This is a genomic window from Halomonas sp. TH-94 (assembly GCF_057473365.1).
On the sequence record NZ_JBYCKL010000085.1, the window covers coordinates 1 to 57,437 of the forward strand.

Here is a 57,437-nt window from a genome sequence, read left to right on the forward strand (position 1 = left end):
AGCAGCGGTATCGGCCAGATCAACCAGGCGATCACCGAGATGGATCAGGTCACGCAGCAGAACGCCGAGCGCGTGCAGCAGAGCGCTCGTGCGGCGAACGACCTGCAGCGCCAGGCCGAGCTGCTCGACCGCGCCATACGTGTCTTCCGTCTACGTGGCGCCGGAGCCGAGCAAGTGCCGAACCATGAACAGAAGCGCGCCGTGGATAGCAGAACCGGGCGTTCCGGTGTGGTGTTCTCGGCATTGGCACATGACCCTTTGCCCAGCAAGAAGGCTGCCGCCAAATCTGGCAAAGCAGCAGTCGATGAAGAGTGGGAGACGTTTTGACACAGATACGCCCACCCGGCTCCGAACCGGGGCAATGGTCGGGCCTGGGGCACCTCGAGCGTGACCTGGTCCTGACCGACGAAGATTTTTCCAAGATTCGGCAGCTGATCTATCAGCGCGCCGGGATCGTGCTGGCGGAGCACAAGCGCGAGATGGTCTATAGCCGTCTCGCCAAGCGCCTGCGCCACCATGGCCTGACTCGCTTCAGCGATTACCTGGAGAAGCTTGCCCGTCAGCCAGATGCCAAGGAGTGGGAAGCGTTCACCAACGCGCTGACCACCAATCTCACTGCTTTCTTTCGTGAGATGCACCACTTCCCGCTATTGGCCGATCATGTCAGCAAGGCCTCAGGTCCGGTGCGTGTCTGGAGTGCTGCCGCCTCGACCGGTGAGGAGCCCTACTCGATCGCCATGACCCTTCAGGAAACCCTTGGGGCGCGCGCCAGCGAGGCGAGGGTGGTGGCGACCGACATCGATACGGAAGCCTTGGCCCGCGCTCGTGCAGGAGTCTATCCCGTCGAGCAGGTGCGCAAGCTGGACGAAGACCGAGTGCGTCGTTTCTTCCAGAAGGGGCGGGGCCAGCATGAAGGCTTGGCCAGAATACGGCCGGAAATCTCCAATATGGTGGAGTTCACGCAAATGAACTTGCTGGCGCCACAGTGGCCACTCAAGGGGCCATTCGATGCCATCTTCTGTCGCAACGTCATGATCTACTTCGACAAGCAGACCCAGACACGCATACTCGAGCGCTTTGCCCCCTTGCTCAAGCCCGATGGTTTGTTGTTTGCCGGCCATTCCGAGAATTTCTCTTACATCACCAAGGTATTTCGCCTGCGGGGACAGACCGTCTACACCTTGGCCTAGCCTCCGTCCGAAAGTGGCGAAACCTCGCCACTTTTCTGAAAGAGCCTAAAGTTTTTGCCATCCACGCCGATGAAATGGGCATGTGCTTTTTGCCTTGGGTCGCAAAGACTCCCTTACGTGACAGGAGACCTTGCCTTGGGATCGAACAGGATCAAGGTGTTGTGCGTTGATGACTCGGCGCTGATTCGTGATCTGCTCACCGAGATCATCAACTCGCAGCCGGACATGGAAGTGGTGGCGGTCGCGCCAGATCCGCTCGTTGCACGAGACCTTATAAAGCAGCACAACCCCGATGTCTTGACGCTCGATGTCGAGATGCCGCGTATGGACGGTCTCGATTTTCTCGAGCGCCTCATGCGGTTACGCCCGATGCCGGTGCTGATGGTCTCCTCGCTGACGCAAGCCGGCTCGGAGATCACCCTGCGCGCCCTCGAGCTGGGGGCGGTCGATTTCGTCGCCAAGCCTTCGCTGGGTATTCGCAGCGGCATGATGGAATACGCCAACGACATCGCCGAGAAGATACGCGCTGCCGCCAAGTCGCGGCCTCGCCAGGCACGCCAGGTTCAGGCGGCGCCCCGTGCGGCCCTGAAGGCCCCCTTGGTGTCTAGCGAAAAGCTGATCATCATCGGTGCCTCCACGGGGGGCACAGAGGCTATCCGTGCCGTACTCGAACCCCTGCCGGCCAACAGCCCCGCGATTTTGATTACGCAGCACATGCCGGGTGGCTTTACCCGCTCCTTTGCCGAACGCTTGAACCGTCTTTGCAACATCACCGTGAAAGAGGCGAGTGACGGTGAGCGGGTACTGCCAGGTCATGCCTATATCGCGCCCGGCGATGCGCATCTCAAGCTGGCGCGCAGCGGTGCCAACTATATTGCCAAGCTCGATGACGGCCCACCGGTCAATCGGCATCGCCCTTCGGTAGACGTGCTGTTTCACTCGGCGGCGACTCAGGCCGGACGTAACGCAATCGGTGTGATTCTCACGGGCATGGGCAAGGATGGCGCCGCCGGCCTGCTGGAGATGCGTCAGGCCGGATCGGCGACCCTGGCCCAGGATGAGGCGAGCTGCGTGGTCTTCGGTATGCCTAGAGAGGCCATTGCCGTCGGTGGGGCTGTCGAGGTGATCGGTCTCGATGACATTCCGCAACGTCTGATGGAGCTGGTGGCTGCTTCCGGTCGCGCCCAGCGAGTCTGAATGTTTATTTTCAGAACAATAAAAACATAAACAGGAACTTTGCCTGTCACTTATCGCGAGGAACGCCTAAATGAGCCGCTTGTTACGTAACATCAGTATTCACGCTTCCATGATTGCTGTCCTGATCTGCTTTGCCGTGCTGATCGGGGTGGTGTCGTTGCTCTCGATCATGTCGGACCGGCAGGCAACAAGAATCATGGCCGATCTCGACCGTATCAATGTGCAACAGCTCAACGAGATCAATCGCGCCGATGCGCTGCTCAACGTGGCACGGGTGAGTCTCGAAATCGCCTCCAACCAGATCATGCTTGGGCGCATGGCGGATGCCAACCAGCAGCTCGATATCGCCGCTAACCGCATGGAGCGTGCACAGACGCGATTGAACAACTTCGCTGCCGCGCCGAAGTCGGCCCAGGCCCAGGAGCTGGCAGAGCAGCTCGAACAAAACTTCACCATGGTACTTGGCCTCGTCCGCGAGCAGCATGTGGCGTTGGACGAACTCAATACGCCGGGATTTGGCAATCTCCGTGACCAGTTGATCGAGCCGAGTGCTGCGCTGGCCGATAACATGACGGAGTTCGTTGCCTATGGTTTCAGTAATGCCCAGGCCATGGCCGCAGATTTCCGCACCCAGTCGGATCGCTTTGTATTCATCACTTTGAGCGCGCTGCTGCTGGCCCTGGTGGTGTTGGCATTTGTCTACGTCGGGCTGCGTACCACGGTGATTCGCCCGCTCAACTCGGCGGTGAAGCACCTTCAAGCCATAGCCAAGGCCGACCTGACCGGTCAGATTCCCGACGGCAGTCGCAACGAAATCGGCAAGCTCTTCAATGCCATGCGTAACATGCAGCAGAGCCTGTCGCGCATTGTCGTGCAGGTGCGTGATGGTAGTGGTTCCATCCATGTCGGTACGCGCGAGATCGCCAGTGGCAATACAGACCTCTCCTCGCGTACCGAGCAGCAGGCGGCCTCGTTGCAAGAGACGGCCTCGAGCATGGAAGAAATCACCGCCACCGTGCGACAGAATGCCGACAACGCGCGTCAGGCCAGCGGTCTGGCGCTGGATGCCTCATCCACCGCCGAGCGGGGTGGGGAAGTGGTCGACCGCGTGGTCAAGACCATGGGCGGAATCTCCGCCAGCTCCAAGAAGATCAGCGACATCACCAGCGTCATCGATTCAATCGCCTTTCAAACCAATATTCTGGCGCTGAATGCCTCGGTAGAGGCGGCGCGGGCCGGGGAGCAGGGGCGCGGCTTTGCCGTGGTTGCCGGCGAGGTGCGTAACCTGGCCAGCCGTAGTGCTACTGCCGCCAAGGAGATCAAGGAGCTGATCGACGGTTCGGTCGCGCAGGTCAAGGAGGGTTCGGTACTGGCCGAGCAAGCCGGCGAAACCATGGACGAGGTGGTCAGAGCGGTGCGCCGGGTCACTGACATCATGGACGAGATATCCGCAGCTTCTCAGGAGCAGAGCGATGGTATCGAGCAGGTGAGTCAGGCAGTCGGGCAGATGGACCAGGTGACGCAACAAAATGCCTCGCTGGTGCAGCAGGCTACCGTTGCCGCCGCATCTCTCGAAGAGCAGGCGAATCGTCTCGAGCAGGCGGTAGCCGTGTTCCGGCTGGTGGGGGACATGCAGCGTGAGCCCAGGCATGAAGAGCGTCATGGCGGCCCCGGTACTACCAGTGGGACGGCAAAAGGGACGGTACGCAGCAGTGTTCCGGCGCTGTCTCCATCACGAGCCCCGGCACGCGACCTGGCAGAGGTAGATCCGAAGCCGCGCCGCAAGCAAGCGAAAGAGCCGGTAGCCGAAGGCGAGTGGGAAGAATTCTGAGTTATTCAAAGAGCACCGACGGTCCGGGCGATCGTCCGTCAAGATCATTACCTGTTAGAAGAGGGGAACCCTGATGGCTGACAAGAACATGAGCTTTCTGGTGGTGGACGATTTTCCCACCATGCGTCGAATCGTGCGCAGCCTGCTCAAGGAGCTGGGCTACACCAACGTGGAAGAGGCCGAAGATGGCCAGGAAGCGCTGAGCAAACTGCGCTCCGGTTCCTTCGAATTCGTCGTCTCCGACTGGAACATGCCGAATCTCGACGGTCTGGAGATGCTCAAGCAGATCCGTGCCGATGCCGCGCTGAAAGAGCTGCCGGTACTGATGGTCACGGCGGAGGCCAAGAAAGAGAACATCATCGCCGCCGCTCAGGCTGGTGCCAGCGGTTACGTGGTGAAGCCCTTCACCGCCGCCACGCTGGAAGAGAAACTCAACAAGATTTTCGAGAAACTGGGTAAGTGACGCCGGTTGGCCAGGCCCGCCTGCGGAGGAGAGAACAAGATGAGCGCAAACGAGCAGTCTGACCAGGCACATCCGTCAGGTGCCGCCGGTGAGGATCTGGTCCAGCGCATCGGTCAGCTGACACGCATGCTGCGTGAAAACATGCGTGAACTGGGCCTGGACAAGGAAATCGAGAAGGCGGCGGAGGCCATCCCCGACGCACGGGACCGGCTGAGCTACGTGGCCACCATGACCGAGCAGGCAGCAGAGCGTGCACTCAATGCCATCGATCGTGCGCAGCCGCTGCAGGATTCGATCAGCAGCGGTGCCGAGTCGCTGGACAAGCGCTGGGCGGAGTGGTTCGCCGAGCCAAAGCAGCTCGACGAGGCGCGTAACCTCGTCAAGGAAACCCGCTCCTATCTGGCTGAGGTGCCCGACAAGGCCCAGGCTACCCAGAAGGAGCTGCTCGAGATCATGATGGCCCAGGATTTCCAGGATCTGACGGGCCAGGTGATCAAGAAGATGATGGATGTCATTCGCGAGATCGAGCATCAGCTGGTCCAGGTGCTGATCGATAACGTTCCCGAGGGGATGAGCCGCGAAGACATGCAGCGCAAGGCCAATGATCAGTGGGAGAATGAGGCGCGCCGCAGGGAAGAGGGGCTTTTGAACGGTCCCCAGATCAAACCGGGTGCCGACGTCATGTCCAATCAGGATCAGGTCGACGACCTGCTCGATCAGCTGGGCTTCTGAACGAAGGGGCGGCTGCCATGCCGCCCCGAGCCATGCAGCGATTTCCCCTTGCTACCCACCTGAGCGCCGACGGTCGTGGCCGATAAAGCCACGATCATCGGCGCTTTTTGGCGTATCGCCCTCCTTTCAATAACGCCACAATGGCCACCGTGCGGAAAAGTGTGCGGAGTCCATGGCCGACCAAAGCAGCGATCAGGAAAAAACCGAAGAGGCCACGCCTCGACGCCTCGAAAAGTCGCGTGAGGAAGGACAGGTCGCTCGTTCCCGTGAGTTGACCACCTTCATGTTGCTGTTGGGAGGCGTGGTCGGCATGTGGTCGATGGGCGCCATGCTCTACGATCAGTTGGGACTGGTTATGGAGCAGGCCTTTCTGTTCGAGCGCCAGCAGGCCTTCGAAACCGGCCCCATGCTCAGCAACGTGCTCGATCTTGCGACACGAACGCTGTATACCATGCTGCCGCTGTTCCTGCTGCTGACCGTGGTGGCATTGGTGGCGCCGGCCCTGTTGGGGGGGTGGCTGATATCAGCCAAGTCGCTCAAGCCGCAGATGTCGAAGCTCAACCCCTTCAAGGGGCTCAAGCGCATGTTCGGCACTCAGGCGCTGGTCGAGCTGTTCAAGGCCATTGCGAAGTCGACACTGATTGGCGGGGTGGGCATGGCTTACCTCTACTTCAACCGCGGGGAATACCTGGCGTTGATGGATCAGCCGACTACCCAGGCGCTGGCACGGGCGCTGATGATGGCAGCCCAGGCCTGTGGCCTGATGGTGCTGACCCTGCTGGTGGTGATACTGATTGACGTTCCCTACCAGCTCTGGAGCCATGCGAAGAAGCTGCGAATGTCCAAGGAAGAGGTCAAGCGCGAGCACAAGGAGTCGGAGGGTGACCCGCACGTCAAGGCGCGCATACGTGCTCAGCAGCAGGCCATGGCCCGGGGGCGCATGATGAGCAAGGTACCGGAGGCTGATGTGATCATCACCAACCCCACCCACTATGCCGTGGCACTGCAATACGACGAGAAGCGTATGGGCGCTCCTCGTGTCGTGGCCAAGGGGGCCGATCTGGTGGCAGCGCGCATCCGTGAGCTTGGCGCCGAGGCCGGCGTACCGCTTTTGCAAGCCCCGCCGTTGGCCCGCGCGCTGTATCATCACGTCGATCTCGATCATGAGATCCCGCTGGACCTTTATACTGCGGTAGCGGAAGTGCTGGCCTGGGCCTTCCGTCTCAAGCACGTTTCACGAGAAGGGGGAGAGGTGCCGCCTACACCCGAGAATTTGACCATACCCGAGAGTCTGGAAGTGCCCGCTGCCGACATGCCCAATGACGCCACTGATCAAGGGCCATCCGTGCCCGGCGGAGCGGGTCGATGAATCCATTGAGTCAACTCATCGGTCGCCGCGATTGGTTGGGTGATGGGCGCATGAAGCTGCTGGCCGGCCCGGTCCTGATCATCATGATCCTCGGCATGATGATCGTGCCGCTGCCGCCGTTTGCGCTCGATCTGCTGTTCACTTTCAACATTGCGCTCGCCGTGATGGTGCTGCTGGTCAGCATGTTCACACAGAAGCCGCTGGATTTTGCCGCCTTCCCGGCCGTACTGCTTTTCACCACGCTGCTGCGTCTGTCGCTCAACGTTGCCTCGACCCGGGTCATCCTGATGGAAGGCCACCAGGGCGGCGATGCTGCCGGTAAAGTGATCGAGGCTTTCGGCCAGTTCCTCATCGGTGGCAACTTTGCCGTTGGTCTGGTGGTATTCCTGATTCTCGTCATCATCAATTTCATGGTTATCACCAAGGGCGCGGGACGCATTGCCGAAGTCGGCGCGCGCTTCATGCTCGACGCCATGCCCGGCAAGCAGATGGCCATCGATGCCGATCTCAATGCCGGTCTGATCGGCGAGGAGGACGCCCGCAAGCGGCGTGCCGAGGTGGCCCAGGAAGCCGATTTCTACGGCTCCATGGATGGCGCGAGTAAATTCGTTCGCGGCGATGCCATGGCCGGTCTGGTGATCATGGTCGTGAACATCATCGGCGGACTGATGATCGGCATGCTTCAGCACAACATGGGTTTCGGCGACGCCGCAGTTACTTACACCCTGATGACCATCGGCGACGGCCTCGTCGCCCAGATACCCGCCTTGATCATCTCCACCGCTGCCGGCGTGACCGTTTCCCGCGTCAATACCGACCAGGATGTCGGTCAGCAGATGATCAGTCAGCTGTTCGTCAACCCTCAGGTACTGGTGCTGGCGGCTATCGTCATGGGTCTGCTGGGTCTGGTGCCGGGCATGCCCAACCTGGTATTCCTGATTTTCACCTGTCTGCTGGCCGGCCTGGCATGGATGCTGACGCGGCAGAAGGAGCAGCGCCTGGTGGAAGCGGAGCTCAAGACCGAGGCGCCACCGCCACCCGAAGCGCCCGAGGCCAGTTGGGACGATGTTCAGCTGGTAGATACGCTCGGCCTGGAAGTCGGTCACCGCCTGATCCCCCTGGTCGATCAGCGGCAGGACGGCGAGCTGCTGGGGCGTATCAAGAGCGTACGCAAGAAGTTCGCCCAGGAGGTGGGGTTCCTGCCTGCAGTGGTGCATATCCGCGACAATCTGGAGCTCGGGGCCAACGCGTATTTGATTACCCTCAAGGGCGCCGAGATTGGCCGCGCCGAGGCGTTCCCGGGTCAGTGGCTTGCCATCGATCCCGGCCAGGTGACCGGCCAGTTGCAGGGCACGCCGACCGCCGACCCCGCCTTTGGCCTGCCGGCCATCTGGATCGATGCCGGCCAGCGTGAGCACGCACAGGTCTACGGCTATACCGTGGTCGATGCCGGCACGGTAATTGCCACCCACCTCAACCACCTGTTGCATCGTCACGCCCCCGAAATGCTGGGCCGGCAGGAAGTCCAGAAACTGTTGGACAAGCTGGGTGACGATCAGAAATCTCTGGTGGACGACGTGGTGCCCAAGGCGGTTACTCTGACGGCACTGCAGCGAATCCTGCAGAATCTGCTGGAGGAGGATGTTTCGATACGCGACATGCGCACTATCCTGGATACGCTGGCTGAGCATGCGCCGCATCAGCAGGATACCAGCGAGCTGACCGCACTGGTTCGTATCGCCCTGGGGCGCGCTATCACGCAGCAGTGGTTCCCGGGACGCGATACGCTGAACGTGATCGGTCTGGATGCCCAGCTCGAGCAAGTGCTGCTGCAGGCAATGAATGGTAACGGTGCGCTCGAGCCTGGTTTGGCGCAAACGCTGATGAGCCAGGCCGAACAGGCCCTGGAGCGACATGAAGCCAGCGGAGAGCCGCCGGTGCTGGTGGTACAGCACAGCTTGCGCCCGCTGATAGCCCGCTTCCTGCGCCGGCGCATGCGCCATCTGGTGGTCATGTCGCAGGCGGAGATACCCGATGATCGTACACTGCGCGTCACGACGCTGGTGGGAGGTCGATAAACGATGAGTGTCATGCGGTTCGTTGGAGCCAACAGTCGTGAAGCCATGCGCCAGGTGCGTACGGCACTGGGAGACGAAGCCCTGATTCTGGCCAATCGGCGAACCGAGCAGGGAGTCGAGATCCTGGCCATGGCCGAATCGGCAGCAACCTCGGAACCTGCCGATGTGCCGCGACAGGAACCGCCGCCCGCCAGGCAGGCGACACCTGTCAGCTCGGATCCGGCCCAGGCCTTCGAAGCCATGAGCGCGAGGCTGCTGGAAGAGATGCGTGACATGCGTGCGCTGCTCTCCCGTGAGAAAGACACCACGGCAGCCACCGGGACTTCTGGTGAGCCCATCCTGCGCATCATGCTGGAAGCCGGCTTCAGCCAGTCGCTGGCGGAAGATGTGGTCGCGACACTGCCGGAAGAGCTCGCGCTCGCCCATGAAGGGGACGACCGCGCGATGGCCTGGCTCTCGCGGCAGCTGGCCAAGCGCCTCGTCGGGCTGGAAGATGAGGCGGCTTTCATGGATCGTACCGGCATCGTGGCCCTGATCGGGCCCACCGGTGTGGGAAAGACGACCACCACCGCAAAACTGGCGGCGCGCTATGTCATGCGTCACGGCACTCGCCCGGTGGCGCTGGTCACCACGGACAGCTTTCGTATCGGCGCGCATGAGCAGCTGCGTATCTATTCGCGACTGCTCGATGTCCCCATGTATGCCCTGAATGCCGATCAGCCGGTTTCCGATCTGTTGGCGCGAGTGAAGGGCAAGTCATGGATCATCATCGATACCGTGGGCATGAGTCAGCGTGACCAGCGTGTGATCGAGCAAGTGGGTCACCTGCGCGGCGGTGACACCTCGGTACGGCTGGTGCTGCTGCTCAATGCGGCCAGCCAACCGGAAACGTTGGAAGAGGTGGTGGTGCGCTACCGTCAGGCGGCTCAAGCAGCCGGCGGCGAGCTGCACGACTGCATCATCACCAAGCAGGACGAGGCAGGCAGGCTGGCGCCGGCACTCGATATCATCATGCGCCATGGGTTGAGGCTGCTGTTCGTCTCTCATGGGCAGCGTGTGCCGGAGGATATGGCGCTGGCCGAACCTGCCGACCTCATCGAACACTGTCTTGCCAGTCGCGTCCCGTTGCCCCGTGCGGTGTCACGGTCGACGCCCAGCGAAGGGGCGGCCAGGGGCGCCGGCAATCTGCTGGGCCAGGGACGTCGTCTGGCGACGGTGCTGGAGGCGTTGCGCCAGCGATTGCCGGCGTTCGGCGGGCTCGAGGCGGTGTGGAATATGCTGGGCCTGCCTATTTCGGTGCAGCAGCAGCGCCTGGATACGCTTCTGGGGGAATATCCCTGGCCGGGGCAGGCGCTGGGCATGCTCTGGAACGAAAGGCGGCGTGTTGCGGGAGAGAGCTGGGCGATGCCGGATGTGGCACTCAGCGCGGAAGGCGCCTGGTTGGCGTTGCCTTTGCTTCAGCACCGTCAGGTGGCAGGGCAGCAGGCACGTCTTGAAGCGGCGCTGGAGCAGCACGAGATAGCCCTTCATCTCCTCAATGGGCTTCCCGATGGCGATGCCGGCGAGTGGCTCGAGCGTCAGCGATTTACATGGTGCAGCCAGGTCAGGGGCAGCCTGCGTGTCGAATTTGCGGGAGAGCGCCAGACATTGAGCGGGCTCGAAGCGGTAGCCGAGTCCGTAGGTCAGGTGCGCTGTCGTTTCCGCGGCGAGGCGGCGCGGCTGGTATTGACCTCCTTGCCTGTCGGCGTCCACTTCAAAGGGAGCCGTCGCGACTCGGCTGCTCTCGAAGTGAGGGCCTGGTTTGGCCAGGTACGCGACGAAGAAAGCGGCAAGATCCTAGTCAGGCGCTGCTGGGTCACGCCTGAAAGGCTGGGAGAAGAAGTTCAACCGCTGCTGCTTTCGCTTTTGCAGGGTGACGTACTGCCTCAGCTGACTCGGCGCGCCTGGCAGCGTCTCGATTCCAGTGAGATCGGTGAGATGCGCGCTGACGTGCGCCTGCTGATGGCCAGTGGTCTGGCCACGGTGGCTGCTCATCTCGATCTTGCCGAAGACGAGAAGGCCATGGATCTCAGAGCCGAGCTGCTCGGACTCAGTGGCGGCAAGCGTCGTCGCCGCGACGTGGCATTGCTCGAAGCATTGATACAGCTATTTCTGGTGCGCGATGCCATTCGCCACCTTGGCCTTGGTGAAAGGGAGTCAAGTTGATGGGATGGGACCAGGCCGCGGGCCTGCGCCAATGGGCGAACGGTACATCGCAGGACGACTGCCCGTTACACGTGGCTGAAATGCTGGTCGAACTCGCCGCGGAGATAGCTCCCGGGGATCCATCGAAGCGCTCGGCTGCCCAGCCGGTCCCCACGAGTGGGGCGATCAAGCCGCCCAAGCCTCGCAGCGACCAGGAGCTGACGCTGATGGTGCTGGGGCTGGCGGGCACGGCGGAGCGGCATACAGCCCGGGTAACCGAGCTATTTGAGAGCTGGGCACGGGAGGGTAGGCGCTGGGTCGGCAATCCGCGTGCCTGGCGTATCGTGGCGTTACCGATCAATAGCTCACATCTGCCCCTGTTGGCAGCACAGCAATCCCATTGGGCGCTTTGGGTAGACGATGACCTGGAGGCCTTTCGCCGCGGCTATCGCATGCTCCAGCAGATCGCCGAGCAGGGCGGGCCGCAGCGTCTGATCGCCGTGCATCCGCCGGGGGTGGGGCGTGAAGGCCTGCTGAGTAATCTTCAATATGTGGCGGAAGCATACTTTGGCATCGAACTGTTGGTATTGGCGCGATGAAGCCACGGGTCTTGCAAGGTATCGTTATCCTGGCCATATGTGGAGCCTGGGCGGGCTTGGCCCAGGCTGCGGGTAGCTGGGTAGCGACGGCCCCTGCCGTCCAGGTGGTGATGAGCGAACGTCCGGCAATGTCCGCCGCTCTTCTACCTCCAACGCCGGAGCTGGCCCAAGGCCAGGTAATGGGCCGGGTGAACTGGCAGTATCAGCCACTGGCAGGGAGAGAGGTGAATGCCTGGCTTTGCCACATGGGGGGATGTGTGCCACTGCCTGGCTCACGAGGACAGACCGAGGCGCTGGCCGGTATGCCGGCCGATACCCCACTTTACTTTCAGTTCTCCCTGCAGGAGCGTGGCCAGCGCGCTGCGACCCTGCAGGGGCTGCAGGTGATAGTGAATCATCACAACCTGTAGTGAATCTGACTCGTCGAGCATGGTGAAGCGATGCTCGAGGGAACCGTCAGCCGCGAGAGCAAGAGCATGTACACAGCACGAGGCAAGATAGAACAGTCGGACCTGCTGGAAGAGTACCTGCCGCTGGTGAGGCGCCAGGCGCTGTCGATGCAGGTTCGTCTACCCGCAAGTATCGAGCTCGATGATTTGATTCAGGCCGGTACGGTAGGGTTGCTGGAAGCGATGGGTCGTTTCGACGCCAGTCAAGGCGCCAGCTTCGCTACCTTCGCCAGCCAGCGTATTCGAGGCGCCATGCTGGATGAGCTGCGCAGCCGCGATTGGTTGCCACGCAGCGTGAGGCGCAATGCACGGGCGGTCGATGAAGCCGTGCGTCGTCTGGAGCAGCAGCTGGGCAGGCCGGCGGAGGAGAATGAGATTGCCGCTGAGCTCGAGATGGGACTCGCAGAGTACCGACAACTGTTGAACGATACCAACAGCGGTCACCTGCTGCCTTTCGAGGTGCTGGTGTCGGAAGGCGTAGAGCCCGGCATCGAGGATGCCACCATCGATACGCCTTACCGCATGCTGATCGATGCGGAGAAGCGTCAGCAGTTGGTCGAGGGCATCGAGGCGTTACCCGAGCGGGAAAAGCTGCTGATGGCGCTGTACTACCAGGAAGAGCTCAACCTCAAGGAGATCGGCGTCGTGCTCGGGGTCACCGAATCGCGGGTATGCCAGTTGCATAGCCAGGCCGTGAGCCGGTTGCGCGTACGCCTGGCCGAGAGCGACGACTAAAGGTTGTCCATCAGCGCTTTGGTACTCGCCAAGGCTTCCATGTAGCAGGCGTGGAGTCGGTCGGCTGGCACATCGTCGATGGCAGCTTCTACCTGCCGCTCATGATTTTCGCAAAGGGTAAGCACGGCGCCTAGCGGCCCGACACGGTACTTCAAGGCTTCGATGATGGGCAAGCCAAGCGGCAGGTGCTCGAGCAGGGTGCTGCGATCCTCCTCGAGCAGGGCGTCCATCAGCGAGAACAGACCCGTGGTGAAGGCATCCTCGGGATCCAGGGTGGGGAAGGGGGCAGCAAGATTCCGGCACATGAAGGCACGAACAAGCGCCATGCGCAGTACGATGCGAGATGAGGGCTGCAAGCTGGCCAGGGTCAGCGTCAGGATCAGGCGCCGCAATTCGATCAGCCCGAGTACCTGTACCGCTCGATGCAGATCCACTGCCTTGCCACCGCGATTGAAATAGGAAGAATTTGCACGGCGCAGAATGGCCACGTGGAGATGCGGCACTTGCACCACCAGTTCGTGCATCCGGTTCAGGTCGCTGTTGTCCTCGTAAAGGGCGCGGATGAGACGGATTTGTGCGGCCCGGTTACCGTGGCGCCCGCGCGGCTGAGAGGCAATGAAGCTGGGATGCGCCAAGTATTGGCCATGGTAGTAGTCACAGCCCATCGCCTGATAGCGCTCCAGCGCCTGGCGACTGTCGAGATTTTCGACCAGCAGTTTTATGTTACGTGCCGGGAGCTTTTCCAGCGTCTGTTCATCGAGGTCGCTGGGTGACGTGAGCAGAATGATATCGCAGCGGCCAAGCATGGTGCCGACATCCTGCTTGATCAGGCGGGAAGGCATGATGACCCGGTAGCCGCGCTCACGAATGTCGTCCAGACGCTCGAGCAACTCGGCATCGATGGAGCCGACCTCGGCGATCCCGAGGGCCAGGCGTGGTGCCGGCGTGGGAAGCAGCTCCGGGCGGTCCAGCCACTCCAGGGGTAGGTCGATGAACAGCGTTCTATCGCCCAGCAGACCGGCATCGCCCAGCTCGTACACAGCACTCGCCAGTGCCCGGGCCGTGGCAGACATCAGATCTTCGACTTCGTCATCGGCTTCGACGTGCCGGCCGTAGACGAGGCGATCGGCCACATGGTGATGGCTGGCATCGTGAACCGGGTGAAGGGCGATGGTGAAAGGCTCTGGTTCCCTAGGTCCGGACATGCTGCTTGGCTCCCTGCTGAGTGTTGCTGCACCCAGGTATATTTAATGTTTGCTGATGTTACGGCGGCGAAGGCCCCGGTTCTACAGCGCTTGGCGCAAAGCCGCGAGAGTTGGCTCGAGATCGGGAGACAGACTCTCGAGGCTGGGGCGGGCATGAAAGAAGCCTTGCTGCTGAGTGATGCCGTGACGGCCAAGCCAGAGTGCTTCCTCACGTGTTTCCACGCCTTCGGCGACCAGATCGATGTTCAGTTCGCCTGCAAGGCCGACGAGTGCCCTGAGGATGGCCTGGCGGCGCGTGTCCTGGTCGCAGCTCATGATCAAGGCGCGGTCGAGCTTGAGCCGGTCCGGGTGCAGTTCCGTCAACAGGTCGAGGTTGGCGAAGCCGTTGCCGAAATCATCAAGCGCGGTCATGAAGCCCATGCTCCGGTAGGCCTCGATGATGTTGCGCAGGTGTTGGTCCTGGACCTTTTCGGTTTCGGTGACCTCGAACACCAATCGCTCCACTGGCCAGCCAACCTTGCTGGAGATGGCCAAGGTAGCCTGAATGCAGGCTTGGGGTTCGTAGACGGCATTGGGCAGAAAGTTGATCGACAGGCTTTCCTGCATGCCGAGCTGACTGGCGAGTTCGATGGCACGGATGCGACAGGCCTGATCGAAGCGGTAGAGAAGGCGCGGGGTCACCTGGGCCAGAATGCTGGCGGCAGACTCGCCCGCCGGACCTCTGACGAGTGCCTCGTAGGTCGTGATCTTGGCTGCGTTCAGATCGACGATAGGCTGGAAAGCCATGGTGAACGTGAAGGGCAGTGCTCCTTCGCAGCGTTCGCAGGCCCCGTCTTTCTCGGCGCACCGTTGCATGTCGTTTCCTCTCTGGCCGCCTTCGGCCAGCTGGTGGTTTTTTCTGTGCCGCAGGCGAACAGAACCGTGATTTATTCCCTATCGGCAGGCAAAGAGGGAACTTTAGTAAGAGACATTGAATTGATGTGGATCAAGAACAGTGGGGGTGGCGCCTTGGTTTCTTTAAAGTGCCCTCTTTCGCTGCCGATAAAAATCGTTAGACTCGATGCCCCGCATCTCCAGGAGCCTGAATGAATCCTTCAACCCTCATCGGTATGTTCGCCAGTGTCGTACTTTTGGTCAGCGTGCTGTTCTTCACTGCCGAATCGCCCCAGAGCTTTCTCAACCTGCCGGGCCTTGCCATCGTTCTCGCAGGCACCATGGCTGCTACCTTCATCAGCTACCCGCTCAAGGAGGTCGTTCGTGTGGTGCGCCTGGTGGGTCTGGTGTTTCGGCGTGAGAACACCTACATGAGGGATGACATCAAGGAGCTGGTGGACATCTCTCGGCTGTGGTTCAAGGGTGACGTCCGGGCCGTCGAAGCGGCGCTCGAGAAAGCGCGAAACCCCTTCTTGCGTACGGGCATTCAATTGGTCATCGCCAATACCAAGGAAGAGGAGATCTTCGATCTGCTGCGCTGGCGAATCGCCCGGCTCAAGGCACGTGAACACGCCGAAGCCCAGATCTTTCGTACCATGGCCACCTATGCCCCAGCGTTCGGCATGATCGGAACTCTGGTCGGGCTGGTGAACATGCTCGAAGTGATGGAGTCCGGCGACCTGCATGTGATCGGCCCGCGTATGGCCGTGGCTTTGCTGACGACCTTCTATGGCATTCTGCTGGCCAACCTGGTTTTCAAACCGATTGCGGTGAAGCTCGAGCGGCGTACTGAAGAGCGCCTGATTGCCATGAACATGGTGCTCGAGGGTATTTCGTTGATCACCAAGCGTCGTCTGCCCTCCTTCATCGAAGAAACCCTCAACTCCTTCGTGGTCAACTATCACGACGAAATCCGCGACCCCATCGTGGCCAGGCAGGACGCCATCGACGAGCAGGCTCGCAATGCTTGATCGCAGCACGCGAGATCTTCTCAACCCACCAGCCACCGGTGATGGTGACGGGGAGGGTTGGCTGGTCAGCTACCTGGATGTGCTGACTCTGTTGATCACGCTGTTCGTGCTGCTGCTTTCACTGGCAGGAAACGGCCTTGCCGTACAGGGAAGCCGCTATGCCGGCGAAGTGGCTTCGGCGATCTCACCCCAGGCCGAGGCGGCGGCGCGGATGGTGGCAGGGGCCGGGCTCAAGCCTCGTCACGATGGTCTACAACCTCGCCTGCCGAATCTCGACATAGAGGGGGGTCAGCGTGGCCGAGGGGCGGCAGGGCATCACGCTGCGGATCGACGACAATCTTCTGTTCAGCAGCGGGCAGGCCACTCTGACTGAGCAAGGCCGACGGGTGCTGAGCGGCCTGCATGAGGTACTCGAGACGTTTGAAGGAGATGTTTCGGTTGAGGGGCATACCGACGATATCCCCATTGCCACGGCTCAATTTCCTTCCAATTGGGAGCTCTCTTCCGCCCGCGCCATTGCCGTGCTGCGTTATCTCTCCGAGATTGGGGTGAATGCCGGCCGACTTCGCGCGGTGGGCTATGCCGACACACGACCCATGGAAAGCAATGAAACCCTGGAAGGGCGTGCTGCCAATCGACGTGTCGAACTGCTGTTGCACCAACAGCTGACGGAACATTAGGCCCGTGACCGAATAAGTCATTGTTGCTCGCTATAAGGACACCGCATGACGGCAAAAGGGGCAGGCCGGAAGCCACCGTCGTATCGGCGTTGGCCGGCCTGGCAGGCTGCGCTCCTCTGTAGCGCGGCGATATTGCCGCTGACGTCAGTTCTGCTATGGGCGGACTGGCGCGACGTGGCCGCACCCATAGGTGTGGGGGGCAGTATCATGGCGGTGCTGGGTGGCGTACTGCTGCGTCAATCTCGGCGCCTGGCCCGCGCCGAGGAGGCGCTCTTTCACAGCGAAAAGCATTTGCTCCAATTGAATGAGTCGCTGCAGGCGGAGCTCGACATCGCGGCACTGGCGTTCGACACCCACTTGGGCATGTTCATCACCGATGCCAAGGGGAATATATGCAAGGTCAACCCCACCTTCGAGCGCATAACCGGATATCGGGCCGAAGAGGTGTTGGGCGTGAATCCCCGCATTCTGAACTCAGGGCGTCACGATGCCGATTTCTATCGCGAGATGTGGACCTGCATTCACGCACAGGGCAGCTGGCAGGGTGAGGTGTGGAATCGCCGCAAGAATGGCGAAATCTATCCTCAGTGGGTCACCATAAGTGCCGTCAAGGATGGTGCGGGAAAGCCGAGTCATTATGTGGCCACGCTCAGTGATATCACACTGCGCCGCGCTGCCGAACAGGAAGCGCATCGTCTCGCGTTTTACGACCCGCTCACGGGCCTGCCCAATCGACGCATGCTGCTGGACCGCATGGCGCACGCGCTGCGAAAGTATACCGTCGAGGGGCAGCAGGGGGCGCTGATGTTCATTGATCTGGACGGCTTCAAGCACGTCAATGACAGCCTCGGTCACCAGGCGGGCGATGAGCTGCTGCAGTTGACTGCCAAGCGCATTGCGGAGGTCAGCGGCGATTCCGTCCTGGTGGCGCGGCTGGGTGGCGACGAGTTCGTGATACTGGTCGAGGAGCTGGGGCACTCGGTCGTCGATGCCTCGCAGCGAATTGAGCGAGTGGCCTCCCGTCTCTTGAGCAAGCTGGCCGAGCCCTGCTGGCTCGGTCAGCGTCGCCACTTGCTGTCCGGCAGTATCGGTATCACGCTGCTCAACGACGGGGCCAGCGACGCCGATGAAACCTTGCAGCAGGCCGAAATGGCCATGTACCAGGCGAAGCAGGCCGGCCGTAACACCTGGCGCTTCTTCGATCCGACCATGCAGGCGGTTGCGGTGAGGCGAGCTCTGTTCGAGAGTGAACTGCGTCAGGCGGAGCGGCGAGACGAACTGCAGCTCCATTATCAAGTCCAGGTGGACCGGCACGGCTCAGTCACGGGTGTAGAGGCTCTGCTGCGCTGGCGCCATCCTGAGTATGGCATGGTGCCCCCTTACGATTTCATCCCCATAGCCGAAGAGAGTTACCTGATCATCTCGATCGGCCATTGGGCGCTCATGACGGCCTGCCGGCAGTTGGCCGATTGGGCTGGGGATGCTGAGACTGCGGGCTTGAGCATGGCTGTCAACATCAGCCCGCTACAGTTTCAGCAAGCCGACTTCGTCGAGCGTCTGGAGGAAGTACTCCAAGTGACCGGTGCCTGCCCCGAGCGGTTGAAGCTCGAGCTTACCGAAAACCTGTTCCTGCAGGAGCCGGATGCCGTACGTGACGCCATGCTTCGCATCAAGGCGCTTGGGGTACGGTTCTCGCTGGATGATTTCGGCACTGGCTACTCGTCGCTGAGTTACCTCAATCGGCTGCCACTCGATCAGTTGAAAATCGACCAGTCCTTCGTGCGGCCGCTTTTCGAGGATGGCGCCAACGAGGTGATTTGCGCCTCGATCATCGACCTGGCTCGCAACCTGGGACTGGAAGTGATTGCCGAGGGAGTGGAAACCCAGGCGCATCGTGATTGGCTGGAGCAGCAGGGCTGCCACGCCTTCCAGGGCTATCTCTTCGGCCGTCCTGTGCCGATGAGCACATTGAGGGGGCAGCTTAGGGAGTTGGCAGCTACCGCCGGAAGGTAACTCCCGGCGGTGCAAGGGCTCAGTGGTCGACTCGGCCCAGTAGCAAAAATTCGATGAGCGCCTTCTGCGCATGAAGTCGATTGCCGGCCTCCTGCCAGACCACTGCACGCGGATCTTCGAGCAGCGTCTCGCTGATCTCCTCGCCGCGGTGGGCCGGCAGGCAGTGCAGGAACAGCACGTCGGGCTTGGCCTGGTCGAGAAGGGCTTCGCTGACCTGGAACCCGCTGAAGTCGGCTTCCCGCTTGGCCTGCTCATCCTCTTGGCCCATGGAGGCCCACACGTCCGTGGTGACCAGGTCGGCCCCGGTGACGGCTTCGGCAGGGTCGCGCAGCAGCGTGACCCGATCGCCAGCGGCTGCGAGGATGTCCTGGCGTGGCTCGTAGCCCTCGGGACAGCAGATTCGCAGCTGGAAGTCGAACTGGCGTGCGGCGTTGATCCACGAGTGGCACATGTTGTTGCCATCGCCGATCCATACGGCGGTGCGACCGCGCACGCTGCCCCGCAGCTCTGTCCAGGTCATCACGTCGGCCAGCAGCTGGCAGGGGTGGTAGTCGTCGGAGAGCGCATTGATCACCGGTACCGAGCTGGCGGAGGCGTAGGTTTCGAGACCGGCATGAGAGAAGGTGCGAATCATCACGATATCGACCATTTCCGCCAGCACCCGGGCGGTATCCTCGATCGGCTCGCCGCGGCCAAGCTGGGTATCGCGCGGAGAGAGAAACAGCGCGTGTCCGCCGAAGTGGGCCATGGCGGTTTCGAAGGAAACCCGGGTACGCGTCGACGATTTCTCGAAGATCATCGCCAGCGTGCGATTGCCGAATGGAGCGTAGGTAGGCCCTTGGGCGCGCAGGCGGTTCTTGATCGTGATGGCGCGCTGGATCAGGTAGTGCAGCTCTTCAGGACTCAGGTCCAGCAGGGTCAGAAAATGGCGTGTCGCCATGGCGATCTCTCCGCGCGAAAAAACCACCATCCTAGCCAGGCTGCGGGGGATGCGCAATTCGCTCTTGATAAGTAGAATGGGGGCATGAGGTGAAAGGCCGAGTGTCATGCTCGGGTATTGCCTGCGATAACCTCGGCCACCATATCTTCCAACAGGGAGCGCACATGAGCACTACCATCGAGAACATTCAGCGCCAGATCAGCGAGAATCCCATCCTGATCTACATGAAGGGCACGCCTCAATTGCCGCAGTGTGGCTTTTCGGCCCAGACCGTGCAGGCACTGATGTCCTGTGGCGAGCGCTTCGCCTTCGTCAATATCCTCGACAACCCCGATATCCGGGCAGAACTGCCGAAGTACGCCAACTGGCCCACTTTTCCTCAGCTGTGGGTGGAAGGTGAGCTGGTAGGGGGCTGCGACATCGTAGGCGAGATGCACCAGAGCGGCGAGCTCGAGAAGCTGATCAAGGACGCCGCGGCTCGTGCCAAGGCAAAGGAAGAGGGCGGCGAAGCCTGACGTTAGGCCTCCCCTGAGTGCCGTGCATGACAAGGCCTGCGAGCTTCGGTTCGCGGGCCTCTTTCATGCTGGGCGGCTCGAACTGCGCTTACCTTGAGTAACCAAAACGCCGAGCGGAGTCGATTGAATTCTGGCGCCAGCGGGACCACGCTGACCGTACCAGGCCTGAAATGGATTCAGGTATGCAACGGCAGGGAGGTAGCGATGCAAACGCCTTTGGAAATCACCTATCAGCATGTATCTCGTTCAGAGTGGATCGACGAGTACGTCAGATCCCGGGTAAGCAAGCTCGAGAACTTCAGCAAGGACATCGTCTCCTGTCGCGTTGTCATCGAGCAGACCCAGAACCCCCACAAGACAGGCAATCCTTACCGTGCCCTGGTGGAAGTAACCTTGCCGGCCAAGGGGGAGCTGGTAGCGGAAAAGACCGATAAGGTAACCGATCCACAAGTTCAGCTGCGGCCAATCATTCGTAATGCCTTTGAGGCGATGGAGAAGCAGCTCAAGAAGCAGACGGCCAAACGCGACGGGCGGGTCAAGCAGCACGACGGTGAGCCGCTACCGCCAGTGGCGATGGTGGTCCGCAAGTTCGAACAGGATGGCTACGGTTTCCTCAAGAGCGTGAGCGGTCAGGAGTACTATTTCCACCGTAATGCGGTGCTGCACAGCGACTTCGAGCGTTTGACCGTGGGCACCCGGGTGCGCTTCGAACCCAACGAGGGCGATGACGGGCTGCAGGCCAGCTCCGTGCAGATCATCGACAAGCCCGGTGTAGGGGGCTCCGCGGATGGTGACGATGATCTGGAAATGCCCGCCGGCTGGGAGCAGGAGCCGCGCCATTGAGCCCCGGCTTCAAAGCTCCTCGAGTCCCTGTTCGCGCTGTGCCAGCGCCCAACCGCCGAGATCCTTGTAGCGGTTGACGATGGCGCAGAACAGCTCCGCAGTCCGCTCGGTGTCATAGCGCGCCGAGTGGGCCTCTTGATTGTCGAAGGGAATACCCGCCGCACGACAGGCACGTGCGAGCACCGTCTGGCCATAGACCAGCCCCGACAGGCTGGCGGTGTCGAAGCTGGAAAAGGGGTGGAAAGGGTTGCGCTTGATGCCGCAGCGCTGGATCGCAGCATTGAGGAAGCCGTGGTCGAAGGCGGCGTTGTGGCCTACCAGCACGGCGCGTGTGCAGCCATGAGTCTTGATCGCCTTACGCACGGGGCGAAATATCTCTCCCAGCGCCTCGGCCTCGGAAAGTGCCACGCGCTGGCGTAGCGGATCGTCGAGCTTGATACCGGTGAAGTCCAGTGCCGACTGTTCCACGTTGGCGCCCGTAAAGGGTTGCACATGGTAGGCGTAGGTGGCGTCGGGCAGCAGATTGCCTTCGGAGTCCATGGTCAGCGTTACGGCGGCGATCTCGAGAATGGCGTCACGCTCGGGATTGAAACCACCGGTTTCGAGGTCCACCACCACGGGCAGGAAACTGCGAAACCGCTGGGCCATCATCTCGCGGCTGATCGCCTCGCTCATGCGCCTCTCCTCATTGCGTGCCTATGGCATCCGGTCATTGTCGCGGTCAGCTTCAGGCCGCTTGGCGACCTGCCGCGGCCTGGCCGACTCTCATCGGCGAAAAGTCTACCAGCTTGGTCGCGATACGTCCCGCGGCCGGTATTCGTCGGCCGGTAGCCACGCTATACTGCGGCTCTTGTGCCGATTTATCTGAGAGGAGCCCCGAATGTCCGATGTCAAGAAGGTCGTGCTCGCCTATTCCGGCGGCCTGGACACGTCCGTTATCGTCAAGTGGTTGCAGGAAACCTACAGCTGCGAGGTAGTGACCTTCACCGCCGACATCGGTCAAGGCGAGGAAGTCGAGCCGGCACGCACCAAGGCCCAGGCCCTTGGCGTAAAGGAGATTTACATCGAGGACCTGCGCGAAGAGTTCGTTCGCGACTACGTCTATCCGATGTTCCGCGCCAATACCATCTATGAAGGCGAGTACCTGCTGGGTACCTCCATCGCCCGCCCGCTGATCGCCAAGCGCCTGATCGAAATCGCCAACGAGACCGGCGCCGATGCCATCTCTCATGGTGCCACCGGCAAGGGTAACGACCAGGTACGCTTCGAGATGGGAGCCTACGCGCTCAAGCCCGGTGTCAAGGTGATCGCTCCATGGCGCGAGTGGGACCTCACGTCGCGCGAGAAGCTGATGGCCTACTGCGAAGAGCACGACATTCCCGTCGACTTCTCCAAGAGCAAGAAGAAGTCGCCTTACTCCATGGACGCCAACCTGCTGCACATCTCCTACGAGGGCGGCATCCTCGAGGATCCCTGGGCCGAGGCCGAAGAGGACATGTGGCGCTGGAGCGTGGCGCCCGAGGCCGCGCCGGATGCGCCCACCTATGTCGAGCTGACCTTCGACAAGGGCGATATCGTTGCCATCGACGGCAAGGCACTGAAACCCCACGAAGTTCTCGAGACCCTCAACCAGCTGGGTGGCGACAACGGGATTGGCCGTCTCGACATCGTCGAGAATCGCTATGTAGGCATGAAGTCCCGTGGCTGCTACGAGACGCCGGGAGGCACCATCATGCTGCGTGCCCATCGTGCCATCGAGTCGATCACCCTCGACCGTGAGGAGGCGCACCTCAAGGATGAGCTGATGCCCAAATACGCCAAGGTGATCTACAACGGCTACTGGTGGAGCCCGGAGCGTCGCATGCTTCAGGCCGCCATCGACGAAACCCAGAAGAACGTCTGCGGCGTGGTACGCATGAAGCTCTACAAGGGCAATGCCACCGTCGTGGGTCGCAAGTCCGATCAGTCGCTGTTCGACGAGTCCATCGCGACCTTCGAGGACGATGCGGGCGCCTACAATCAGAAGGATGCCGAGGGCTTCATCAAGCTCAACGCCCTGCGTCTGCGTATTGCCGCCGGCAAGGGTCGCCAGCAGAGCTAAGGAAAACGCTGATTCATTGCTGCGTTCGAGTTCTACTGTAACCTCTCCTCGTTCGCGACATGATCAGGTGTTGCCTGTCATCGGATATAGGTTCGGCACCGGCTTATGGCCGGTGTCACCGTTTCGGGAGGATCCCAAATGCTGAAGAAACTGTTGGGTGGGCTGTTCGGGGGCGGTGACGTCAAGCCTGGCAATGCCAAGGCCGCCGAGCCGGTGGAGTACAACGGCTACCTGATCGTATCCGAACCCGTCGAGCAGGGCGGGCAGTTCCGGGTCAGTGGCTGGATTCGCAAGCCGGGCAACGGCGACCAGGAGGCGCTTGAGCACCGCTTCGAACGCTCCGACCTGGTGCCCGGCCGCGACGCCTGTGATCAGCTGATGGTCAGCAAGGCGCAACGTTATATCGACCAGGTTGGCGATGCCATGTTCGAGCCGCGCTGATTCACCGGTAATGATCTGACCGGACTCGCTCTCATCCGTTGGCCCAAGTGTCTGACGGCGCTTGTATTGTTACACTTGCCCCGACGCGTGTGCGATGGGAGACGATATGCAAGTGCTGCATCGGGCCTCACCCTGGCGTGACCTCTTCGCCAACGATACCTTGCCGGAGCTGGCATCTCTCCTGGCCCCGCTGCGCGACGCATTGGAAGCGCTGGGGCCTAGCCCCGACCTGGCGACCGCGCACGCCTGGCAGCTGCGACTGGTCGAGGCGCTGATGCGCCTTGACCTGCCGGCCTGGCGTATCAGCCAGCTGATCAGCGATCACAATGAAATGCTTTATCGGCGTGCCATTCAGCTTTCACTGAATGACATGCAGGGGCAGGGTTGGGGCGAACCGCCGGTGGCGTTCTGCGTTCTGACGCTGGGCTCTGCCGGACGTCACGAAAGCCTGTTGGGACCCGATCAGGATAACGCCATGATCGTGGCCGAGTATCCTGATGCCCGCCATACCGAAATCGATGGCTTCTTCCAGTCATTGGGGGAACGCTTCACCGCTCGGCTCGACGGAGCCGGGATTCCCCTTTGCAATGGCCACGTGATGGCGCGCTGGCCCATGTGGCGCAAGCGCCTTTCGGAGTGGCAGAACCAGCTGACACTGTGGACACAAGATCGGCGGGTCAAACGCGTGCAGCAAAGCAACATCCTGCTCGATTTCCATCCTGCCTTCGGCGATGCCGAGCTCTCTCGCTCACTCGCCGGTCATGTCGCGCTGCTGATGCCCAGGGCGGGTCTGTTCCTGGATGAAATGTCCCACCTGCTCGATGAAGTACCGCTCGCGCTGGATCGCTTCGGCCGGCTAGCGGGAGATGGGGAAGGTGCGCCCCATGAGAATGCGCTCAATCTCAAGCGCCAGGGACTCCTGCCGTTGGTCAATGCCGTAAGGTTGCTGGCCCTTCGTCAGGGTATTTGTACACCGGGCACTCGGCAGCGGCTCTCGGCGCTGGTGCTCCGTGAAGCACTGACGGCTCGACAGGCAAGGGCGGGGGTCGCGGCGCTGGACAGGCTTCAGTCGCTTGTGTTGACCACACAAATTGACTGCCTCAAGGCGGGGGGGACGCCGGACGGCTGGATCGACCTGGCCCGGCTCGAGGAGGACCAACGCCTGCTGTTGCGGCATGACATGCAGGTCATTCGCAGCCTGATCAGACAGGCGCAAGGCCGCCACTCCTGAGCCGCATGCTGTTCCTGTCACGCTGGCGCCAAGGCGGCCAGCAGCTCTTGAGCGTGGTGATTCGCTTGGTGGTAAAGGCCCAGAAGAAAAGAATTTTCCTCGCATAGTGTGATGTCATGCATGGCAAATTGCCGCTCCGTACCCTCTACACGATGCAGGATATGACCGTACACACCTGCTCGATGCAGTATCGCATCGCTGGTGCTGGCATCTAGCTCTATCCCTTTCAAGAACTCTTCACCGGTAACGCCCAGCAAGAGATCGACAGTGGAGAGCAGTCCAATGAAGTAGGCATCCTGCGCATTCAACTCATGTTCTTTCGCGAGGAGTTCGCAGGCTTTGGCTCTGGTCAGTGCCAGTTCGGCATGTTCGGATTGCGCTTCGCCCAATAAACCCAACATGGCGACCCAACTGGTCAGCTGGCGAAAGCCGAGACGCGTCACGACATCATGGAGCGAGCTGATCGGGACCTGTTGACGATGAAAAGCATTGTTCGCCACACGCGTCAGTTTCAAAGCCAGTTCCGGGTCGGACTGTATCAGCGCAACGATTTCACCCAGTTCGGGCTCGGGGCGACAGAGTGCCTGAAGGAGTACGGTTGCCTGAAGCGTGGAGGCTGGAATCTTTTTCCCGTACACGGGTTTCGGCTGTGCATAGAAGTAGCCTTGAAACAGGTCGAAGCCCATCTCAAGGTAGCGTTCGTGCTCAGCACGCGTTTCAACGCGTTCGGCTACCCATTTGACATCCAGGTGGGAGAGTCGCTTTTTATGCATCTCTACCGTCGTCGGCGATAACGTCGAGATATCGACCTTGATGTATGAGGCCAGCGACAGCAGGGCATCCCACTGTTGAGAGAAGGCGAAATCGTCCAGGGCGAAGCGATAGCCTTGATCGTGGAGACACTGAACAGCGTGGATCAAAGCTTCGCTGGGTACGATTCTCTCGACCAGCTCGATGACGACTTGACTGGGGGCGACCGGCAGGAAATGGGGGGAGAGTAGCAGATTCGTGGAGACATTTATGAAGGCAGGCACTTTGGTAATATTGGCCCGGCGTGTAATAGCAGTGCTCAGGTGATACACGACTTCTGAGGTAGCCAGACTTTCCCCGACGTCCAAGGCACCCAACCCGGCTTCATTGCGATAGAAGAGCTCGACCCCGTAGATGTCATTCGCACGGTCGAAGATCGGCTGTGAAGCCAGTAGAAGTCTATCTGCACTATCGATTCCCTGTGTCATCTCTCGTTCTCGGTTTTATGGCTCCTTCGTTTGAAATCGGCCGTGAGAAGAATTTCTTTAACCCAGGTTATGAATAAAAGAGACACTGAGAGACGCAGGCTTGGTTGCACTATCTCCGGAAGAGCGATAGCGGCAGGCAGCCCGAACGGGCTACTTGCCGCAAATGACCGCGTTTAGAAGGTTTCCCACTCTTCTTCGACTTCCTTCACTCGCTGGTGGGCCTGCGGTTTGGGGTCGGCCATCGGTCGGGCCAGGGCGGCCGGAATTGCGCGTTGTGGCCGGGCGCTAGGTGCCGTGGCGGTATTGGCTGGCGTATCGCCCAGTACGAACGAGGACATCAGCTCGTCGAGCAGTCTAGCATTCTCATGCATTGCGGCAGCCAAGCCGGCACTCTGGTTGACCATGGCGGCGTTCTGCTGCGTCATGGTGTCCATCTCAGCCACTGCCGTATTGACCTGTTCGATACCCGCCGTCTGCTCGCGGGCACCGGCGGTGATTTCGCTGATCACATCCGAGACCTGAACCACACTCTGGCGCAGCTCCTCCATGTGCTCGGCGACTGCCTTGACGATCTCGCCACCCGCCTGGGTGTGTTTGACCGAGGTGTCGATCAGTCCGCGGATATCCTTCGACGCGTCGGAGGAGCGACTGGCCAGGTTACGTACTTCCTGGGCCACCACGGCGAAACCGCGCCCATGTTCGCCGGCCCGAGCCGCTTCCACCGAGGCGTTGAGCGCCAGGATGTTGGTCTGAAAGGCGATCGAGTCGATCAGCCCAATGATATTGCCTATCTTGTTGGCCGACTCATCGATGGCCGCCATCTTGCTGCGCATCTCGGTCATGGCCGCATTGCCGCGCTCGGCCACGCCTGCTGCATTAATCGCCAGCCCATTGGCCTGTTCGGAGGCCTGAGCCGTATGGGACACGGTAGAGTGGATCTCCTCCATGGAGGCGGAGGTTTCCTGCAGGTTGGCTGCGGCCTGCTCGGTGCGCGAGGAGAGTTCCTGGGTGCCGTCGGCGATGTCTCCAGCGCCGGCCAGCACCGTGCGTGCGTTTCCGCGGACCTGAAGCAGCGTGTTCTGCATGCGCTCGACGAAGGCATTGAACTGGGTGGCAAGTTGGCCGACTTCATCGTGGCTGTCCACCTTCAGGCGCTGCGTCAAGTCGCCTTTGCCCTGAGCGATGTCCGCCATGGCAAGCGTGGTCCGACGAATGGGAGATAGTACCTTGCGTGAAGAGAGCGTCACGATGGTCAATAGCAGTGCCAGCGTGGCGACGCCGGCGAGCAGCAGTGAGAAGAGCAGGTTCCGGCTGACGCCGGTGAATACCGTATTGGGGATGGCGGCGGCTAGCACCCATCCATCGGTTCCAGAGACGGGATGCCAGACCATGGTCACGGCTCCGCCGAAAGGGGACGTGACCTGGCCGATCCCGGCACGGCCTTCCATCATCTGCTGGCCCAGCGCATTGGCGCCGCTGAATCCAGCCTGGTCGGCTTCGGTGACGCGAAGTGCCATGCGGATCTCGGGGTCCGGATGGGCAACGACCATGCCGGTGCGGTCGACCATATAACCGTAGCTGCCCTCACCGGCATCGATGGCCGAGGTGATATCGGATACCGCCGCCATGGAGAGCGTGATACCTAGCAGACCGACCCGATTGCCGCGCGCGTCGAAGATGGTCTCGGCGACAATGGCCGTCGGCTTGCCGCTCACGAGAGAGATCACCGGATTACCGAGAAGGCGCTCTGCCGTACCGTCGATGACCAGCTCTCTGAAGTAGTCGCGCCCGGAAATGTCCGCCCGAGCTCCGGTATGGGTGATGGTGTCGCCAGTGGCATCGGCAAAGTAGAACGACTCGATGGTGGTATCGCCTGGGTGGCGGGACGCGAGCCATGTGAGGTGCGACTCGACATCAGTGGGCTCGGCCAATCGTTCATCCTTGGCCAGCCCGCTCAGCAGGGTCCGATAGCCGGAGATCCAGCGACCGATCTCGTCGGCGCGGGCTTCCACCTGGCGCATGCTGGCGTTTTCCACCATTGGTGGGATGGTGGCGTTGAGCTGGGTATGCACGATCACGCCAAGGCACAGGAACGCCACCAATAGCGGCAGGCCTATGGCGCCGAGTAGTTTTTGCGTAAGAGTCAAGCGGGACAATGCTCTCATTTATGGGCTCTCTTTCAGGCTATTTTGTAGTCGTCGGGGTACCGTTCCACCGGCAAATATTTTCGGTCGTGGTGCATAGCCGCCTTTCGTTCGGGTGAAGGGCGACATGGACCGACGTGTGGTGGGGTATTGTTGTTATGAAAGTACTTATGAAAGTACGGGGAACGGACTGATTGAGAGGAGGCCGAAGCCCCTCTACATGGTGGCTATCGGCCAAAAGTTAAGTGACTTGAGAATTCGTCACGAAACCGCCATGAAAAGGTAAGAATCGTCTGGGCTCAGCCAGACTTCTCTTCTTCTTCACGTCGGGCTTCATCCAACGCTTCGGGCAACTCCATCACCAGGCAGGCGCCGTGAAGGGTGGGAGCGTCGTCGACCCAGAGACGGCCGCCAAGGTGGGCGACGATGCCGCGGCTTATCGGCAGCCCCAGGCCACTGCCGCGTGGGCGGCCGCGAGCCTTGCCGCTGGACCCACCGAAACGCTTGATCTGGTGGAATTTTTCGAAGACGCGCTCGCGCTCGTCCAGATCGATTCCCGGCCCGTTGTCCTCGACGCTCATGCGAAAGCTCTGCTTGTGCCGTGCCAGGTGCAGGCGCACCCTGGGAGCGTCGTCGTCGGCGAACTTGCCCGCATTGTCGAGCAGATTGATGATCACCTGCTCCAGTCGGTCGGGGTCGCCGACGATCGGCGCTTCTTCGAGGTCCAGGTCGACCTCGAGCGAGACGCCGCGATCTTCCTGCAATCGATGCACGGCATCCACGCTGTGTCGTATCAGGGCAACCAGGTCCAGCGGTTGCGGACTCAGCGTCAGCCGGCCGCTTTCCAGGCGCGCCAGGTCGAGAATCTCCTCGATCAGTCGCGACAGACGCTGGCTTTCCAGCACCACCACCTCGAGAAAATGCACGCGCTTTTCTTCCGGCAGATCCTTGCCGTCGCGCAGGATTTCGGCAAAGGCGCGGATCGAGGTCAGAGGCGTACGCAGTTCATGACTGACCATGGCCACGAACTCATCCTTGAGGCGATCGAGCTCCCGCAGACGTTCGTTGGCGGCGCGCAGCTCCTCGCCGATGCGGGCGAGCTCATTCGATTTCTGCTCGAGGCGACGGTTGTATTCCAACGTCTGTGAGGTGGTGTCGAGAATGCTGAGGATGGATTCGAGATCCAGCGCCTCGCCGCGAACCACGGAATTGATCAGGACCCGGGCCGAGGCGCTGCCCAGTGCGCCCGACAGGGCCTGTTCGGCACGGGCGATCAGCGCCGGTGGGGCAGGAGCGTCGGCAGCCGGGTTGCCATGCTGATCGGCCAGGATTCGCGCTGTGGCGGTGGCCCCCAAGTAGCGGTTGAGTAGGCTCTGCAGCTCGCCCCGCGTCGTCTGGCCGCGCCACAGCGACGTGTGCTGGAGCCCGGGGTTCATGGCCTCGGTGAAGAGGGCTGCCTGGGTCTGTTCCACCGGCGTCTGGCGGGTAAAGAGCGAAACGCCGACCAGTAGGCCCACGTTCGCCAGCAGGCTCCACATCAGTGAGTGGCTGTAGATATCGAAGCCTTCGAGTCCGAACAGGGCATAGGGGCGCAGCCATGCCTGACCCAGCAGACCTTGCTCGAGGAACGTAGCCTCGAGCCAGCCAGACTGAGCGAAGCCCGGCAATAGCAAGGTATAAAACCAGATAAGGAAACCGGCCAGCAGGCCCAGCGTGGCTCCGGCGAGAGTTGCCCCGCGCCAATACATGCCTATCAGCATTGCCGGCGCGAACTGGGCAGCGCCGACGAACGAGACCAGGCCGATGGTCACCAGGCTGTAGGAGTCACCTATCAGCGCGTGGTAAAGATACCCCAGCAGCAAAATCAACACGATGGCCACTCGGCGGATTCCCAGCAGCCAGCCGGCCAGTTCGCCCTGGGAGCTGAGATGGAGTCGTTTCGAACGAAGCAGGAGCGGCATGATCAGCTGGTTGCTGACCATGGTTGAGAGTGCGATGGTCTCGACGATCACCATACCGGTGGCGGCCGACAGTCCGCCAATGAAGACCAGCAGCGGAATGCCCTCGATCCCCGCCGACAGCGGTAGGGTCAGGACGAAACTGTCGGGGTCGCTGTTGCCTACTGGCAGCAACAACCCGGCCATGGCGATGGGAATAACGAACAGATTGATGGCAACCAGGTAGAGCGGGAACAGCCAGCTGGCGCGCTCCAGGTGTCGTTCATCGACGTTTTCCACCACCAGCACCTGAAATTGCCGAGGCAGGGTAAGGAACGCGAGGAAGGCGAGTACCAGGGTACCGACCCAGCCGATGGCACCACCGGGAACGGCATCGAGCCCCAGTACACCCGTGAGTTCAGGCGCTTCCACCACCTGGCGGAACAGGTCGCCGGGGCCGTTGAACAGCACGAAGACCACGAAGATCCCCACCGTCAGGAACGCTACGAGCTTGATCAGCGACTCGAAAGCGATGGCGGCCACCATACCTTCATGGCGCTCGCTGGCATCCAGGTGGCGGGTGCCGAACAGGATTATGAACACCGCCAGCACCAGCGCCACCCAGAAGGATTTGTCGACCCAGAAGCTCTCATCGGCCAGGCGGAAGTCAGCGGCATCGGGATAGTTGACGAGAACGGCGTGACTCAAGGTGATGGCCTTGAGCTGCAGAGCGATATAGGGCGTGATGCCGATCAGGGCGATGATGGCAACCAGCGCGCCGAGGCTCGAACTCTTGCCATACCGGGCACTGATGAAGTCCGCTATGGAGGTGATGCGCTGTGCGCTGGCGATTCTGACCATCTTGCGGATCATCATCGGCGCCATCAGCATCGCCAGGGTGGGACCGAGATAGATCAACAGGAAACTGGGGCCGAACTCCGCAGCTCGACCCACGCTGCCGTAGAAGGTCCAGGCCGTGCAGTAAACCGCGATCGACAGTGCATAGACGGTGGGCGAGCCGATGATGGAGCGGCCGCGTTCGGCGCGCCGGTCGCCCCAGGCAGCGATCACGAACAGTAGCGCCAGATAGCCGAAGGCTACCGTCAGCACTACCGGATCCGTCCTCATCGCGTCACTTCTCCTCCCGCCGGTGCTCCATCAGCCAGGCCGTCAGGCCGATCACCAGCAGCCAGACCACGAAGAGATAGAGCGGAAGCCAGGACAGACCTGGCTCGGGTCGATCGAAGATCAGCACCAGCGGTGGTGAGAAGAGCAGCAGCGCCAGGCCGATCAGCGCCATGAGTCTGGCTTGGGTGGAAGCGGCGTTCATGTACAGGCATCCTCCCTATCGAAGGCGGTGGCTTGAAGCGCCAGCGCCTGCTCGAGGGTTTCGATACCGCGTGCTTCCAGGCGTGGCAACAGCGCCAGCCACAGTTCAGCCGTGACTCGTGCATCGCCCAGGGCCGTGTGGCGAGTTCCCGGGGGGAAACTCAGATCATAGCGCTCGGCTAGGGTGTCCAGGTCGTGTCCATCGAGACTCTCGTCCAGGGCGCGGGAGAGCAGCAGCGTATCGAGCACCGGCATCTCGAGGGTGATACCACTTCCAGGCGATTGAAGCGCTAGCAGGTCGAAGGCGGCATTGTGGGCCAGGACCACGGCTTCACCGACAAAGTCGCGGAAGCGTGGCAGCGCTACCGATAGCGGCGGGGCGCCGGCCACATCGCTGTCGGTGATGCCATGTATCGCGGTGCTGGCGGGCGGGATCGGTATGCCCGGGTCGACCCGCACGTCGAAGATGTCACTGGCCAGCAGCCGCGCATTGACGATGCGACAGCCACCGATACTGATGACCGTATCGCCCCGGCGCAGCTCCAGGCCCGTGGTTTCGGTATCGAATGCCACGATCTCGAGGGCACGCAGTGGGCGGCGGGCCAGTTCGGCATCGGGAGGTGGCAGGTCGGCGATGCCGAAGTCGTGGAACTCCGGCCGCGGCGGTAACTGGCTGGGCGGTGCGCCGACCCGCTCCATGGCTGGCAGCGGTAACCGCAGGCGCGCATGCTTACCGTCAGAGTCGGCCAGGCTCCAGGCATCGCTGGCGTGCTGTCGTAGCAGGTCACCGACTCGCGGTGAGAGCGGCAGACTCTCCAGACGCTGGGCGCACCAGTTGGCCAACTCGCGCTGGGGCAGCGGGCGTCCGGGCCAGATCAAATCGAGATAGACTCGGCGGTTGCCAAGCAGCATCTCGCCTTCGAAATCGGTGACCCCGGTATGTGCGCTCAACCGCTTGAGCAGAGAGTCGAGCAGGACGAGTAGCGCCGGTGCATCGCCCTTGAACCATGCCGGCATGCCGATGGGTAATACCACGATGGGGTTGTCTCCCAGTCTTTCATTGAGAGATTGCCACAGGTCGTTGGACCAGAGGGGCACCAGCCGCTCCCCCTGCTTCTGCATGTCATCGATGAGGCGACCGAGATTCTCGATCTCGCTCCCCAGGGCGCGACTCTCCTCATCGATCACCGCTTCGAGCCGCAGGCGCAGGGTCTCATCGATGTGTCTGGCATGCCGTACGCTCCCCAGGGCTTCGGCGGCGCTGGCCAGACTTGCCCCGTGCCGGCGCAGTGGAGCCACGCGCTCCGCGAGGTCGGCCCGAGCACCCATCTCGCTGGTCCAGGCTGCGGTGGCGTCGTCCAGGGTCAACAGCGTTTCGCCATTGCTCTGGGGCACACGGCGCATGGCAATGTGCAGCCAGCGTTCGTTGCAAGGTACCAGGAGTTCACGGGGCGAGCCGTCGTCGGGTAGCTGTCCGAGCGAGTCCTGCAGGCTCGCTACCGGCAATAAGGTATCCAGCCGTTTGCCGAGGCCGAGCCCGGGGTGGCCTGCGAAGAGCGCTTCTGCAGCCTGGTTGAACAGCAGCAGGCGACGGTGGTGATCGCACAGCAGCAGTGGGGTATCGAGCACTTGCAACAGCGTCTCGAGTTCCTGGCGTATGCGCGCGGCGCTGCGTGCCCCTTCGGCATGTGCCGTGGCGAGACGGGCTCGGTCGCTGCGCCAGGCTTCGCGCACGCGCATCAGGTCAGGCCCCAGCCCCCGCAACCAGCCTTCGGGTGGATAATCCTCGCGGGCATCGGGGTTGGCTACCAGGCGCGCCAACTGTACCTGAAGGTGGCGTAGTGGCGTGAACAGCATGCGTTCGAGCAGCAAACCCACCAGGAAGATGGTTCCACCGCCGGAAAAACAGCCCAGCCATAGCACGGCTCGCGCCAGGCCCTCCGGTTGAAACAAGCTGTCCAGCCAGGCGGCGAAGAGAGCCCCGCCGAGCAGGCTGATACCGCTGAGAAGTAGCCACAAGCCGATCAGGCGTTGTCGCTTGGGCAGTTTTCCGCCCCTCATCAGGCGTCCTCGGCCAGCAGGGATTTGACCTTCTCCACCAGGGCCTGGGTCGAGAAAGGCTTGGTGACATAGTCGTCGGCGCCCAGGGCCAGCCCTTTTTCGCGTTCTACTTCGCGCCCATGGGCCGTCAGCATGATGATCGGAAGTCGTGCATGACGTGAGTCTTGACGCAACTGCTCCAGTACGTCGAAGCCGCTGATACCGGGCAGGCTGATGTCCAGAAGAATCAAGTCGGGCGGAGACGCCTCGACCTTGGCCAGTGCCCCTTCGCCATCGTCGGCCGTGTCAACGTCGAAACCAGCCTGCTGCATCAGGAACTCCAGCGACAGGACGATGTTGGGTTCATCGTCTACCACCAGTACCTTGGCCATTCATCACTCCTCGGGGCGTATTTATAGCTTGTTAATCACCAGTCTAGTGCGCGGGTTCGAGTCAGCAAAGACGACCTTGGGCCAAACTGCCACGCTCTTCGCCCCCACTCGTTTCATTTACCTTCCGGGCCGGTTCTGTTCTCCTCGGGAGCCGATGCCGTGTTTTCAAAGAGAGTCGTGCAATGATACGTGTCCACCATTTGCAAAATTCCCGTTCTCAACGCGTGCTATGGCTGTTGGAAGAGCTAGGCGCACCTTACGAAGTGATCGAATACCGACGGGACCCCAAAACGCTGAGGGCGCCCGCGTCCCTCAAGGCCATTCATCCCCTGGGCAAGTCGCCGGTCATCTCCGATGAGAGTCGTGATGGGCGTGTCATCGCCGAGTCGGGCGCAATCCTGGAGTATTTGCTCGATCGTCACGATCCCGAATCGAAGCTGCGCCCCATGCCGGGGGATGAAGCCTACGAACGCTTTCGCTTCTGGTTGCACCATGCCGAAGGCACCGCGATGCCGCCGTTGGTCATGCGGCTCGTGTTTTCCCGGCTTAGCCAACCACCGGTACCGGCACTTGTTCGGCCACTGGGGCGAATGTTCGCCAAGGGGGTGGAGCAGAAGTTTCTAGGACCGGAAATCCGCTCGCTCCGGCAGTACTGGGAGGAGGCGCTGTCGAACGGCAAGTGGTTTGCCGGTGAACGCTTCAGTGCCGCCGACATTCAGATGAGCTTCCCCGTGCTTGCCCTGGAGGGCCGAGGAGGCCTCGAGGGCTATCCAAACCTCCAGGAGTTTCTCGACCGGTGTCGCCAGCGTGACGGTTACCGTAGGGCAGTGGCGCAAGGCGGCGAATTCGGGATTGGCTGAGCCAGGGTCAGCGACCGTTGTCATTGCCTCCGACCTTGCGGAACTTGGGACCCAAGGGCCCGAGCCACAGCCACACCTGCGCCAGTACCAGCACCGGTAACAGCCAGGGCGGAGCGCCCGTGGTACGGGTCAGAACATGAAAGATCAGGTAGGCCGCAATACCGGCAGCCAGGCCGACCAGGGCGTAGGTCGACGCACGTGCCTGACCCGGCTGCCGAGTCACGCGGAACAGCAGGCCTATGAAGGCGCCGAAGGCACCGGCCATGACGAGTTGAAGCAGGCTTTCTTGCATGACGGTCTCATCGTTCAGGAACTGCTGTGAGGTAGCGTAACCTGCGTGCCCCGTCGAGGATGTACGACCTTTGATCATGTCAGCAGCCCAGCTTCACCACGGTATGCGTTAAGACTTTAGGGGTAGATTGCGTACAGATTAAGGCCGAAAGTTGGACTTGTCGGCTTGCTCTGCGCATCATTTCAGGTCAGTGCCCAACGCGCTGGATACCTGACGCTTCGCGAAACATGCGAGCCAGCAAGAAAGAAGAAGAACATCTTCCTCAAAAAGGAGCCGATCGGAATGAGTGCTATCGTTCTGCTGATTCTAGGGCTTGGCGGAATGGCCGCGGGTTACTTTTTCTACTCGCGTTTCATTGCCACCAAGATCTATCGCCTCGATCCCGACTTCAAGACGCCAGCCCATGAGTTCGAAGACGGAGTCGACTTCGTACCCACAAATCGCTTCATCCTCTGGGGGCACCATTTCACCTCGGTGGCGGGTGCCGCCCCCATCGTCGGGCCGGCCATTGCAGTGATCTGGGGCTGGCTTCCGGCCTTCCTGTGGGTCGTGTTCGGCACCATCTTCTTTGCCGGTATCCATGATTTCGGCGCGATCTGGGCCAGTGTGCGCAACAAGGCCAAATCCGTAGGCGCTTTGACCGGCGATGTGGTCGGAAAGCGTGCCCGTAGCATCTTCATGATCGTCATCTTCCTCGTGCTGCTGATGGTCAACGCGGTTTTTGCCGTGGTGATCGCCGGGCTGATGATGAATTTCTCCACCGCGGTAGTACCGGTATGGGGAGCGATCCTGGTGGCGCTGATCATCGGACAGCTGATCTATCGCCGCATTCTCAGCCTGCCGGTGGTCTCCGTGCTGGGGGTCATAGCGCTCTATGTGCTGATCTTCATCGGCCCTGCAGTGCCGGTGCAGATGCCGTCCGAAGTGGGCGGTCTTTCCGGCAATGCCGTATGGATCCTGATCCTGTTCGCTTATGCCGCCATCGCTTCGTTGCTGCCGGTGTGGGTGCTGTTGCAGCCGCGCGACTACATCAACGGCTTGCAGCTGTTCATTGGCTTGATCGTGCTCTACGGTTCGATCGTGCTGCTCAACCCGACCCTGGTGGCACCGGCTTTCAATACGGATGTGCCGGCGGGAACGCCTTCGCTGATACCGCTGTTGTTCGTGACCATCGCCTGCGGCGCCATTTCGGGTTTCCACGGCTTGGTGTCCTCCGGCACTACCTCGAAGCAGCTCAATCTCGAAACCGATGCCCGTTTCGTCGGCTACTTCGGCGCGGTAGGGGAAGGCATGCTGGCGCTGGCGGCCATTCTGGCGGCGACTGCCGGTTTCGCGACGTTCGCCGATTGGCAGGCGATGTACACCGCCTTCGGTCAGGGCGGTGTCAATGCCTTCGTCGAGGGCGGTGCCTACATGATCCACAACGGCCTGGGGCTCAACGAAGTGACCGCGGCCACCCTGCTCACGGTCATGGCGGCGCTGTTTGCCGGCACCACCATGGACACGGGCCTGCGCCTGCAGCGCTATATCTTCCAGGAGTGGGGCGAAATATATAACCAGCCGTGGATGAAGAAGAACGTTCCCGCGACGCTGCTGGCGGTCGGCAGCTGTCTGCTGTTGGCCTTTGGCGCCGGCGGTGCCGATGGCACAGGCGGCATGATCATCTGGCCGCTGTTCGGCACCACCAATCAGCTGCTGGCCGGCCTGACCCTGCTGGTGATTACGGTCATGCTGGTACGCCTGCGTCGGCCCATGTGGTACACCCTGGCGCCGCTGTGTTTCCTGCTGGTGATGACCATCGGCGCGCTGTTGATTCAACTGCGCACCTTCTTCGAACAAGGTAATTACTTCCTGCTGTTCCTCGATATCGTGGTGCTGATCGCGGCCATCCTGGTGGCCATGGAATGCGCCTCGGCGCTCAAGCGTTCTCGGGCGGAAATGGCCGAGCAACAGGAGTGAGCTACGGTGAATGAGATGAAGGACGATCATGATCCATCGCATGATCCTCGTGAACGGATTCGGGCCTGGCTGAGCCAGGCCCGTTTCTTCGCCGAGGAGGTCTACTCCTCGCGCTATCGGGGGGCGATTGCCCGGGCCCGGCGTGACGAGGACGATCTGTTCATGCTGCTGGTGTTCTCGGAGATGATGGGGGTGCCCAATCCGGCTGCCTATTACACCCTGGAACTGCAGCCGCTGCTGCTCGAACGCTTTCATGACTGGCACCGGCGCATGGGCATGGAGAGATCGCCCCTGGACCATTTCAAGTGCTGTTGAGCGTCCTGCCAGGTCGAAGCTGATTAAGTAGGGATTGGAATGAAGGATCTGCTTGGAAAACGCCTGCTTTGGGTAGGCGGCAAGGGTGGCGTGGGCAAGACCACCGTGGCCGCTTCGCTGGCGGTGCTTGCGGCGCGGCGGGAACGGCGTGTACTGGTAGTCTCCACCGATCCCGCGCACAGTCTAGGCGATGTGTTCGACCGTGAGCTTGGAGATGTGCCGCGGCGACTGCTGCCCAATCTCGATGCCATGGAGATCGACCCGGACGCCGAGGTAGAGGCGCACCTGTCGCGGGTCACCCAGCAGATGCGTCGCTATGCGGCGCCGGAGATGATGCAGGAGCTGGAGCGACAAATGCGTCTGACCCGGCAGTCGCCGGGTACCCAAGAGGCGGCGCTGCTGGAGCGAATCTCACGGCTCATCGTCGATGACGAAGCGCCCTATGACCTGGTGATTTTCGATACCGCACCCACGGGGCATACCTTGCGGCTATTGTCGCTGCCCGAGGCCATGGCGGCCTGGACCGATGGCTTGCTGGCACACAATCGCAAATCCGAAGAGCTGGGCAAGGTGCTCTCTCACCTCACGCCCAAGCGAGGACGTGACGTGGCCACCCCCTTCGACGACCCTCAGGAGGACCCATTCAGCGACCTCGACGAGCGTACACGTGACGTGGCGCGGACCTTGGTCGAACGTCGGCGGCTGTTCCATCGCGCTCGGCGGCGCATCGAGAACTCTCAGGAGAGCGGCTTTCTGTTCGTGTTGACGCCCGAGCGCCTGCCCATACTCGAGACGGGACGTGCGGTGGCGGCACTGGAGGCGGCCAAGGTACCGGTCGCCGGAACGCTGGTGAATCGTGTGATTCCCGAGACTGCTGAAGGCGGGTTCATGCGCGCCAGACGTGAGCAGGAGGCAACTTATCTGACACGTATCGATGAGCAGTTCGCTCACCTGCCGAGGCCGAAGCTGCCGCTGCTGGAGAGTGACGTGCAAGGAATCGCCATGCTCGAGGAGCTGGCTACCCGTCTGGAAACGGCTGGTTTTTGATCGCCCGAAACTCAAGGCAGCAGGCCACGAAGCCAAATGCCTGCCTGCCCCATCCACTCATTCAGTGCGCGTGTACTTTGATTGAGGTGATAGGCACGTGGCAGCCACGCGGCCAGCCCGCTGGGCGGCGGGCTGGTGAATTCGGTAGGGGCTGGCACGACGGTAAGCCCCTGTGCCTCGAATTCCGCCACGGCGCGCGGCAGGTGCCAGGCCTGTGACACCAGTGCCACTCGGCCAATGCCATCGGCGCGCAGCAGGTCGGCGCTGAAGCGGGCATTCTCCGCGGTGTTGCGACTCTCTCCCTCCAGCCAGAGAACCGGAACATCGAAGACGTCACGCAGAGCGGCAGCCATCAGGCTGGCCTCGGCGCTGTTCTCATCATGTACCCTTCCACCGCTGACCATGATCGGCAACTCACTCTGGCGGTAGAGGTGGGCTCCATAGGCCAGTCGACGCCAGGTGGGATTGGCCGGCGCGTCGCCCCAGCCGAACTCCGGTGCGACATAGTCGCGTCCGCCGCCAAGTATGACGATGGCCTCGGCGCTTTCGAGCTGGCTTTGAGACGGCGGTGAATAGGGCTCCAGCCCTTGGCGCAGCGTATGGCTGGCCATCGGCGTGGCGAGCAGCAGCAGGCTGGTGAGTCCCACGAGGAGCAGCAGTGCGCCCAGCAGTCTTTTCGGACTCAACAGCAGGCCCAGCAGTATCAGCACGACGTTGATCGTGGGCGGCAGTAGGAGAATCTTGAGCATGGTCATGGTCGCGGCCCGATCAAGCGTGTTCCAGGAGTTCCAGTCGCCGGCTCGGCCAGTGCACGACTGCCGTTCGTGTGATCATGCGGCTCGCCAGCGCTGGGTGCTCACGTGTGATGACCCTGGCGGCGAACTCCGACAGGAAACGGGACTTCAGCTCGGCACGCGAACGATCCACCCCGATCGATTCGTAGGGCGTCGAGGCCAGCAGCAGCAAGCCGTCGTCGGGGATGCGCCCGGCCTTCATGTTGGCGTTTATGATGGCGCCGGCCGTGGCGATGGGTTGGGAGAGGTCGGGGCTGTAAGGGCCGACGATCAAGGCCGTGTTGGGCAGATGCAGGAAGTCGAAGCCACGGCCTATACAAATGACCCATTCACGATGTTCGATATCCAGCTCGCGAGCCGTGTCGCGCAGGGAGTCGACGTGCTGCAGGTTGCCCTGTAACAGGGGCAGCAGGTCACGACGAATGTCGCCTGGCATGTCGGGGCACAGTCGAGCGACACGGCCCCCAAGCTCGCCTTCGTCGTTGAGCATGAGGTCGCCGATATCGAGTGTCTCGCCGTTGCTGCCATGGATGATGAGGGCATCGGTATCGGTTTCGAAACCGCAAACCAGCGGGTAGACGTTGCGATGATCGCGGCCGAATATCTGCTCGGCCTGATGGCGCATCTCGTAAGCGTGGGCCAAGGCGGCGTCCGCGTCACAGGCAAAACCGGCACAACCGCGAGCGGGGTCGCCGCGAGAAAAGTGGTAGCTGATGATCAATAGCACACCGCTGCCGCCTTTGATGGCATCGTCCACGGCATCAGTGAGCATTTCGCCGAGATAGGGCCACCCTAGGTGGAAGATACCACCGAGATTGCGAAAGGGCGTGATGATGCCAAGCGGCGTGCGGGTGGCGTGGGGAAGGTGGATCCGCCCATCCATGCATTTCATCACCAGGATGCGGGTAGGGTGGTTGGCTAGATAGCGTTCACGAGACAACCATGCCGATGGGCTGCAGAAGGTATTGGCATGCTCGCGGGAGAGTGCCAGCAAGGCCTCGATACGCTCACCGATTGGGCGGTCGTGTAATTGCATGGTTCGGCTCGGGTTATTGTTGTTCGTTCTGCGTCATCGTCCATGACTGTGCCGTGTTATGCAAAACCCTCATTCGTCTAATATCGTCTTGCGCAGGGCACGACTCGCGCTGCCGCTGCTCAGATGTCGACTTTTTCCTTGTATTCGCACAAGTCCTCAATCACACAACTGCCGCAGCGGGGACGGCGTGCCACACAGGTATAGCGCCCGTGCAGGATCAGCCAGTGGTGGGCATCGCGCAAAAACTCCTTGGGCACATGGCGCAGCAGTTTTTGCTCGACTTCCACCACGTTCTTGCCCGGGGCAATTCGCGTGCGGTTGGAAACGCGAAAAATATGGGTATCGACGGCGATGGTCGGCTCGCCGAAGGCAGTGTTGAGTATGACGTTGGCGGTCTTGCGACCTACGCCCGGCAGTGCTTCGAGTTCGGCACGGGTGCGTGGCACCTCGCCGCCGTGCTGTTCGACCAGCATGCGGCAGGTTTTCATCAGGTTCTCGGCCTTGGTATTGAAAAGGCCGATGGTCTTGATGTGCTGCTTCAGTGCATCGAGACCGATATCGAGAATCCCTTGGGGCGTGTTGGCAACCGGGAAAAGCCGAGCGGTAGCCTTGTTGACTCCTACGTCGGTGGCCTGGGCGGAAAGCAGCACGGCGGTCAGCAGCTCGAAAGGGCTGCTCCAGTCGAGTTCCGTAGTGGGTTGCGGGTTGTGCTCGCGCAGGCGGAAGAAGATGTCGTAGCGTTTTTGGGCGTTCATGGCGTTAGCTGGCTCATCACGGCGGTCGGGGCGTTACGGCGCGTTCGGTGTCAGGGCGGCTCGCGCTTGTTCGAGCAGGGTGTTGGCCTGTTCGAGCTGCGCTTCGGCAAGACGCCTGGCAGCATGATCGTCCCTTCGCTGTGCGCTCTCGCACTGCATTCGAGCTCGTCTTACTGCCTGCTCGGCTGCCTTGACGGCCATTTGGCGCTGACGTTGCTGCGGGGAGGAGCCCATGCGTGAGGGAGAGCTACGGGTGCCTTGCCGAATCATGCGCCGCTGTCGCTCCATGCGACGTTCACGTTCCAGGCGCGCCAGGCGCTGCTGGCGCGCCGCGTGACGCTCGCGGCCCAGGCGCGCACGACGAGCAAGATAGTGCTGTCGCTCGCTTTCATCCTTGGCGGCCTCCCATTCGGGGTGCGGTACCAGGTCAATGCAGTCCACGGGGCAGGGCGCCACGCAAAGCTCGCAGCCGGTGCACTCCTGGCTGATCACGCTGTGCATACGCTTGCTGGCGCCGAGAATGGCATCCACCGGGCAGGCCTGGATGCACTTGGTGCAACCGATGCACTCCGCTTCGCGTATCACGGCGGCCAAAGGGAGCTGAGCCGGCTGTTCGAGCGGCAGGGCGGGGCGGTCGGTCAATGCAGCCAGCCGTGCAAGGGTTTCTTCACCGCCGGGTGGACAGCGATTGATGGCTTCGCCCTCTGCGATGGCCTCAGCATAGGGACGGCAGCCGGGGTGGCCGCACTTGCCGCACTGAGTCTGCGGCAGCAGAGCATCGATGGCGTCGATCAGCGTTGGCTCGCCGGTCACTGTCGCTCCTGTCGGGGTGGGTGCATGTTGAGGCGCCATTATACGCTCCAACCCCTGAGCCGACATACCGTGCATGCCGCTCAGGCTTGTGCGGCCGACTCACTGTCGATACCGAGCGCCCTCACCCGATTGCGTCCTGCGGCCTTGGCCAAGTACAGCGCCTGGTCTGCCGCTTTCATCAGTGCTTGGGCGCTACAGCACTTGATATGAGAACAGCAGGCCACGCCGATGCTGGCAGTCACTACCTCGGCGGTAGGCGATGCGGCATGGGGTAGCTCCAGTTTGACGATGGCCTGGCGCAAGGCGTCGGCATGTTCGTGTGCTTCCTCGACGGTTACACCTTCGAGCAGGATGCTGAACTCCTCACCACCGGTGCGGGCCACTAGGAAACCCTGGCCACCCAGACACCCTTCCATGCAATTTGCGATGGCAACCAGGCAGGAATCGCCCATGGGGTGACCGTAATGATCGTTGTAGAGCTTGAAGTGATCGACATCGAGCATGAGCACCGACACGCTGGCGTTCGCTGTCGGCAGGTTCTCCAAAGCCAGGGCGAGAGAGTCATCGAACAGGCGCCGATTGGCGACTCCCGTCAGTGGATCGTGTTGGGAGAGGTCCAGAAGTCGTGCGGTTTGCTGCCGCTGGTAGCTCAACAAGGCCTGGAACTCGCGCGCAAGGGTGCCGATCTCGTCGCGCCGCTGCAGCAGGGGAGCCGGCAGGTCCTCGGTTACCTGGGCTTGATGCAGCTGCTTGGTAAAGCGCGAGAAACGACGCAGAGGAGCCAGTACCATGCTCTCGAGCAAAATCAGCACGATGGCAATGATGACCAGCAGAAGTCCGGCAGTCCAGAACAGGGCATAGCGAAAGATATTCGTGCTGGCGCGAAAGCGGTCTCGCGATACGCGTGTGCTGAGCCACAGCATGTCGTCGGGTTGATGGCTGGACAGAAAGCGATTGGCCGCAATTTCGCCTTCGTCAGTATATTCCACCAGAGTACTGCCCGGGTCATGTCCCTTCGTGTGCTGCTGCAAGGCGGCCATACTCAGGCTGTCGAGCAGAACGGGCAGCCCGGTCTGCGCGCTCAGAGATTCTTCCATACGCTCATCGAGCAGGCGCACCTTGACCAGCCATCCACCTGTAGGACCGCTGCGATTCGTCGTCATTATCGTGCTGATGGCTACCTGTGACGGCCAGGGTGAGGCCAGCAGCAACAGCGAGCCCTCTTGCGGAACATTGGCAAGCATTGGCTGCAGGGTATCGACGATACGCCTCGTCCAAGCGCACTCCGCGGCGATGGTTGCACAGCTGACGTATCTGTCGCTGTCTGGATCGATGCCGGCAACCCAGTGCAGCGAACCATCGACAGTGAAGAATAGTATGGTCTGGTAGTGCATCTCCTCGAACATGTCGCGACTGAAGTTGGCGTCGGTGAACGTTTCGTGCCGGCCCTGTACGAACAGGTAGGTGTCATCCCAGTGAGCCCAGTCGCGGGCTTGCGCCAGTAGAGTGCCCTGCCCCTGGGCCAGGCTGCGCTCTATACGGTCAAGCTCTGCGCTCGCCATGAACTGCTCCTCTTCGATCAGCGCCGGCATGACGACCCAGCGGCCAATCAGCACCAGGGCGAGCACGGCGATGGTGAGAACTGCGCCGAGTGAAATGAAGAAGCGGTGACTGAGCGAGGTGAGCATAAGGAAGAAACCAGATGGCGAGAGTGGCAAGACTGACGAACCCGGCACGCAATGGCCGGACCTGACCGGTCGCTCTAAGAGAAGACGAGAGTAGGTGGGTCAACGCTCGAGCAGGCTGACCTGACCGGGGGCCTCATGGACTGCCACCCGGTTGCGACCGCTTGCCTTGGCCTGGTACATGGCTTGGTCGGCGGAGCGCATGATATCGCCCGGCGTTGTCAGTTCCTTCTGCATCGCAGCTATGCCGATGCTGACCGTTACGTAAGGGCTGGTCGGAGAAAATTCATGCGGCAATTCAAGCTCGCTGATCGCCTGCAGCAGAGCGCGAGCGTGCTCTTGTGCATCCTCCAGTGAGGTATTGGGGAGCAGAACGCTGAACTCTTCCCCACCGGTACGGGCGACGAGGAAGCCCCGGGGCGATAGCAGCGATTGCATGCACTGGGCGAGGGCCATCAGGCAGGCATCGCCCGCCTGATGGCCGTAGTGGTCGTTGTAAAGCTTGAAGTGGTCGATATCGATCATCATGGCCGCATGTGGATGCTGGCGGTCTGCCCGGCGCAGCATTTCGGCAAAGCGTTGATCGAACATACGGCGATTGGCTACTCCAGTCAGGGGGTCATGCAGAGTCAGCTCGAGAAGCTGTTCGGACTGACGTTTCTGATGTGCCAGCAGGCTACGAAACTCGCGCGTCAGGGTGCCGATTTCATCGTCCCTTGTTAGCAGCCTCTCGGGCATGGTGGTCGGCATGGCGGAATGATGCAGCTGCTGCGTAAAGCCCGCCAGTTCGCGCAGAGGTGCAAGAACCATACGTTCGAGCAACCAGAGCACGATCATTAGAGTTGCAATCAGCACGCCACTGGTCCAATAGAGGGCGAAGCGAAACGTTTCCAGGCTTGCCTGATAGTGTTGGCGAGGCAGCTGGGCATCGATGCGTACGCCACGATTCGAGGGCAGAGCCGGAACGAAACGGCTGGCCACCATTTGCGTTGGTGAGATCCTTTCCAAATGGTCATGTGCCGACTCCTGGGCCGGTACACCGCTCAGCTCGAGCTGGATGCCTGTGGTGTCGCTCAACTGCTCGAGCCAGGCTTCGCTTTGCGGCCTGACGACGGCCAACCAGCCCACGGAAGGTGAATCTTCACGGCTCTGGTGGATCGGGGACAGGCCCCCGAGAGCAAGATACGGCGTTGCCAGCAGCCAGGTATGAGTGTGATCCTCGAGCCCGTGCTCGATATAGCGAGCAAGAAAAGTGACGGCCCGGCTGGCCCAGTCGCAGGGCGCCATGACGCCAGGACAGGAAGTGAATTCCCCCTCTTCGTCGTACCCCACCACCCAGTGGGGCGCACCGCTCTCGGTCAGGAACAGCATCATGTCGAGATCCAGTGTCTCCAATGTCGACTCATAGAGATTGGAGTCGACGAACTCTGGACGCAGGCCCTGCACGAAATCGTAGGTATCGTCCCAGTACGCCCAGTCTTCCGCCAAGCGGCGAATATGATTGAGCTCGCTGCTCAGCGACCGTTCGATGCGATCCAGCTCGGTATTGGCGAAGTGCTCCTCGTCCTCCAGCAGAATGGGCATTATCTGAAAGCGCGCAATGGCGACGAGGGCAAGCAGGGCCATACACAGCACGGCACAAAGCGATAATAAAAAGCGGTTACGCAATGAGCCCTGCAGTGCTTTCATGGAACGCGCCTGTGCGAACGTTCGGTGCCACCAGAGGCTGGCGTACCGGTGTGGTTAATGTCTTACAAAAACTATCGGCTATAGATGACAAAACTTTAGCGGATGTTGTTCGTGCCCTTTTAAACGAAAAGCACGGCCGAGGCCGTGCTTGGGTACTACATGGACATGGGAACGTTACCGAACGCGCTGTCCTGGCTCGGCGCCTGAGTCCGGCGACAGCAGGTAAATACCCTCATTGTCGCCGGCGGCCAGTACCATACCTTCGGACATGCCGAAACGCATCTTGCGTGGCGCCAGGTTGGCGACCATGACGGTCAGCCGACCTTCCAGGGCTTCCGGAGCGTAGGCCGAACGAATGCCGGCAAACACGTTCCGCGTCTCGCCGCCAAGGTCCAGCGTCAGCTGTAGCAACTTGTCGGCCCCTTCCACATACTCGGCCTTGGCGATACGGGCGATACGCAGGTCGACCTTGGCGAAATCGTCGAAAGCGATCTCATCGGCGATGGGGTCCTCGACCAGGGGGCCTTTTACCGCCTCCTTCAGTTTCTGCTCTTCCACCAGATCCTCCTTCGACGCCTCGATCATGGCATCGATTCTCTCCCGCTCCACGCGGGTCATCAGCGGTTTGAACTTGGCGACTTCATGGCCCAGCAGCACCTCGTGTCGGCTCGCCCAGTTCAGTGAATCCAGCTTGAGAAAATCACGGGCCTGCTCGGCCATGGCCGGTACCACCGGGGCCAGATAGACCATCAGCTGGCGGAACAGGTTGATGCCCACCGAGCAGATATCCAGTACCTCCTGCTCGCGGCCATCCTGCTTGGCCAGCACCCATGGCTCCTTTTCGGCAATGTATGTGTTGGCCTCGTCGGCTAGTTCCATGATCTTGCGCACGGCACGGCCGAATTCGCGCGCTTCGAAGTCGTCGGCGATACCGTCGCCGGCAGCAATGAACCGCGCCACAAGCTCGGGTTCGGTACAGTGGCCCGAGAGCTTGCCATCGCCCAGCTTCTTGACGAAACCGGCGCAGCGACTGGCGATATTGACTACCTTGCCTACCAGGTCGGCATTCACCCGGGCGGCGAAGTCCTCCAGATTGAGGTCCAGGTCATCGACCCGCGAGGTGAGCTTGGCGGCAAAATAGTAGCGCAGGTATTCCGGATTCAAATGTTCGGCATAGGTGGCCGCCTTGATGAAGGTGCCGCGAGATTTCGACATCTTGGCGCCATTCACGGTGACGAAGCCGTGGCAGTTCACTGCAGTGGGCGTGCGGAAGTTGGCGCCATGCAGCATGGCCGGCCAGAACAGGGCATGGAAATAGACGATGTCCTTGCCGATGAAGTGGTAGACCTCGGCGTCGGAATCCTTCTTCCAGTAGGCGTCGAAATCGAGGCCGGTGCGGTCGCACAGGTTCTTGAAGCTCGCCAGGTAGCCGATGGGCGCATCCAGCCAGACGTAGAAGTACTTGCCCGGTGCATCGGGAATCTCGAAGCCGAAGTAGGGCGCGTCGCGTGAAATGTCCCACTCGTTGAGCCCCGATTCGAACCACTCCTGCAGCTTGTTGCCGATCTGGGCCTGCACGTGGCCGCCGCGGGTCCACTGCTGAAGAAAATCGGCAAAGTCGGGCAGCTTGAAGAAGTAGTGTGTCGAGCTGCGCACTTCAGGGGTTGCTCCGGAAATCGCCGATACCGGATCGATCAGCTCTGCCGGCGTATAGGTGGCGCCACACGCCTCGCAGTTGTCGCCGTACTGATCGGCGGTCTTGCACTTGGGGCAGGTACCCTTGATGAAACGGTCGGCAAGGAACAACCCCTTCACCGGGTCGTACATCTGCTCGATGTCGCGGGTGGCGATATGACCAGCGTCGCGCAGGCGGGTGTAGATCAGCTCGCTGAAATAACGGTTCTCATCGGAATGGGTCGAGTGATAGTTGTCGAAGGCGACGCCAAAGGTGGAGAAATCCGCCTGGTGCTCTGTCGAGACGCGCTCAATCAAGGCCTCGGGGCTGATGCCTTCCTGTTCGGCGCGCAACATGATCGCGGTGCCATGAGCATCGTCGGCACATACATAATGGCACTGATTGCCAAGGCTCTTCTGGAAGCGCACCCAGATATCGGTCTGGATGTACTCCAGCAAATGGCCGAGGTGGATCGAGCCGTTGGCGTAGGGCAGGGCACTGGTGACCAGGATCTTGCGCGGGGCGCTTGCGTTATTCGACATATCGGCTCTGATATTTCCAGGAAAAACAGGCCCCGATTGTAGCCCTGTTGGAACATGACTGCACCCGATCGGGGGCGGCGCGGGCGGTTTGTACCGAATTGTCGGCAAACCCGCCAGTCGCCAGCCTGTACTAGGCTCTGAGCGGTACCCTTGCGATTGTGAAGGCTCCGGGCCGCATCAGCCACGTACCTGAGCCAACGGGCGGCAGAATGACATCGCCCCCTGGCTGACGTAGAATGATTGCGTGGTGGCAAACGGATAGGCCCCATGACATTTCGCATCGCCCGTTACGCATCATCCAATGAACGAGCCAACCACTGGTACTTTCGTGAGGATGATACGATGAAACTGCGACTTTCTGCTCTGCCCCTGCTGCTGGTAGCCACTTTGCTCGTGGGCTGCGGCTCCAACGCCGTTGCGCCGCGCTATACCAGTGAAAACCCCGACATCATGCGCATCGGCAACGATCGACCCGCCGATCCCGAGCGTCGCGTCGAGGACCTCGGTACCTACTGTGTCGAAGTGACCGAAACCTGGAATTCCCATGGCAGAACGCCGGATGGCCAGACCCTTTGGGCCAAGGATACCAACCGCGCCGTGGTGCGCTGCGACTGACCGTCATCGACTCTGCTGAAGTCCCGGCCCATGTTCTGGCATGGGCCTTTTTTATAATCGCACGGTAGGCGCTGTGCAGAACCTGGCAGACTTCGAGATCAACGTGCGTGCCCACTCTGGGTGCGGACTGACGTGCCGAGGCGGCAGGCAGGTTGGTCGGGCCAGATGCCACGCTCCGTTCGCTTATATGGAGCGGCACTTGTCCTTGGGCATGGCCGGTCCCCTTGAATGGAGCTCGATATGCTGGCCGTACTTGAGCGCTAGCGGACGGATTGAGCGAGGCCTGACGACCGGGGGTGCTGGAAACCTGACTTTGGCTGGCTAGACTGGTAGGCACAAGCAAAAGGAACCTGCCATCAGGAGAGTCGCCATGGAGCATAGAGGCCCGCTTTCTCGCTTTCTCGTCGATACCCATTCTGTTTCCCGTGTCAGGTCGGTCACACCGAGACCTGCTGCCCTGCGGCGTGCCGGCGGTGTGGCGGTCATCACAGGCGTCGCCTTGGCCCTGGCTCAAGTGGGCATTAGCCAGGCGCAGGCCAGCGAGCCCGAGCAGCAAAGGTGGCTCGGGCATGAGGCTGGTGAGGAAGCCGAAGAGTCGGGGCTCGAGCACCCCAGCGAATACCAGGTAGTCACCGATTTCCCCACCGGCCTGACCGATGCCGAACTCGAGACCTGGCAAGAGTACGTGCCCGATATTCAGGACATCACCATCTCCTCTTCGGCGGACGACCATGAACAGCCGGCGCTGTTCTACGCGCCCGAAGGGGAGGAGGAGCGGCCGTTATTGATGGTGCTGCACAGCTGGAGCACCAACTACTTGCAGAACATCGACATCCCCCTGGCTGAGTTCGCCGTGGCCAACGACTGGGCCTTCATCCATCCCGACTTTCGCGGCGCCAATGACGGCCGCCCCGAATCGACCGCTTCCGAATTGGTCATCTCCGACATGGAGGATGCCCTTGAGTATGCCCGCGAGAACGCCAACGTCGATGAATCCCGCATTTATCTGCTGGGCTATTCCGGCGGTGCCATGAATGCGCTGCACCTGGCCAGCCGCCAGCCCGATACCTTTGCCGGTGTGGCCGCTTGGGTGCCGGTATACGATCTGATCAGCTGGTACGAGTGGAATGAGGAGCGTGGTGAAGACTACGCCGATGAAATCGCCGGCGCCTGCGGTGGGGTGCCCGAAGAGGGCAGCGAGGCCCACGACGAGTGTGTCGAGCGTAGCCCCAAGGCTCATGTACCCGATGCGGCAGGCGAGATGCGGGTCATGATCGCGCATGGTATCCACGACGACACCGTGCCGGTCGATCAGGCACTGCACGCCTTCAACGACCTCGTCGCAGAGGATGCCCGCCTTTCGCAGGACCAGATCGAGGCGATCATGGAGAACCGCGAAGTGCCCTCCGATCTGGTCGAGCGCTCGCTGCACGAAGAGCGCGAATACCCGTATTTCGACGCCGCCGAGGCGGCGGTACTGCTGCATCTGCAGTCAGGGCCCGCGGAGCTGGTGCTGTTCGATGGCGAACACGACATGCTCTACCGTCCCGGGCTGGAGTGGCTGCACCAGCAGGAAAGGTAACCCTGTCAAACGAGAAATGAAGAATCAGCCGAAAAGGATGCATCATGCTCTGCAATGCTTTACTTCGACGCCCACGCCAAGTGGGCGTCATGTTGCTGGCCCTGGCAATTTTCTCAGCAGATGGCGCCTTCGCCGCCAGCCCACCCGCGAGCAGCGCTCCCCCGACCACCCCCGGCGACTGGTCCGAGGTCAATGAACCTCTCCCCGGTCCGCCGCGTGTCATCGGACCTTTCGACGGCGGTTGCATTGCCGGTGCGGAGCAACTGCCTGAAGAGGGGGTCGGCTATCAGGCAGTGGATCTCGAACGCAACCGACACTATGGTCACCCTTCATTGATCGACTACATCGAGCGCCTGGGCCAGCGGGTCGATCAAGCCGGGTTCGGTCCGATTCTGGTGGGCGACATGGCGCAGCCGCGTGGCGGACCGATGCCCTACGGCCATGTCAGCCACCAGACAGGGCTCGATGTCGACTTCTGGTTCCGTCTCGACCTGCCATTTCTCGAGCGCAGCGAGCGCGAGGAGCTGGAGCAGCCGATACTGGTCGATCCGCATACCAATCGAATGGATGAGCGTTGGACCGACGAGCACGCCGAGTTCATACGGTTGGCCGCGGACGACCCCAGGGTAGCGCGGATTTTCGTCGACTCTGCGGTTAAGCGCGATCTGTGCGAAAGGCAGTGGGACGACCGCTCTTGGCTGCGCCTGGTTCGCCCCTGGCACTCCCATGACGAGCACCTGCATGTGCGACTGAGATGTCCGCCGGATCAGCCCGAATGCATCGATCAGCCAGCGCCGCCGCCCGGTGAGGGCTGCCAGGCACTGACGCCGACGCCTCGTCCCGAGGTGTACCCATCCCCGAGCCGCTCGCTGCCCCCGGCCTGCAGGGCGATACTCGACCAGTAACACCTGGGCGTGACGACAGCCCCTGGCCTGACGGGTAGAATGTCGGCACAACGGGCTGGGTGGGAGTCGGCGGTGGCACAGCGAGGGTTCGTGCTGACACGGCACTGGCGGGATACCACCGCAGGCTGCGAGATAAGCTACTGGCTGGCTACCGATGCCGGGGCTTGCCTCGTGCGCCTGCCACCACAGCCTTCGGTGGCCTTCCTTCCTGCCGCTCAGCGGCTGGAGGCCGAGCGAATCTTGAACCTTGAAGACGGTATTGAGTTCAAGACGCTGGATCTGCGTGATTTTCACCTTCAGCCGGTGGTTGGGCTTTACTGTCGCCAGCAGCGACAATTGCAGCATTGCAAACGGCAGTTGCGTGAACAGGGTATTGGCCTGCTGGAAGCCGACATTCGCCCACCGGAACGCTACCTGATGGAGCGTTTCATTACAGCCCCGGTACGCTTCACCGGTGAGCAGGGCGATGAAGGCTCGTGGACGAATGTGCAGCTCCGGCCTGATGCGCATTACCGCCCGCGTCTGAAGCTGGCCTCCTTGGATATCGAAACCAGCGCTCGTGGCGAGCTTTACTCCATTGCCATCGCCTGCGAGGAGCATCGCCATGTCTTCATGCTCGGCCCGGCCAATGGCCATGACGGCGAGGCCGAGCGTCAACGCGATTTCTCCCTTGAATACTGCACGACTCGAGCAGCACTGCTTTCCCGGCTCAATGACTGGTTCGCCCGTTACGACCCGGATGCCATCATCGGCTGGAATCTGGTGCAGTTCGATCTGCGAATACTGCAGCGCCATGCCGAGCAGCTCGGCGTGGCATTGCGTCTGGGGCGAGACGGTGAGCCACTTGGCTGGCGGGTCCATGGCAGCAACGCCAACCACTTTTTCGCATCGGCAGCCGGACGCCTGATCATTGATGGCATCGAGGCCTTGCGCCAGGCGACCTGGCACTTTGCCTCGTTCAGTCTTGAAAACGTATCGCAGGAGCTGCTGGGTGAGGGCAAGGCGATCGACAACCCTTACCAGCGCATGGATGAAATCAACCGCATGTTCGCCGAGGACAAGCCGGCTCTTGCCCGCTACAACCTCAAGGACTGTGAGCTGGTCACACGCATCTTCGAAAAGACCGAACTGATCGAGTTCCTGCTGGAACGGGCCAGTGTCACCGGGCTGCCTGCCGACCGAAGCGGTGGGTCAGTGGCAGCCTTCTCTCATCTCTATCTGCCTCGCATGCACCGACTAGGGTTCGTGGCGCCGAACCTGGCTCAAGGGAGCGAGCGTGCGGGAGAGGAGAGTCCCGGCGGCTTCGTCATGGATTCGCGGCCAGGGCTTTACGACTCGGTGCTGGTGCTCGACTACAAGAGCCTATACCCCTCCATCATACGTACCTTCCTCGTCGACCCCGTAGGACTGGTTGCCGGCCTGGAGGAGCCTGAATCCCAGAGCGTTCCCGGCTTTCGCGGTGCCCGCTTTTCACGTACATGCCATGCGCTGCCGGATATGGTGGCCCAGGTTTGGCGGGGGCGCGAGGCTGCCAAGCATCAAGGCAACGCACCGCTGTCACAGGCGCTGAAGATCATCATGAACTCGTTCTATGGCGTGCTTGGCTCACGAGGCTGCCGGTTCTTCGACCCGCGCCTGGCATCGTCGATCACGCTGAGGGGGCACGAGATCATGCGCCGCACCCGCGAGTTGATCGAAGCCGAAGGCTACAAGGTGATCTATGGCGATACCGACTCCACTTTCGTGTGGCTGGGAAGGGTTCATGAGGAAACGGAGGCTCAGGCCATCGGCCAGCGCCTGGCGCAGAGGGTCAACGACTGGTGGCATCTGCATCTCGGTTCGGAGTATGGCCTCACGAGCGCCCTTGAGCTACAGTTCGAAACTCATTTTCTTCGCTTTCTCATGCCCACCATCCGCGGTGCGGAGGAGGGCAGCAAGAAGCGCTATGCAGGCCTGGTGCATGACGCCAAGGAGGGCGAGCGGATCGTTTTCAAAGGGCTCGAGACGGTACGAGCCGACTGGACACCTCTGGCCAAGATATTTCAGCAGGAACTCTATCGGCGCATCTTCGTCGGTGAGAGCTATCGCGACTACGTACGCGACTATGTGAACCGAACTCTATCCGGGGAATTCGACGAACGCCTGGTATATCGCAAGCGGTTGCGTCGGCGACTCGACGAATATCGCCGCAACGTGCCGCCCCATGTGCGTGCCGCACGCATGGCCGACGAACTCAACGACCGGCTCGGCAGGCCCAGGCAGTACCAGCACGGGGGATGGATTCGCTACGTGATCACTCTAGCTGGGCCGGAGCCGCTCGAGGCCCGCAACAGCGCCATCGACTACCACCACTATTTGTCCCGGCAGTTGCAGCCGGTTGCCGATGCCATCCTGCCTTTTCTGGGTGATGACTTCACCAGTCTCACGGATCGCCAGCTTGGGCTCTTCGGTTAGCAAGGGGCAGGGAGCCGCTTACGCCTCGGCCTTGCCGAACGGTTGGCCGTTCATGAACTGACGGCGCCAGGCTCTCACTTTCTGCTGCGGGTAGGCCAGGTCGCACGCTTCGAATAGCTCCTCGAGAAAGCGCTTGCGTTTGCCCTTGCAGCGACCGGCGAGCACCGTGGCGGCGATCATCAGTTCGAGAACACGATGCTTCTCCGAACGTTCCAGCCGGTTTAGGTTGAAGCGCTGCTGAGGCCAATCGACGTCGATGCTGTGCTGGCGTCGCTGGAACACGTCGAAGAGGCGCGACAGCAGATAGATATGGTTGGGGTGTGCATCCTGATTCGCCATGATCAGCGCGCCGACGGCATGCAATGCGACCCGCTGGGCGCGCTCGCTCAAGGGCTCGTGCGCCAACTCTTTGACCAGCGTTTCGATGGCGAATGGGCCAAAGGCCTGTTCCTGCGCCTTGACTAGAATCCGCCAGGTGATGATGGCGTTCCAGAGAGCGTAGAGTGGGCCGGTGACTAGAGGCAGCAAGCCGCGCAGAGCCACGCGGCCCAGCACGCGGCGGAGAAAAATACGCAGCAGAAAACTGGTGACGCCTACCTTCATGCGATACATCACCGATAGGGCGGTCAGCTTCCAGCGATTCATCAAGGCATAGGGGTCGATGCCGTAGATACGATGCCTGGGGCTTGGGAACTCGAGCGCTACTCGGCTCAAGCCTAGCAGTGTCAAGGTCGCGTGGGGGCCGTCATGCAACGGAGCGCCCGCCAGGCGGCTGGTGGTGGCCACACCTCGCAGAGCGTTCCAGTAGAGATAGGCGATTTCCACCGCACTGACCACACCGGCAATGGCAAAGAAGCCGATCCAGTAGGGTAGTTGCTCCTTGAAAGACATGTCCTGCATACCATCGAGCATTCCCTCGCGCATGTACCACTCCATACCGCCGATTAGGCCACCGGAGAGAAGGCCGGCCAGCACGGACCAGGCGACGCAGGCTCGGAAGGCGCGTTTGATATCGGCGAGTTCACGCTCACGACGCCCCTGCCGAGGCGTCGTCTGGCGTTGGTTGTGATGCTGAAGAAAGCGTCCAGCCCAGCGTTCGAACACGCTGGGCTGCGGGGCGTACTCCTGATCCGGTCTTGTTTCAGCCATGAAACGTTCGTCAGTTCCCTGTTTTTATCCGTTGCCACCAGCTTAGCCGTGATAGGCCATCACGACGAGCGCCATCTCCCGTAGCGCTGAGATGCGTGTTTTCAAGCGCTGCGGAGGCTGCGAGGCAAACATGGCGCGAACGGTGTTCGAAAAAAGATTGACGCTACTCTCGGGTCAATGATATTTAGCGCTACCGGCAATGCCTGCCGGAGCAAAATCGACATTCTGAGGGTTTGTGAACATGCCTCTGCGCCGCTGTTTGCCTGTTGTACTGGTAGCCACCGCCCTGATTGCCGGCTGTGCCGGCAACTCCACTATTGCACCTCGCTACACCACCGATAATCCAGACCAGCTGCGTATCGGTGGCGAACGTCCCTCCAATCCAGACGTGCGTATCGAAAATGCCGGTTCCTTCTGCATGGAAGTGAGCGAGCGCTGGAACGAGCACGGCAAGACGCCCGACGGTCAGGTACTGTGGGCCAAGGATACGCTGCGCAAGGTCGTACCCTGCCAGTAATTCCACGCCTTTCAATTTTTCAGGGCCCGGTGTCGACGCACCGGGCCTTGTCATTTGTGGACGCCGGTGGTCGACTGTCGGTCAAACGTATGCTTGAATTTGCAGCACAGTTGGCATGCCTTACACCCTTCGCTGTATGGACTATGGTTAGTCGTTCAGACGGATGGAGTGAGCCAATCGTCATGCGGAGCGAGTCGTTTACACAGGGAGGTCGTTCGATGAGGCGAGCAGCAGTGCTTTTGGCGCTTCTTGCAATGGCATTGGCCGGTTGCGGCAGAGAGCAGGCCGAGGAAAGCGAGCCTACGGTACGAGTCGTGAAGCTCGTGGAAGTAGGGGAGCACACTCTCGTGCCGAGCCGGCGCTTCGTTGGCAGAGTGGAAGCCCTACGTACGGTCGATCTGTCGTTTCGTGTAGGCGGTCAGCTGACGGAAGTGCCGCCTCGCCAAGGGGAAACCATTCCACAAGGCGAAAGCGTCGCGCGTCTGGACCCGACCGACTACGAACTTGCCGTTCGGCGCGCCGAGGCGGAGTATCAATTGGCCAGGCGTGAAATGGAGCGAACTCGCCAGCTACTCGAGACCAACGCCATCTCGCAATCGGCATTCGACGAGATACGCACTCAGTACCAGCTTGCCGAGGTGCAGCGCGACAGCTCCCGGCAGGATCTCTCCTATACCACCATCGAGGCGCCTTTCGATGCGCTGGTCACCCGTCGACTTGTCGAGAATCACAGCAACGTGCAGCCCAATACCGCTATCGTGCGGGTACAGGACGTGACGGAGCTGAGGGTGAGAATCAACATTCCCGAAACTCTGGTGCGCTACGTCGTCGATCCTGAGCACTTCGAGGTCGAAGCCGAGCTGCTCTCGGTTCCTGGCGACTCTTTCCCCCTCGAGTACCGCGAGCACGTCACCGAACCCGACGAGGTCGCCCAGACATACCAGGTCGAGTTCGCCATCCCGGACCACGAGGCGGTGGGTGCGATGCCGGGCATGACGGCCTCCGTGATGATATCCCTGATCGATGCCATCGAGCACGGAGCCCTAAAAATCCCCGTGGCCGCCCTCGACAAGGACAACGACGGCAGCTTCCGAGTATGGGTCTATCGTGACGATGACCAGCGCGTCGAAGCGCGTCAGGTCCTGGTGGGCCAGTTGCACGGAGAGTCGGTGCCGGTGCTGGCCGGGCTACAGCCAGGTGAGCGTATCGTCGCGGCGGGCGCACATCTGCTGCATGAAGGTGCCAGGGTGCGCCCTATGGAAGCAACGCTTTAGCCAGGAGCAGATATGGATATCGCCAAGTCGTCCATCGAACGGCCGGTCATCACCTGGCTCATTGTTGCGGTGTGCCTGCTCGGAGGGATCTGGGGGTTCAACAACGTCGGCAAGCTCGAGGATCCGTCGTTCACCATCCCCAACGCCATCATCACCACGCAGTATGCCGGTGCTACCGCTCAGGAGGTCGAGGAGGAAGTTACCGAGCGCCTGGAGATGGCCATCCAGGAGCTGCAGCAGATCGATGTGATCGAATCGCTCTCCATGCCGGGGCGCTCCGAGATCGAAGTCGAGGTGGCTTCTACCTACCACAGCGACGAGTTGCCCCAGATCTGGGACGAACTCAGGCGCAAGATCAATGACGTGCAGGGCTCGTTGCCCGAAGGCGCCTCGGCCTCACAGGTAAACGACGATTTCGGCGAGGTGTACGGCATCTTCTATGCCGTCACCACCCCGGGATATGGGCATGACGAGATTCGTGACATTTCCCGCTTCCTGCAGCGGGAAATGCTGACGGTACCCAATGTGGCGCGGGTCAGCACGGCGGGGGAGCGCGACGAGACGATCTATATCGAAATCCCCAACGAGCGGCTCACCACCCTGGGGATTCCTATCGATCATGTGATTAACACCATCCAGACAGAGAACCAGGTCACCGATGCGGGTTCGATGCGTATCGGCGATGGGCACGTGCGCATCGTCGCCCGGGCCGGCGTGGACAGTGTGGCCAATATCGAAGCCATACGTATCGGGAGGCCCGGAACCACCGAGCAAATCGCGCTGGTCGACATCGCCAATGTTTATCGCCAGCCCCTGGAGGTTCCCAATCATCTGATCCGCCATAACGGCGAACCGGCTTTCACCTTGGCCATTGCCGGTGCGGCAGAGGCCAATATCGTCGAGGTCGGGGAAGCCGTCGAACGTCGTCTCGAAGCGCTCGAGGACCGTCTGCCGCTTGGTGTCGAACTGCATCCCATCTATGAGCAGCACCATGTGGTCGATGATTCGATCAACGACTTCCTCGTCAACCTGGCTACCTCGGTAACCATCGTGATCGTGGTGCTGTGTCTATTCATGGGCTGGCGCGTCGGGGTGGTGGTAGGGGCAACCCTGCTGCTGACCGTGCTCGGCACGCTGTTCTTCATGTGGTTGTTCGATATCGAGATGGAGCGCGTCTCGCTCGGCGCCCTGATCATCGCGATGGGTATGTTGGTTGACAATGCCATCGTGGTGGCGGAGGGCATGTTGATCAACATGCAGCGCGGCAAATCGGTCAAGGAGGCCGCCAGCGAAGCCGCCGGCCGAACCCAGATCCCGCTGCTTGGCGCCACGGTGATAGGCATTCTGGCTTTCTCGGGCATTGGTCTGTCTGACGATGTCACCGGTGAGTTCCTGTTCTCTCTCTTTGCGGTGATCGGTATTTCCCTGTTGTTGAGTTGGGTGCTGGCCATCACCGTTACCCCTCTGTTCGGCTACTACCTGTTCCACGGCAAACAGCTCGCCAGTGACGAGGACCCCCATGGCGGTATGCTCTATCGCCTCTATGCCCGTTTTCTCGCATCGGCACTGAAGCTGCGTGTTCTGACCGTGGCGCTGTTGGTGGGTATAACGGCGCTTTGCGCCTGGGGCTTCACCTTCGTGTCGCAGTCGTTCTTCCCCGATTCGAACACGCCCATGTTCTACGTCAACTACGAGCTGC

Annotated in this window: 50 protein-coding genes and 1 pseudogene (1 of these 51 running past the window's edge); 32 read left to right on the plus strand and 19 right to left on the minus strand. The window is 61.2% G+C overall.

The features are described from left to right. From AC2VNO_RS15900 to AC2VNO_RS15955, 12 genes and pseudogenes are all read left to right on the plus strand, one after another. Nucleotides 1–327, plus strand: a pseudogene (locus AC2VNO_RS15900) (methyl-accepting chemotaxis protein); the annotation flags it as partial. After that, a complete protein-coding gene (locus tag AC2VNO_RS15905) occupies nt 324–1,190 on the plus strand; it encodes a CheR family methyltransferase (protein ID WP_486935039.1) in 867 nt (288 codons plus the stop codon). The pseudogene AC2VNO_RS15900 and the gene AC2VNO_RS15905, both read left to right, overlap by 4 nt. 135 nt (nt 1,191–1,325) lie before the next feature. Then, nucleotides 1,326–2,387, plus strand: coding sequence for a protein-glutamate methylesterase/protein-glutamine glutaminase (locus AC2VNO_RS15910; protein ID WP_486935040.1), 1,062 nt, complete (start codon nt 1,326–1,328; stop codon nt 2,385–2,387). A gap of 70 nt (nt 2,388–2,457) precedes the next feature. Further along, nucleotides 2,458–4,218, plus strand: a complete 1,761-nt coding sequence (locus AC2VNO_RS15915; RefSeq protein WP_486935041.1) for a methyl-accepting chemotaxis protein — start codon at nt 2,458–2,460, stop codon at nt 4,216–4,218. A 73-nt stretch (nt 4,219–4,291) separates the two neighbouring features. Next, complete coding sequence (gene cheY, locus AC2VNO_RS15920) at nt 4,292–4,681, plus strand: chemotaxis response regulator CheY (RefSeq protein WP_228580148.1); 390 nt, start codon at nt 4,292–4,294, stop codon at nt 4,679–4,681. A gap of 39 nt (nt 4,682–4,720) precedes the next feature. Beyond that, complete coding sequence (gene cheZ, locus AC2VNO_RS15925; RefSeq protein ID WP_486935042.1) at nt 4,721–5,413, plus strand: protein phosphatase CheZ; 693 nt, start codon at nt 4,721–4,723, stop codon at nt 5,411–5,413. 172 nt (nt 5,414–5,585) lie between these two features. Continuing rightward, nucleotides 5,586–6,782, plus strand: coding sequence for a flagellar biosynthesis protein FlhB (gene flhB / locus AC2VNO_RS15930; protein WP_486935043.1), 1,197 nt, complete (start codon nt 5,586–5,588; stop codon nt 6,780–6,782). After that, on the plus strand, nt 6,779–8,860 hold the full coding sequence (flhA, locus tag AC2VNO_RS15935; RefSeq protein ID WP_486935044.1) for a flagellar biosynthesis protein FlhA: 2,082 nt from the start codon (nt 6,779–6,781) through the stop codon (nt 8,858–8,860). Before flhB ends, flhA begins: the two co-directional genes overlap by 4 nt. A gap of 12 nt (nt 8,861–8,872) precedes the next feature. Next, nucleotides 8,873–11,065 (plus strand): flagellar biosynthesis GTPase FlhF, encoded by a 2,193-nt coding sequence (gene flhF, locus AC2VNO_RS15940; RefSeq protein ID WP_486935045.1) that lies wholly within the window; start codon nt 8,873–8,875, stop codon nt 11,063–11,065. Beyond that, nucleotides 11,065–11,643 (plus strand): hypothetical protein, encoded by a 579-nt coding sequence (locus tag AC2VNO_RS15945; RefSeq protein WP_486935046.1) that lies wholly within the window; start codon nt 11,065–11,067, stop codon nt 11,641–11,643. Before flhF ends, AC2VNO_RS15945 begins: the two co-directional genes overlap by 1 nt. A gap of 11 nt (nt 11,644–11,654) precedes the next feature. Continuing rightward, nucleotides 11,655–12,053 (plus strand): flagellar protein FlhE, encoded by a 399-nt coding sequence (locus tag AC2VNO_RS15950; RefSeq protein WP_486935047.1) that lies wholly within the window; start codon nt 11,655–11,657, stop codon nt 12,051–12,053. Nucleotides 12,054–12,119: 66 nt separating this feature from the next. Next, nucleotides 12,120–12,827 carry an RNA polymerase sigma factor FliA gene (locus AC2VNO_RS15955; protein ID WP_486935048.1) on the plus strand — a complete coding sequence of 236 codons (708 nt, stop codon included), beginning with the start codon at nt 12,120–12,122 and terminating at the stop codon, nt 12,825–12,827. Here AC2VNO_RS15955 and AC2VNO_RS15960 read toward each other — a convergent pair. Together AC2VNO_RS15960 and AC2VNO_RS15965 are read right to left on the minus strand one after the other, a co-directional pair. Continuing rightward, a complete protein-coding gene (locus AC2VNO_RS15960) occupies nt 12,824–14,032 on the minus strand; it encodes an EAL and HDOD domain-containing protein (RefSeq protein WP_486935049.1) in 1,209 nt (402 codons plus the stop codon). The genes AC2VNO_RS15955 and AC2VNO_RS15960 overlap by 4 nt on opposite strands. A gap of 81 nt (nt 14,033–14,113) precedes the next feature. Further along, entirely contained in the window at nt 14,114–14,887 is a 774-nt protein-coding gene (locus AC2VNO_RS15965) for an EAL domain-containing protein (protein ID WP_486935050.1), read from the minus strand. A gap of 230 nt (nt 14,888–15,117) precedes the next feature. Between AC2VNO_RS15965 and AC2VNO_RS15970 the strand changes: the two genes are divergently transcribed. The 4 genes from AC2VNO_RS15970 to AC2VNO_RS15985 all read left to right on the plus strand — a co-directional run bounded on the left by AC2VNO_RS15970 (nt 15,118) and on the right by AC2VNO_RS15985 (nt 18,629). Continuing rightward, nucleotides 15,118–15,936 carry a motility protein A gene (locus tag AC2VNO_RS15970; protein WP_228576512.1) on the plus strand — a complete coding sequence of 273 codons (819 nt, stop codon included), beginning with the start codon at nt 15,118–15,120 and terminating at the stop codon, nt 15,934–15,936. Continuing rightward, entirely contained in the window at nt 15,929–16,309 is a 381-nt protein-coding gene (locus AC2VNO_RS15975; RefSeq protein ID WP_486935051.1) for a flagellar motor protein MotB, read from the plus strand. The genes AC2VNO_RS15970 and AC2VNO_RS15975 overlap by 8 nt, the downstream gene beginning before the upstream one ends. Continuing rightward, complete coding sequence (locus AC2VNO_RS15980) at nt 16,230–16,616, plus strand: OmpA/MotB family protein (RefSeq protein WP_486935052.1); 387 nt, start codon at nt 16,230–16,232, stop codon at nt 16,614–16,616. The genes AC2VNO_RS15975 and AC2VNO_RS15980 overlap by 80 nt, the downstream gene beginning before the upstream one ends. 174 nt (nt 16,617–16,790) lie before the next feature. Next, nucleotides 16,791–18,629, plus strand: a complete 1,839-nt coding sequence (locus tag AC2VNO_RS15985; protein ID WP_486935053.1) for a putative bifunctional diguanylate cyclase/phosphodiesterase — start codon at nt 16,791–16,793, stop codon at nt 18,627–18,629. Nucleotides 18,630–18,648: 19 nt separating this feature from the next. Here the strand turns inward: AC2VNO_RS15985 and argF are convergent, their stop codons facing one another. Next, nucleotides 18,649–19,569, minus strand: coding sequence for an ornithine carbamoyltransferase (gene argF, locus AC2VNO_RS15990; protein WP_486935054.1), 921 nt, complete (start codon nt 19,567–19,569; stop codon nt 18,649–18,651). Between the two features lie 164 nt (nt 19,570–19,733). On the opposite strand from argF, the gene AC2VNO_RS15995 reads away from it, so the two are divergent. Next, nucleotides 19,734–20,084 (plus strand): Grx4 family monothiol glutaredoxin, encoded by a 351-nt coding sequence (locus tag AC2VNO_RS15995; protein WP_486935055.1) that lies wholly within the window; start codon nt 19,734–19,736, stop codon nt 20,082–20,084. A 204-nt stretch (nt 20,085–20,288) separates the two neighbouring features. Continuing rightward, on the plus strand, nt 20,289–20,927 hold the full coding sequence (locus AC2VNO_RS16000; protein ID WP_486935056.1) for an HPF/RaiA family ribosome-associated protein: 639 nt from the start codon (nt 20,289–20,291) through the stop codon (nt 20,925–20,927). 9 nt (nt 20,928–20,936) lie between these two features. On the opposite strand, the gene rnt is transcribed toward AC2VNO_RS16000, so the two are convergent. Further along, entirely contained in the window at nt 20,937–21,602 is a 666-nt protein-coding gene (rnt, locus tag AC2VNO_RS16005; protein WP_486935057.1) for a ribonuclease T, read from the minus strand. Between the two features lie 205 nt (nt 21,603–21,807). On the opposite strand from rnt, the gene AC2VNO_RS16010 reads away from it, so the two are divergent. The 3 genes from AC2VNO_RS16010 to AC2VNO_RS16020 all read left to right on the plus strand — a co-directional run bounded on the left by AC2VNO_RS16010 (nt 21,808) and on the right by AC2VNO_RS16020 (nt 24,700). Beyond that, nucleotides 21,808–23,028, plus strand: a complete 1,221-nt coding sequence (locus tag AC2VNO_RS16010; protein WP_486935058.1) for an argininosuccinate synthase — start codon at nt 21,808–21,810, stop codon at nt 23,026–23,028. 138 nt (nt 23,029–23,166) lie between these two features. After that, nucleotides 23,167–23,469 carry an HlyU family transcriptional regulator gene (locus tag AC2VNO_RS16015; protein ID WP_486935059.1) on the plus strand — a complete coding sequence of 101 codons (303 nt, stop codon included), beginning with the start codon at nt 23,167–23,169 and terminating at the stop codon, nt 23,467–23,469. A 106-nt stretch (nt 23,470–23,575) separates the two neighbouring features. Continuing rightward, on the plus strand, nt 23,576–24,700 hold the full coding sequence (locus tag AC2VNO_RS16020; RefSeq protein WP_486935060.1) for a DUF294 nucleotidyltransferase-like domain-containing protein: 1,125 nt from the start codon (nt 23,576–23,578) through the stop codon (nt 24,698–24,700). Between the two features lie 17 nt (nt 24,701–24,717). On the opposite strand, the gene AC2VNO_RS16025 is transcribed toward AC2VNO_RS16020, so the two are convergent. The 6 genes from AC2VNO_RS16025 to AC2VNO_RS16050 form a co-directional block, all read right to left on the minus strand. Next, nucleotides 24,718–25,938: an EAL and HDOD domain-containing protein gene (locus AC2VNO_RS16025; RefSeq protein ID WP_486935061.1), complete on the minus strand. Its 1,221-nt coding sequence runs from the start codon at nt 25,936–25,938 to the stop codon at nt 24,718–24,720. Nucleotides 25,939–26,111: 173 nt separating this feature from the next. After that, complete coding sequence (locus tag AC2VNO_RS16030) at nt 26,112–28,103, minus strand: methyl-accepting chemotaxis protein (protein ID WP_486935062.1); 1,992 nt, start codon at nt 28,101–28,103, stop codon at nt 26,112–26,114. A 278-nt stretch (nt 28,104–28,381) separates the two neighbouring features. Beyond that, nucleotides 28,382–31,147 (minus strand): ATP-binding protein, encoded by a 2,766-nt coding sequence (locus tag AC2VNO_RS16035; protein ID WP_486935063.1) that lies wholly within the window; start codon nt 31,145–31,147, stop codon nt 28,382–28,384. A gap of 4 nt (nt 31,148–31,151) precedes the next feature. Continuing rightward, the gene (locus tag AC2VNO_RS16040) at nt 31,152–31,349 is read right to left on the minus strand and encodes a hypothetical protein (protein WP_486935064.1); all 198 of its coding nucleotides are present in this window, start codon (nt 31,347–31,349) and stop codon (nt 31,152–31,154) included. Then, nucleotides 31,346–33,409: a 3'-5' exonuclease gene (locus AC2VNO_RS16045; protein WP_486935065.1), complete on the minus strand. Its 2,064-nt coding sequence runs from the start codon at nt 33,407–33,409 to the stop codon at nt 31,346–31,348. Before AC2VNO_RS16045 ends, AC2VNO_RS16040 begins: the two co-directional genes overlap by 4 nt. After that, a complete protein-coding gene (locus tag AC2VNO_RS16050) occupies nt 33,409–33,780 on the minus strand; it encodes a response regulator transcription factor (RefSeq protein ID WP_228576479.1) in 372 nt (123 codons plus the stop codon). The genes AC2VNO_RS16045 and AC2VNO_RS16050 overlap by 1 nt, the downstream gene beginning before the upstream one ends. A 200-nt stretch (nt 33,781–33,980) precedes the next feature. Here AC2VNO_RS16050 and AC2VNO_RS16055 point away from each other — a divergent pair, with 200 nt between their 5' ends. Beyond that, the gene (locus AC2VNO_RS16055) at nt 33,981–34,640 is read left to right on the plus strand and encodes a glutathione S-transferase family protein (RefSeq protein WP_486935066.1); all 660 of its coding nucleotides are present in this window, start codon (nt 33,981–33,983) and stop codon (nt 34,638–34,640) included. A gap of 7 nt (nt 34,641–34,647) precedes the next feature. Here AC2VNO_RS16055 and AC2VNO_RS16060 read toward each other — a convergent pair whose 3' ends face one another. After that, entirely contained in the window at nt 34,648–34,932 is a 285-nt protein-coding gene (locus AC2VNO_RS16060; protein WP_486935067.1) for a hypothetical protein, read from the minus strand. A 282-nt stretch (nt 34,933–35,214) separates the two neighbouring features. On the opposite strand from AC2VNO_RS16060, the gene AC2VNO_RS16065 reads away from it, so the two are divergent. Genes AC2VNO_RS16065 through AC2VNO_RS16075 form a run of 3 tightly spaced genes read left to right on the plus strand, consistent with a single transcriptional unit; the run spans nt 35,215 to nt 38,253 of the window. Further along, nucleotides 35,215–36,891 carry a carbon starvation CstA family protein gene (locus AC2VNO_RS16065; protein WP_486935068.1) on the plus strand — a complete coding sequence of 559 codons (1,677 nt, stop codon included), beginning with the start codon at nt 35,215–35,217 and terminating at the stop codon, nt 36,889–36,891. A gap of 15 nt (nt 36,892–36,906) precedes the next feature. Beyond that, on the plus strand, nt 36,907–37,206 hold the full coding sequence (locus AC2VNO_RS16070) for a cory-CC-star protein (RefSeq protein WP_486935093.1): 300 nt from the start codon (nt 36,907–36,909) through the stop codon (nt 37,204–37,206). Nucleotides 37,207–37,245: 39 nt separating this feature from the next. Beyond that, nucleotides 37,246–38,253 carry an ArsA family ATPase gene (locus tag AC2VNO_RS16075; RefSeq protein ID WP_486935069.1) on the plus strand — a complete coding sequence of 336 codons (1,008 nt, stop codon included), beginning with the start codon at nt 37,246–37,248 and terminating at the stop codon, nt 38,251–38,253. Between the two features lie 11 nt (nt 38,254–38,264). Here AC2VNO_RS16075 and AC2VNO_RS16080 read toward each other — a convergent pair whose 3' ends face one another. The 7 genes from AC2VNO_RS16080 to metG form a co-directional block, all read right to left on the minus strand. Further along, entirely contained in the window at nt 38,265–39,002 is a 738-nt protein-coding gene (locus AC2VNO_RS16080) for a YdcF family protein (protein ID WP_486935070.1), read from the minus strand. 19 nt (nt 39,003–39,021) lie between these two features. Next, on the minus strand, nt 39,022–40,083 hold the full coding sequence (locus AC2VNO_RS16085; protein ID WP_486935071.1) for a hypothetical protein: 1,062 nt from the start codon (nt 40,081–40,083) through the stop codon (nt 39,022–39,024). Nucleotides 40,084–40,202: 119 nt separating this feature from the next. After that, the gene (gene nth, locus AC2VNO_RS16090; protein ID WP_486935072.1) at nt 40,203–40,838 is read right to left on the minus strand and encodes an endonuclease III; all 636 of its coding nucleotides are present in this window, start codon (nt 40,836–40,838) and stop codon (nt 40,203–40,205) included. Nucleotides 40,839–40,871: 33 nt separating this feature from the next. Beyond that, nucleotides 40,872–41,690 carry an RnfABCDGE type electron transport complex subunit B gene (locus AC2VNO_RS16095; RefSeq protein ID WP_486935073.1) on the minus strand — a complete coding sequence of 273 codons (819 nt, stop codon included), beginning with the start codon at nt 41,688–41,690 and terminating at the stop codon, nt 40,872–40,874. A gap of 41 nt (nt 41,691–41,731) precedes the next feature. Then, entirely contained in the window at nt 41,732–43,339 is a 1,608-nt protein-coding gene (locus AC2VNO_RS16100; protein ID WP_486935074.1) for a diguanylate cyclase domain-containing protein, read from the minus strand. A gap of 99 nt (nt 43,340–43,438) precedes the next feature. Next, nucleotides 43,439–45,025, minus strand: a complete 1,587-nt coding sequence (locus AC2VNO_RS16105) for a GGDEF domain-containing protein (protein ID WP_486935075.1) — start codon at nt 45,023–45,025, stop codon at nt 43,439–43,441. 174 nt (nt 45,026–45,199) lie between these two features. Beyond that, the gene (gene metG, locus AC2VNO_RS16110) at nt 45,200–47,242 is read right to left on the minus strand and encodes a methionine--tRNA ligase (RefSeq protein ID WP_486935076.1); all 2,043 of its coding nucleotides are present in this window, start codon (nt 47,240–47,242) and stop codon (nt 45,200–45,202) included. 342 nt (nt 47,243–47,584) lie between these two features. Between metG and AC2VNO_RS16115 the strand changes: the two genes are divergently transcribed. The 4 genes from AC2VNO_RS16115 (at nt 47,585) to AC2VNO_RS16130 (ending at nt 52,798) form a co-directional block, all read left to right on the plus strand. After that, nucleotides 47,585–47,857, plus strand: coding sequence for a hypothetical protein (locus AC2VNO_RS16115; RefSeq protein WP_486935077.1), 273 nt, complete (start codon nt 47,585–47,587; stop codon nt 47,855–47,857). Nucleotides 47,858–48,227: 370 nt separating this feature from the next. Next, nucleotides 48,228–49,439: an alpha/beta hydrolase family protein gene (locus tag AC2VNO_RS16120; RefSeq protein ID WP_486935078.1), complete on the plus strand. Its 1,212-nt coding sequence runs from the start codon at nt 48,228–48,230 to the stop codon at nt 49,437–49,439. Nucleotides 49,440–49,483: 44 nt separating this feature from the next. Continuing rightward, nucleotides 49,484–50,344 carry a penicillin-insensitive murein endopeptidase gene (gene mepA / locus AC2VNO_RS16125; protein WP_486935079.1) on the plus strand — a complete coding sequence of 287 codons (861 nt, stop codon included), beginning with the start codon at nt 49,484–49,486 and terminating at the stop codon, nt 50,342–50,344. Nucleotides 50,345–50,416: 72 nt separating this feature from the next. Beyond that, complete coding sequence (locus tag AC2VNO_RS16130) at nt 50,417–52,798, plus strand: DNA polymerase II (protein ID WP_486935080.1); 2,382 nt, start codon at nt 50,417–50,419, stop codon at nt 52,796–52,798. Nucleotides 52,799–52,816: 18 nt separating this feature from the next. On the opposite strand, the gene AC2VNO_RS16135 is transcribed toward AC2VNO_RS16130, so the two are convergent. After that, nucleotides 52,817–53,947: an LBF_2804 family protein gene (locus AC2VNO_RS16135; protein ID WP_486935081.1), complete on the minus strand. Its 1,131-nt coding sequence runs from the start codon at nt 53,945–53,947 to the stop codon at nt 52,817–52,819. 241 nt (nt 53,948–54,188) lie between these two features. Between AC2VNO_RS16135 and AC2VNO_RS16140 the strand changes: the two genes are divergently transcribed. From AC2VNO_RS16140 to AC2VNO_RS16150, 3 genes are all read left to right on the plus strand, one after another. Then, complete coding sequence (locus AC2VNO_RS16140) at nt 54,189–54,464, plus strand: hypothetical protein (RefSeq protein WP_486935082.1); 276 nt, start codon at nt 54,189–54,191, stop codon at nt 54,462–54,464. 218 nt (nt 54,465–54,682) lie between these two features. Next, on the plus strand, nt 54,683–55,738 hold the full coding sequence (locus AC2VNO_RS16145) for an efflux RND transporter periplasmic adaptor subunit (RefSeq protein ID WP_486935083.1): 1,056 nt from the start codon (nt 54,683–54,685) through the stop codon (nt 55,736–55,738). 12 nt (nt 55,739–55,750) lie between these two features. Beyond that, on the plus strand, nt 55,751–57,437 hold the 5' portion of the coding sequence (locus AC2VNO_RS16150; protein WP_486935084.1) for an efflux RND transporter permease subunit. Its footprint extends 1,406 nt past the window's final position; only the first 1,687 of its 3,093 coding nucleotides appear in the window; it begins with the start codon at nt 55,751–55,753; its stop codon lies beyond the right edge, outside the window.

Excerpts from the sequence above, each read along its gene's own strand:
- AC2VNO_RS15975 (WP_486935051.1), top strand. The coding sequence starts at position 15,929 with ATGCTTGATCGCAGCACGCGAGATCTTCTCAACCCACCAGCCACCGGT.
- AC2VNO_RS16115 (WP_486935077.1), top strand. The coding sequence starts at position 47,585 with ATGAAACTGCGACTTTCTGCTCTGCCCCTGCTGCTGGTAGCCACTTTG.
- AC2VNO_RS16080 (WP_486935070.1), bottom strand. The coding sequence starts at position 39,002 with ATGCTCAAGATTCTCCTACTGCCGCCCACGATCAACGTCGTGCTGATA.
- AC2VNO_RS16035 (WP_486935063.1), bottom strand. The coding sequence starts at position 31,147 with ATGAGGACGGATCCGGTAGTGCTGACGGTAGCCTTCGGCTATCTGGCG.
- cheZ (WP_486935042.1), top strand. The coding sequence starts at position 4,721 with ATGAGCGCAAACGAGCAGTCTGACCAGGCACATCCGTCAGGTGCCGCC.
- AC2VNO_RS16000 (WP_486935056.1), top strand. The coding sequence starts at position 20,289 with ATGCAAACGCCTTTGGAAATCACCTATCAGCATGTATCTCGTTCAGAG.
- metG (WP_486935076.1), bottom strand. The coding sequence starts at position 47,242 with ATGTCGAATAACGCAAGCGCCCCGCGCAAGATCCTGGTCACCAGTGCC.
- AC2VNO_RS16120 (WP_486935078.1), top strand. The coding sequence starts at position 48,228 with ATGGAGCATAGAGGCCCGCTTTCTCGCTTTCTCGTCGATACCCATTCT.
- AC2VNO_RS16100 (WP_486935074.1), bottom strand. The coding sequence starts at position 43,339 with ATGCTCACCTCGCTCAGTCACCGCTTCTTCATTTCACTCGGCGCAGTT.
- AC2VNO_RS16135 (WP_486935081.1), bottom strand. The coding sequence starts at position 53,947 with ATGGCTGAAACAAGACCGGATCAGGAGTACGCCCCGCAGCCCAGCGTG.
- argF (WP_486935054.1), bottom strand. The coding sequence starts at position 19,569 with ATGGCGACACGCCATTTTCTGACCCTGCTGGACCTGAGTCCTGAAGAG.
- AC2VNO_RS15970 (WP_228576512.1), top strand. The coding sequence starts at position 15,118 with ATGAATCCTTCAACCCTCATCGGTATGTTCGCCAGTGTCGTACTTTTG.
- AC2VNO_RS16140 (WP_486935082.1), top strand. The coding sequence starts at position 54,189 with ATGCCTCTGCGCCGCTGTTTGCCTGTTGTACTGGTAGCCACCGCCCTG.
- AC2VNO_RS16020 (WP_486935060.1), top strand. The coding sequence starts at position 23,576 with ATGCAAGTGCTGCATCGGGCCTCACCCTGGCGTGACCTCTTCGCCAAC.
- flhA (WP_486935044.1), top strand. The coding sequence starts at position 6,779 with ATGAATCCATTGAGTCAACTCATCGGTCGCCGCGATTGGTTGGGTGAT.
- flhF (WP_486935045.1), top strand. The coding sequence starts at position 8,873 with ATGCGGTTCGTTGGAGCCAACAGTCGTGAAGCCATGCGCCAGGTGCGT.
- AC2VNO_RS16105 (WP_486935075.1), bottom strand. The coding sequence starts at position 45,025 with ATGAAAGCACTGCAGGGCTCATTGCGTAACCGCTTTTTATTATCGCTT.
- AC2VNO_RS16030 (WP_486935062.1), bottom strand. The coding sequence starts at position 28,103 with ATGAGAGCATTGTCCCGCTTGACTCTTACGCAAAAACTACTCGGCGCC.
- AC2VNO_RS16145 (WP_486935083.1), top strand. The coding sequence starts at position 54,683 with ATGAGGCGAGCAGCAGTGCTTTTGGCGCTTCTTGCAATGGCATTGGCC.
- AC2VNO_RS16060 (WP_486935067.1), bottom strand. The coding sequence starts at position 34,932 with ATGCAAGAAAGCCTGCTTCAACTCGTCATGGCCGGTGCCTTCGGCGCC.
- mepA (WP_486935079.1), top strand. The coding sequence starts at position 49,484 with ATGCTCTGCAATGCTTTACTTCGACGCCCACGCCAAGTGGGCGTCATG.
- cheY (WP_228580148.1), top strand. The coding sequence starts at position 4,292 with ATGGCTGACAAGAACATGAGCTTTCTGGTGGTGGACGATTTTCCCACC.
- AC2VNO_RS15960 (WP_486935049.1), bottom strand. The coding sequence starts at position 14,032 with ATGTCCGGACCTAGGGAACCAGAGCCTTTCACCATCGCCCTTCACCCG.
- AC2VNO_RS16050 (WP_228576479.1), bottom strand. The coding sequence starts at position 33,780 with ATGGCCAAGGTACTGGTGGTAGACGATGAACCCAACATCGTCCTGTCG.
- AC2VNO_RS16015 (WP_486935059.1), top strand. The coding sequence starts at position 23,167 with ATGCTGAAGAAACTGTTGGGTGGGCTGTTCGGGGGCGGTGACGTCAAG.
- AC2VNO_RS16065 (WP_486935068.1), top strand. The coding sequence starts at position 35,215 with ATGAGTGCTATCGTTCTGCTGATTCTAGGGCTTGGCGGAATGGCCGCG.
- AC2VNO_RS16010 (WP_486935058.1), top strand. The coding sequence starts at position 21,808 with ATGTCCGATGTCAAGAAGGTCGTGCTCGCCTATTCCGGCGGCCTGGAC.
- AC2VNO_RS16085 (WP_486935071.1), bottom strand. The coding sequence starts at position 40,083 with ATGCAATTACACGACCGCCCAATCGGTGAGCGTATCGAGGCCTTGCTG.
- AC2VNO_RS16025 (WP_486935061.1), bottom strand. The coding sequence starts at position 25,938 with ATGACACAGGGAATCGATAGTGCAGATAGACTTCTACTGGCTTCACAG.
- AC2VNO_RS16040 (WP_486935064.1), bottom strand. The coding sequence starts at position 31,349 with ATGAACGCCGCTTCCACCCAAGCCAGACTCATGGCGCTGATCGGCCTG.
- flhB (WP_486935043.1), top strand. The coding sequence starts at position 5,586 with ATGGCCGACCAAAGCAGCGATCAGGAAAAAACCGAAGAGGCCACGCCT.
- AC2VNO_RS15955 (WP_486935048.1), top strand. The coding sequence starts at position 12,120 with ATGTACACAGCACGAGGCAAGATAGAACAGTCGGACCTGCTGGAAGAG.
- nth (WP_486935072.1), bottom strand. The coding sequence starts at position 40,838 with ATGAACGCCCAAAAACGCTACGACATCTTCTTCCGCCTGCGCGAGCAC.
- AC2VNO_RS15995 (WP_486935055.1), top strand. The coding sequence starts at position 19,734 with ATGAGCACTACCATCGAGAACATTCAGCGCCAGATCAGCGAGAATCCC.
- AC2VNO_RS16075 (WP_486935069.1), top strand. The coding sequence starts at position 37,246 with ATGAAGGATCTGCTTGGAAAACGCCTGCTTTGGGTAGGCGGCAAGGGT.
- AC2VNO_RS16070 (WP_486935093.1), top strand. The coding sequence starts at position 36,907 with ATGAAGGACGATCATGATCCATCGCATGATCCTCGTGAACGGATTCGG.
- AC2VNO_RS16045 (WP_486935065.1), bottom strand. The coding sequence starts at position 33,409 with ATGAGGGGCGGAAAACTGCCCAAGCGACAACGCCTGATCGGCTTGTGG.
- rnt (WP_486935057.1), bottom strand. The coding sequence starts at position 21,602 with ATGAGCGAGGCGATCAGCCGCGAGATGATGGCCCAGCGGTTTCGCAGT.
- AC2VNO_RS15915 (WP_486935041.1), top strand. The coding sequence starts at position 2,458 with ATGAGCCGCTTGTTACGTAACATCAGTATTCACGCTTCCATGATTGCT.
- AC2VNO_RS15965 (WP_486935050.1), bottom strand. The coding sequence starts at position 14,887 with ATGCAACGGTGCGCCGAGAAAGACGGGGCCTGCGAACGCTGCGAAGGA.
- AC2VNO_RS16095 (WP_486935073.1), bottom strand. The coding sequence starts at position 41,690 with ATGGCGCCTCAACATGCACCCACCCCGACAGGAGCGACAGTGACCGGC.
- AC2VNO_RS15945 (WP_486935046.1), top strand. The coding sequence starts at position 11,065 with ATGGGATGGGACCAGGCCGCGGGCCTGCGCCAATGGGCGAACGGTACA.